The sequence below is a fragment of the Microbacterium sp. YJN-G genome (assembly GCF_015040615.1).
Lineage (GTDB): Bacteria > Actinomycetota > Actinomycetes > Actinomycetales > Microbacteriaceae > Microbacterium.
On sequence record NZ_CP060402.1, the window covers coordinates 1,092,094 to 1,149,764 of the forward strand.

Consider the following 57,671-nt stretch of genomic DNA (forward strand, 5'->3'; position numbering starts at 1 on the left):
TCGGATGCCACGGTGGCCGAGAAGCTGAACGTGCTGACGATCGGTAAGTCCGAGGTCAAGTACGGCAACCTGCTGACACTGCCCGTCGGCGGCGGTCTGCTGTACGTGCAGCCGGTGTTCGTGCAGTCGTCCGAGGGCACCAAGCTCCCGAACCTGAGGAAGGTCCTCGTCGCCTTCGGTGATCGGGTCGCATTCGAGGACACCCTCACCCAGGCACTGGACGCCCTGTTCGGCGGTGACGCCGGTGCGGCCGGCGGTGACGAGGACGTGGAGCCGACCGAACCCGATCCGGGTACCGGTGAGGGCGAGGGCGAGACCCCGCCGGACGAGGGCGGAACGCCCGCACCGGGAACGGATGCCCAGGCGCAGGCGCTCGAAGACGCCCGCGAGGCGCTCGCGGCTCGTGAGGCCGCGCTGAAGGCCGGCGACCTCGAGGAGTTCGCCGTGCAGGACAAGAAGCTGACGGCAGCGATCGAGAAGCTTCTCGAACTGGAGTCACAGACCGCAGAATGATGCGATCGGCTTGAGGGCGTCCCTTCGGGGGCGCCCTCAGTCGTTCACCCCTGGCGCAGTCGGGCCCGCTCGCGCACAATGAAGTCATCGACTCCGTCTGAGGAGGTGAACGGCCATGCAGATCGAGGCCGGTTCCCGGATCGTGATCCACGGGACGCGTGCAGGCAGCACAGAGCGTCACGGCGAGGTGCTCGAGGTGCGTGGGGAGGGTGGCGGACCGCCGTATCTCGTGCGCTTCGACGACGGGCACGAGACGCTGATCTTCCCCGGCACCGACTGCGAGATCGAGCACGGGGCGGGGTAGCAGGGCGTCGTTCCGCCGTCGAGGCGTCCAGCTCTCGTTCATCCGCGCGACACGCCCGCCGGTCGCGAGGTCGTCCCCTCGATTCGCCCTTGCCGCGAGGCCGTGTTAGGCTTTAAGACGTGCCGCGGGGTGGAGCAGTTCGGTAGCTCGCCGGGCTCATAACCCGGAGGTCGTAGGTTCAAATCCTGCCCCCGCAACCAAGAGAAGAGGGCCCGGTCCGCAAGGACCGGGCCCTCTTCGCGTATCCAGGATGCTGTCGCGGCGACGCGCTCAGTGCGCGTGACCGTGCACGGCATCCAGCGCGTTCAGCGCCAGCACCGAATGCGCATACGCGCCACCCGCGCGCATCTCGGCCGCGACCCAGATCGCCTCCATGACCTCCTCGTCGGACGCACCCTTGCGGGAGGCGAGCTTGGTGTGTCCGTCGATGCAGTACGGGCACTGCGTGACGTGTGCGACGGCGACGGCGATCAGCTGCTTCGTCTTCTCATCGAGCGCGCCTTCGGCGAAGACCTGCTTGCTGAACGCCTCGAACGCGGCAGCCGTGTCGGGCGAGAGCTCGCGGCGACGGCGCAGCATTTCTGGGGTGCGGGGCGGGTACATCGAGTCGGTCATGGCCTTCCTTTCGTCGGTCACCACCAGGCTATGCCCGCACCGCCCAGCGCGGCCCGTGCCAGGATGGGCACATGTCCGCAGCCGCCCCGATCGTCGCCGTCTGCCAGTTCGCCCCGACAGCATCCCGCGAATCGAATCGCGAACGCGTGGCCGAACTCGTCAGCGACGCGGCGGCCAGGGGAGCGCGCGTGATCGTGCTGCCCGAGTACGCCAGCTACTTCACCGACCCCATGGACGAGTCACTCGCGGTGAACGCCGAGACGCTCGACGGCGCCTTCGTCGGCGCGCTGTGCGCGCTGGCGCAGGAGCACGGTGCCGTGATCGTCGCCGGCCTCGTCGAGCAGGCCGACGCCGGCCGGGTGCACAACACGGTCGTCGCGGTCACGGATGCCGGTGTGCAGGCCGTGTATCGCAAGCAGCACCTCTATGATGCGTTCCGACAGACCGAATCGGACTGGATCGCCCCGGGAGCGGTCGGCGGGGCCGCGGTGTTCGACGCCGACGGCATCCGATTCGGCCTGATGACGTGCTACGACCTGCGCTTCCCCGAGGTGGCCCGCACGCTCGTCGACGCCGGGGCGGATGCTCTCATCGTCCCCGCCGAATGGGTGCGCGGCCCGCTCAAGGAGCACCACTGGAGCACCCTTCTCACAGCCCGCGCGATCGAGAGCACCGCCTATGTGATCGCCGCCGATCATCCGGCGCCGATCGGCGTCGGACTGTCCCAGGTGATCGACCCGCAGGGCCTCACGGTCGCGGGAGTGAGCGCGGGGGAGGGGATCGCGACCGCCGTGGTGGATCACCGGCTGATCGCCCGCACCCGCGAGAGCAACCCCGTGCTGCGGCTGCGCCGCTACGGCGTCGTCCCGCTCCCATCCTGACAGCCTGCGCTCAGCTCAGCTCAGCTCAGCTCAGCTCAGCCCAGCCCAGCCCAGCCCAGCCCAGCCCAGCTCAGCTCAGCGCCGCCAGACGCTGCGCCGCCTCTTCGAGCACCTCGACGCGCTTGCAGGCGGCGAAGCGCACGAGGCCCGAGAAGTCGTCCTGATGCTCGGGTGCCACGAACGCGCTGATCGGGATGGCCACGACTCCGGCACGCTCCGGCAGTGCGCGGCAGAACGCCGCGGCATCCGCACCGCCGAGTCCGGTGGCATCGGCGACCGTGAAGTAGCCGCCCTGCGGCTCATGCACCTCGAACCCTGCTGCGCGCAGCGCCTCGCCGAGCAGCGCGTGCTTGCGCTGCAGTCCGGCGGCGGCGCTGTGGAAGTAGTCGTCCGGCAGACGCAGCCCGACCGCGACGGCCGACTGGAACGGCGAGCCGTTGACGTAGGTGAGGAACTGCTTCACGGTCAGCACGGCGGTGATGAGCGGCGCCGGCCCGTGCACCCAGCCGATCTTCCAGCCCGTCACCGAGAACGTCTTGCCGGCCGATGAGATCGTGAGGGTGCGCTCGGCCGCACCGGGGAGGGATGCGATCGGCACGTGAGCGCCGTGGAACGACAGGTGCTCGTACACCTCGTCGGTGACGATGACCGCGTCGTGCCGCTCGGCGAGTCGCACGATCTCGGCCTGCACCTCGGCGGAGAACACCGCACCCGTCGGGTTGTGCGGGTCGTTGACGAGGATGATCCTGGTGCGGTCAGTCACCGCAGCCGCGAGCTCCTCGAGGTCGGGCCGGAACCCGGGACGCCGCAGCGGCACGGTGCGCAGGTGCGCACCGGCCAGGGCGACGACCGCCGCGTACGAGTCGTAGTACGGCTCGAACACGACCACCTCGTCGTCGGGTGAGTCGATCAGCGCCAGCAGCGTCGCCGTCAGGGCCTCGGTCGCCCCGGCGGTGACGATCACCTCGGTCTCGGGGTCGACCGCGAGCCCGTAGAAGCGCCGCTGATGCTCGCTGATCGCGTTGCGCAGATCCGGGATGCCGCGGCCGGGAGGGTACTGATTCGCACCCTGCGCGATCGCCTCGCGCGCGGCCTCCAGCACGACGGCCGGGCCGTCTTCGTCCGGGAATCCCTGGCCCAGGTTGATCGCGCCGAATCGCACCGCTGCGGCCGACATCTCTGCGAAGATGGTGGGCGCGACCTCGCCCTGCGGGGAGAGCAGACCCGCTCCGGCTGCGGTGCGCCGCCAGGCGCCGGAAATGACATCCATGCAGAACAGGCTAAGACCATAGGGGAATTCCATCCTCGCCATACGAAACGCACAGACTCGGTTGTCAGTCTGATTGTGCGCCTGGAAGGAGCAGATCATGAACGACGACAAGACCCCCGGTGAGGCATCGACTCCCGAGACTCCCGGCACGCCCGACACCCCTCGCACGCCGGAGGGGCCGAACCCCTCCGCCGCCGCACCCGGCCCGGATGCTGCGGTCCCCAGCGGGCACAGCATCCCCGCCACCTTCGGCTCGCACTCGCAGACCCCGGCTTGGCAGCCGCCGCACGGCGCGCCCAGCCAGCCCGGGAGCGGCGCGCGGTCCGGACCGCACCAGCCCGGAGTCCACCAGCCCGGTCCTCACCAGACGAGCGCGTACGGCACCGCCCCGCAGGCGCCCGGCGTGCACGCACCGGGAGCATCCTTCGGAAACCAGGGCCGGCCGAATGACCAGACTCTGCCGCTCGACCCGTCGCTGCTCAGCGCACCCGCCGGATCGCAGCCCGAGGCTCCGCGCCGGAACGGCGGAGCGGTGAAGGTCGCCGGTCTCATCCTCGCCGCCGCCCTTGTCGGCGGTGTGGCGGGATTCGGCGGCAGCGCCATCGGCAACGCCGTGTTCGACCGACCGGCCTCGCAGACGGCATCCGGTCCCGGGACGGTCACGGTCAACAACCCCGGTTCGGTGAACGAGACCGCCGCGATCGCCACCGAGGTGCTCCCGTCGGTGGTGACCATCGAGGTCGCCGGCTCGCAGGCCTCGGGCAGCGGCTCGGGCGTCGTGCTGGACGACGAGGGCCACGTGCTCACGAACACCCACGTCGTGACCCTCGGCGGTGCCGCTGCCGACCCCGCGATCCGCGTCACGACCTCCGACGGTCGCATCTTCTCGGCGACCGTCGTCGGCACCGACCCCATCTACGACCTCGCGGTCATCAAGATCGAGGGCGCGAGCGACCTCACCCCGATCGAGTTCGCCGACTCGTCGAAGCTGAACGTGGGAGACACCGCGGTCGCCGTCGGCGCACCGCTCGGCCTTGCCAACTCGGTCACCACCGGCATCGTCAGCGCCCTCAACCGCAGCATCCAGGTGGCCTCGGCCGCCCTGCCCGATGCGCCGAACGGTGACGGCCAGGACGGTGAGGAGGACGGCGAGGGCGGTCCGTTCCAGTTCGACATCCCCGGCATGCGCAGCCAGCAGGCCACGCAGTCGATCTCGATCGCCGTGATCCAGACCGACGCCGCCATCAACCCCGGCAACTCGGGCGGCGCCCTCGTCGACAGCAAGGGCCGCCTGATCGGAATCAACGTGGCCATCGCGACCGCCGGCGGCTCGTCCTCCGAGGAGTCGGGCTCGATCGGACTCGGCTTCGCCATCCCGTCAGGCATCGCCGAGCGCGTCGCCGACGAGATCATCGCCGACGGATCCGCCACCCACGGCCTGCTCGGGGCGACGGTGCGCGACGCGTCATCCGTCGAGGACGCCACGGTCGCCGGTGCCGTCATCGACACCCCGACCGAGGGCGGCGCCGCCGAGGCGGCGGGCCTGCGCCGTGGTGACGTGATCACCCACTTCAACGGCGTGCCGATCACCAGCGCCAGCGACCTCACCGCGCAGGTGAGGGCCGCGGCCGCCGGGTCGGAGGCGGAGATCAGCTACGTCCGCTCCGGCAAGAGCTACACGGTCGAGGCGACGCTGGGCGAGCTCAAGCTCTGACCCCGCGCCGTGCAGATCAGGACGCCACCCCGCGATAGGCTCGCGGGGTGGCGTCCTTCTCATTCGGCACCGGCAACGCGGCGAAGCTGCTCCGTCTGCCGCTGTATGCCGCGGGACGCATAGGAACGATGCTCGTGCCGCGCGGCGAGGTCTGGGTGTTCGGCTGCGGAGCCGGAATCGGCGACGGTGCGCTCGCCCTGCACCGCGAGGCGCGGGCGGCGGGGCACCGCACACTCTGGCTCACCCGCTCCGCGCAGGAGGAGGCACAGGCCAGGGCTCTGGGAATCCGCACGCGGCGCCGCGACGGGCTGCGCGGCTGGTGGGCCACCGCACGCGCGGGTGTGCTCGTGGTCACGCACGGTCTCGGCGACGTCAACCGCTACGGCAGCACCGACGGCTTCGTCGTGCAGCTGTGGCACGGCATTCCGCTCAAGCGCATCGGGCTGGATTCACCGGTGACCGCACAGGTTCCCGCCGGACTCCCGGGCGGTCGCCTGCTGCGCCGCCTGCTCAGCGTCGCGTACCGCGGTGCGGCGCAGCGCATCCGGGTGCTGCCGGCCGCCTCGCATCGCGCACGCGGACGGCTCGAGTCCGCATTCCGACTCGGGCATGATCGCGTGGTGGTCACCGGCGAGCCCCGCGTCGACGTGCTCTCGGCCGGCACGCCGCAGGAGCGGCGCCTATCGGCATCCGCTCTGCTCACCCGCACCGGACCTCTGCTGCAGAACCAGCGCGCGCTGCTGTACGCGCCGACCTGGCGCGACGGCGCCGCCGATCCGGCGGTGCCGGATGCCGCGCAATGGGTGCGGATCGTGCGGATGCTCGAGAAGCACGACGCGATCCTGTTCATCCGCTCCCACCCGCTGGGTGCCGGCTCGTACTCACCGCCGTGGTCCAGCGGACGGGTGAGGATGCTCGGCTCCGAGCTGATCGCCGACGTCACCCCTGCACTGCCTCGCATCGACCTGCTGATCACCGACTACTCATCCATGGCGTACGACGTAGGGCTGCTCGCGACACCGGTCGTGTACCTCGCGCCCGACGTCGCGGAATACGCGCGGGAGCGCGGCTTCTACGGCACCTACGAGGACGTCGCGGGTGACGACTACGCGCGTGACTGGGGCGAGGCGATCGCGCAGATCGACGAGGTGCTCGGTGACGCCGCAGAGCACGCTCGGCGGGCGGAGCGCTCGGCAGAGCTCAGCGCGCACATGCACGCCTTCCGCGACGGCGGCAACGCCCGCCGCGTGTACCAGGCCATCCGCGCACGGGGAATCCCCGGGCCGAAAGGAGCACGATGACGACCGCTCGGATCGATGAGCAGGCGCAGACCCTGATCATCGCGGGGACCGGGCCGCGGCCGGCATCGGCCCAGCTCACGGGACCGCGTGCCTGCGTCGCCGCGAAGCTGACCGGCGGCGGGCGCACGTGGAAGGCCGCCTTCCCGCTGCGCGTGGCGCGGTGGGGCGGCGCCGAGCTGCCGCTTCCTGCGGGGGAATACGAAATCGAGGCCGAGGGTGCGGATCTCACCGCCGTCGAGCTGGCGCCCGTGCTGCTGCCGATCCTGCGCGTGTCTGTCCGCGGTGATCGCGTGCAGATCGGCGCACCGCTGGACGCGGTCTACGAGACCGCGGAGGGGCAGCGCACCCTCGAGCTGCGCTACGTCGCCCAGGCAGGGGGCAGCGAGAACGCAGTCTTCTTCGAAAGCTTCTACGGACAGACCTCCGGCTGCAACCCGCGCGCGATCGATCGCGTGCTCGCCGAGCGCGCACCCTCCGTGCAGCGGTACTGGGCAGTCACCGACCTGTCGGTGGAGGTGCCCGAGGGCGCCGTCGCCGTCGTCGAGGGCAGCCCCGAGTGGTGGCGTGCCCGCGCGGACTCGCGGCTGCTGGTCGTGAACGACTGGCTACGCCGACGGTTCGTGCGCAAGCCGGGCCAGCACGTGCTGCAGACCTGGCACGGCACACCGCTGAAGCGCCTCGCACTGCACCGTCCCGGCTTCGACCCGCGGCGCATGGCCGCCGTCGTCAAGGAATCCCGCCGGTGGGATGCCGTGCTCGCGCAGAACACCTATGCCGCGCGTGTGCTTCGCAAGGCGTATGCCCTGTTCGGCAAGCCCATCTGGGTCGAGGGGTACCCGCGCAACGACGTCTTTGCCAACGGCGACCCGGCTGCTGTGCGGGAGGCGCTCGGCATCGGCGCGGGCGAGCGGGTGCTGCTGTATGCGCCGACGTGGCGGGACGACCGCGCCGAGATGGTCGACTTCCTCGACCCGGAGGAGCTCGCGGCTCGCACCGACTCGGTGGTGCTCGTGCGCGGGCATTCGCGCACGCTCAAGCCCGGCCGCGACCAGTCCGGCGCCCGGGTCATCGACGTCACGGGATACCCGGAGACCGCGCGGCTGCTGCTCATCGCGGATGCTCTCATCACGGACTACTCATCGGTCATGTTCGACTTCAGCGTGACCGGGCGGCCGATGTACTTCCTCGTGCCCGACCTCGAGCACTACCGCGGGCAGCTGCGCGGGTTCTACTTCGACCTCGCCGAACGCGCCCCCGGTCCGCTCGTGCGCACTCAGCAGGAGCTGATCGACGCGCTGCTCGACGACGGTGGAGCGGATGCCTACCGCGACCGCTATGCCGCCTGGACGGCGCAGTTCAACCGACTGGACGACGGCGGCGCCGCCGACCGTGTCGTCTCCCGCATCCTCGACCAGGGCTGGCTCAACCCCTGACCCCTGGGCCCCTGAGATGACTGGGTCCCTGAGGCTCTCGAAGGGTCCAGCCCAACTCTCGTTCCCGTCTGGGTCCCTGAGGCTCTCGAAGGGTCTCAGCAACCCACCTTCCCAGGCGCTCAGGGAAGCGGCGTGTTGCGCTCGCCGAGCCGCGAGGCGTCGACCGTGTCGCCGGCGCCGCGCAGCACACCCGCCAGGAACCCGAGCCCCCAGGCGATGTGCATGGTCGGCAGCACGGCCAGCGTCCACAGCCGCTCACGCAGGCCGCGAGGCCCGCGAGCGATGCCGACACCGCCCAGCCCGACCGCGATCACCAGCAGCGCGTAGACGACGACCGGCACGTACACGAGCGATGCCACCACGGACGCAAGGCCGCGCAGCACCCCGGTCAGCTGCAGCACGCCGACGATCACCGCGAGTGCTGTGATGAGCACCAGCGCGGGCGGCGCGAAGAAGCGCAGACCGTTGCTGCGCCCGTAGCGGCGGACCAGCTCGCCGCGCCACGCACCGGTGGCACGGAACTGCCTGGCCAGCCGCCACCAGTTCTCCCGCGGCCAGTAGGTCACCGACAGAGCCGGATCGAACCAGACCAGGTGCCCGGCCTGCCGGATGCGCAGATTCAGCTCCCAGTCCTCGCCGCGGCGGATCGTCTCGTCGAACAGCCCGACGGCTTCGATGACGTCGCGTCGCATCACCCCGAGGTACGCCGACTCCGCCTCGCCCTCCTGCGCGCCGCCGTGATACGCGCCGCCGCCGAGTCCGACGGGGGAGTTGTACAGGCGCGCGACGGCGCGCTGGAACGGCGTGCGGCCGCCGGCGTGCATGACGCCGCCGACGTTCGCCGCCCCGGTGCGGCTCAGGGTGGCCAGGGCGCGCCGCGCGTATCCGGGCGCGAGCTCGGAGTGCGCGTCGACCCGGATGACGGTGGGATGCCGGCTCGCCCGGATCGCCGCGTTCAACCCGACGGGGATGTGCGCCTGAGGGTTATCGACCAGCCGGATCCGCTCGTCCGCAGCGGCCAGCCGCCGGGCGAGCTCGGTGGTGCCGTCCGTGGAGGGACCGAGTGCGAGCACGAGCTCGGTGGGACCCTCGACGTCCTGCTCCAGCACCGACTGCACCGCGTGCTCGAGATAGTCGATCTCGTTGAGCACGGGCATGACGAACGAGACGCCCTCGGCACCGTTCCCCTGGTTGTCCTGCACCTGTCGATCATGTCACGGGCAGGCGCCGGACCGGCTCGGGCGATTCGGAGGTTGCCCCGCTAGCGTGCGGCGGATGGATGCCATCACCGATGCGAAGAAGGCGTACCGGCTGCTCCGGCGGGCGTTCGCGGCACGGACCGCGCGGCAGCGGGTGCGGGGCATGCTCCTGACGCGGTCACCGCATCCGGCCGGCCGCTTCCGGATCGCCGTGTACTTCGCCGACACCGACGTGAACATGTATCAGATCCGGCAGTGGTACCGCCCTCTGCAGGCGATCGCCGACCGGTTCCCCGTGATCGTGCTCTCGCGCTCGCCGCTGGGTGCCGAGGCGCTGCTGCGCGACGGAGCCCTGCCCGTGGCGTTCGTGCCGCAGATCGACGAGCTCGAACAGGTGCTCGCCGCACAGGACATCCGCATCGTCCTCTACGTGAACCAGAACGCGCGCAACTTCCAGATGTTCCGGTACGCGCAGCGCTGGCACGTGTTCATCAACCATGGTGAGTCCGACAAGATCTACATGGCCAGCAACCAGTACAAGGCCTACGATTACGCGCTGATCGCCGGGCAGATGGCACACGACCGGCTCGCCGAGGCGCTTTGGGACTACGACGTGGATCACCGCACGATCCGCATCGGGCGACCGCAGGCCGACCATTTCGCCGGCGACGTGCCCTACGAGCCCGATGACCGCACGGTCGTGCTCTACGCGCCGACCTGGGAGGGCGACCGCGCCTCGATGAGCTACGGCTCGGTGCTCAGCCACGGCGTCACCCTGGTCGAGCAGCTGCTCGCCTCGGGCCGGCACCGTGTCATCTACCGACCTCATCCGCGCACGGGTGTCATGGACGACGCGTACGGCGCCGCCAGCAGGCGCATCATCGGGATGCTGTCGGCCGCGAACGCCGCCGATCCGGAGGCGCAGCACGTGTATGACGATGGCCCGGAGATCGGCTGGCAGCTGGTCGCCGCCGATGTCGCCATCCTGGACGTGTCGGCGATGATCTACGACCGCCTCGCCACGGGACGGCCGCTGATCGTCACGCGTCCTCGCGATGAGGAGGCCGAGATCGACCGCTCCGGCTACCTCTCCGACTGCGAATGGCTCACGACCGCCGACGCCGCGGACGTGGTCGGCGAGGTGGACCGCGTGCTCCAGGACGACGAGGCCATCGCGCGCCTGGTGCACTGGTCGACGCGTTACTTCGGTGACACCACGCCCGGTGCCGCGACCGCCCGCTTCGCGGACGCGATCCGGGAGCTGTCGGACCGGTGGGAGCGCCACCGCGACCAGGATGCCGGTAGAACCGGGCGTTAAGCTGGAACGATGGGTGTTGTCTCGGACGGGAAGAAGGCGTATCGGCTGCTACGGAAGGCACTCGCCTCACGCACCGCCGTGCAGCGGGTCCGCCGCACCCTCAAAGCCCAGGGCCCGCATCCGCACGGCCATTACAGGGTCGCGGTGTACTTCGCCGACGGCGCCGTGAACATGTATCAGATGCGCCAGTGGTACCGCCCGCTGGCCGAGCTCGCGAAGCACTGGCCGGTCGTGGTGCTCTCCCGCAGCGCCACGGGCGCCGAGAAGCTCATCGAGGAGGACGGCCCGCCGGTGGCGTTCGTGCCCACGGTGCGCAACCTCGAGAAGTTCCTCGCCAAGCAGGACATCCGCGTCGTCCTGTACGTGAACCAGAACACCCGCAACTTCCAGATGTTCCGGTACGGGCGCCGCTGGCATGTGTTCATCAACCACGGCGAGTCCGACAAGATGTACATGACCACCAATCAGTACAAGGCGTATGACTACGCGCTCATCGCCGGGCAGGCCGCCCGCGACCGGCTCAGCCGCACGCTGTGGGATTACGACCTCGACCGTCGCGCGATCGAGATCGGCCGGCCGCAGGCCGACCACTACTCCGGAACCCTGCCGTACACCCCCGATGAGCGCAGGGTCGTGCTGTACGCGCCCACCTGGGAGGGCGACCGTCCTTCGGCCCACTACGGCTCGATCGCCAGCCACGGTGAGCGGCTCATGCGCGCCCTGCTGGCCAGCGACCGACATCGCGTGATCTACCGGCCCCACCCGCGCAGCGGCGTCGTCGATGACGAGTACGGGGCGGCGCACCGCCGCATCCTCGCCGCGATCGAGGCGGCCAACGCCGCCGACCCGGCCGCCCAGCACGTGTACGACGACGGTCCCGATCTCGGCTGGCAGCTCGCGGCGGCCGATGTCGCGATCGTCGACATCTCGGCGATGGTCTACGACCGGCTGGCCTCCGGCAAGCCGCTGCTGATCACCCGGCCCGCCGATGAGCGTGCGTCGATCGACACGTCCGGCTACCTGTCGGCGTGCGAGTGGCTCAGCGTGAGCGGCGCCGACGACATCATCGCCGAAGTGGAGCGCGTGAGCGCCGACCAGGAAGCGGTGTCGCGCCTGCACACCTGGGTGCAGCACTACTTCGGCGACACCACTCCCGGAGCGGCCACGGCCAAGTTCCACGCCGCCATCGAGCAGCTCATGCAGAAGTGGGACGAGTGGCACGCGCGTGACGCCGTCCCGGACGCCGAGCTCGATGACGATGATGACGACGCCTCCGACGACGAGGACTGACATGCACCTGACCCGCACGGCATCCGTGGCCTCCCATCTGCTCGTGCTGCCGGAGTGCGGATCGACCAACGCCGAGCTGCGCCGGCGGGCGGCGGATGCTGCCACGTGGCCGCACCTGTCGGTGCTGATCACCGACACGCAGACCGCGGGCCGGGGCAGGCTCGACCGCACCTGGAGCACGCCGCCCGGGTCGGCGCTCGCCGTGTCGGTGCTGCTGCGGGATCTGCCCGCTGACTTCGAGGTGCGCGGCTGGATCCCGCTCGCGGCCGGCGTCGCGATGACGGATGCCGTGGCAGCCCAGCTGCCCGGCCACGAGGTCGGCTTGAAATGGCCGAACGACATCCTCGTCGGCGGGCGCAAGATCTGCGGCATCCTCGCCGAGGTCACCGGCTCCGCCGTGATCGTCGGCACCGGCATCAACACGGCGATGACGGCCGACCAGCTGCCGGTGCCCACCGCCACCTCGTTCGCCGCGCTCGACGTCGTCGTCGACGCCGACCGTCTCGTCTCCGACTACCTCTCCGGCCTGTCCGCCGCGATCGCCGGACTGGCACGCACCGGGGATGCCGAGTCCGCGGGGGTGCACGCCGCGGCGACGCAGCGCTGCCTCACCCTCGGGCAGGATGTGAACGTCTCGCTGCCCGGCGGCGATGCACTGCACGGCCGGGCCGTGCGCCTGGCCTCGGACGGCCGGCTGGTCGTCGACACCGGCTCGGGGAAGCAGGAGGTCTCGTCGGGCGACGTCGTACACGTCAGGCCCGCCTGACCCGTTCTGTCTGACGAGCACTCCCTGGAGTGGGGCATGGGAACCGAGGGCTGAGCAGGACACACCTGGGCCCCTGAGCCTGCCGAAGGGCCGCGCAGGCACAATGGAGGAGTGACCCAGCCCGTGACGCTCAGCGGACGGCCGATGACGCCGCCGCCCGGTGCGCCCGTCGAGGAACTCCTCGTCGCGCGATTCCGCGGTCATGCCCGCAGGCTGTTCTGGTCGGCGCTGGTGCTCGTCGCCGTGTGCGGAGCCACCGCCTACCTGTACGGGAACCTCCCGGAGGGATTCGAGGACTGGACGCTGCTGGCAGCCGCCGGCGCCGCAGTGCTCGTCCTCGTCGTCGTGCCCTTCCTGGTGTGGCTCTCGCGCTCGTACACGATCACGACCCGCCGGGTCATCGTGCACGACGGGATCGGCGCCCGCCGCCGCCGTGAGCTCGCGCACGCGCGGGGCTACTCGATCGGCGTGCGTCGCGGCCCGCTGCAGCGGGTGTGGGGCGCCGGCACGATCACGCTCAGCAACGGCATCGACGCGCCGCTGCGACTGGTGAACGTGCCCAGCGTGAACCTGGTGAACGAGGTGCTCGCCGATCAGGTCGAGGTGAACCAGATCCTCGCGCACCGCGATGCCCAGGCCACCGGCGCCTGAGATCCCGCTGGGTGCTTCGAGAGCCTCAGCATCCCAGTTGCTCTGGGTCGCACAGCCTGTCAAAGGGCCCGCACCAACCCCGGCACGCACCGAGCCGCACATGCGGAAGAATGGTCACCGACGAAAGGGGCAGGATGACGGTGCGCGTGGGAGTGATCGGCGGAGGACAGCTCGCGAGGATGATGATCGCGCCGGCGGTGGAGCTCGGCATCGATCTGCGCGTGCTCGCCGAGGACGAGGGGATGTCCGCTCAGCTCGCAGCCACCGCGGTCGGCGACTACCGTGACCTCGAGACCGTGCGCGCCTTCGCTCGCGACGTCGACGTCATCACCTTCGACCACGAGCACGTGCCGCAGGACGTGTTGCGCGCGCTCGTCGGCGACGGCGTGCAGGTGCACCCCGGTCCCGACGCCCTGCAGTTCGCCCAGGACAAGCTCGTCATGCGTCGCCGCCTCGCGGAGCTCGGCATCCCGCAGCCGGAATGGGGTGCCGTCCGGGATGCTGACGAACTGCAGGCCTTCATCGACGACCACGGCGGCGGAGCCGTCGTGAAGACCCCGCGCGGCGGCTACGACGGCAAGGGCGTGCGCGTCGTGCGCGCCGGAACCGACGCCGCGGACTGGTTCTCGGATCTCGCCGACGGCGAAGCGCTGCTCGCCGAGGAGCTGGTGTCGTTCACGCGCGAACTCGCCCAGCAGGTCGCCCGCCGTCCCGGCGGCGAGGTCGTCGCCTACCCGGTGGTCGAGACGGTGCAGCGCGACGGCGTGTGCGCCGAGGTCATCGCGCCGGCCCCCGGCGCGAGCATCCGGCTCGCCGAGGTGGCGGAGGGCATCGGACGCGCCATCGCGGAGGGCATCGGCGTGACCGGGATGCTCGCGGTGGAGCTGTTCGAGACCGACGACGAGCGCATCCTCGTCAACGAGCTCGCCATGCGCCCGCACAACAGCGGGCACTGGAGCCAGGACGGCGCCGTGACCGGGCAGTTCGAGCAGCACCTGCGGGCCGTCGCCGATCTGCCGCTCGGACGCACCGAGCCGCGCTCGCCGTGGACCGTCATGGTCAACATCCTCGGCGGCCCCGCCGAGGGCGCCCTGGAGGACCGGTTCGCGGGTGCGATGGCTGAGCATCCGGAGGCCAAGATCCACACCTACGGCAAGGCACCGCGTCCCGGACGCAAGGTCGGGCACGTGAACGTCACCGGCGACGACCTCGACGACGCCGTGTACACGGCTCGTGCCGCCGCCGCACGGTTCCTGTGACCCGCGACGCCGACGGCACGGCCCTGCGCGGGCGTGCCGTTGCGCCGTTCTCCCAGCGGCGCGCCGTAGCCTGTCATGGTGACTGAGCCGCTGCATTCCTCGAGTTCGCCCCTGGTCGGTGTCGTGATGGGTTCCGACTCCGACTGGCGCGTGATGAGCGACGCCTCGCAGGCGCTCACTGACTTCGGCATCCCGCACGAGGTCGAGGTCGTCTCAGCCCACCGCACACCCGACAAGCTGATGAGCTATGCGCGCGAGGCCCGCGGCCGCGGCATCCGCACGATCATCGCCGGCGCCGGCGGAGCCGCGCATCTTCCCGGCATGCTCGCCTCGATGACCGCGCTGCCCGTCATCGGCGTGCCCGTTCCGCTGGCCTACCTCGACGGCATGGACTCGCTGCTGTCGATCGTGCAGATGCCTGCAGGCATCCCTGTGGCCACCGTCTCCATCGGCGGTGCCCGCAACGCCGGCATCCTCGCGGCGCGCATCCTCGGTGCCTCCGACGCCGAACTCGCCGACCGCATCGAGGCGTACGCGCGCGAGCTCGAGGGCCAGGTGGAGCAGAAGAATCAGCGGCTGAAGGACTCGCTGTGACCCTGGCGGCTCCGCGTGCCCCGCATACGGGTGCGCGACCGCTGATCGAGACACGGCCGCTGCGGCATCCTGACAGCCGTGATCCCGCGCTGATGGGACGGCGCGGCTGGTGGCTGCTCGTCATGAACGTGCTGGTGCCTGGTTCGGCGCAGGTGCTCGCAGGCAGCCGGCGGCTGGGTCGCTTCGGGCTCGGGGCCACGCTGCTGGGCTGGCTGCTCGTCATCGTCGCGGCAGGCCTGGCGATCGTGGCGCAGCCCGCCCTGATCTGGCTCACCACGGGGCCCCTGTCGTGGCTCGTGCTCACTGTCGTGCAGGTGCTGCTGATCGGCTACGTGCTGCTGTGGATCGTGCTGACCATCGACGCGCTGCGGCTGGTGCGGCTGGTGAAGGTGCCGACGATCACACGGTGGGCGGCACCCGTTGCGGCGATGGTCGTACTCGCACTTGTCAGCTCCGGCGCGGTGTACGCGTCGACCGTCGCCGCATCCAGCCGGGGCGCGATCGATGCCATCTTCGGCAGCAGCGGACCCAGCCTTCCGCCCAGCGACGGCTACTACAACATCCTGCTGCTCGGTGCCGACAGCGGCGACGGGCGCGACTCGCTGCGCTTCGACAGCATCTCGGTCGCGTCGATCAACGCCGAGACCGGGGCGACGACCATCACCGGCATCCCGCGTGAGCTGCCCAATCCGCCGTTCAGCGAGGGCAGCCCCATGCTCTCCGAGTATCCGGACGGCTTCCGCGGGCACCGCGACAGCACCTGCGGCTGGAGCGGCTGGATGAACCAGATCCGCAACGCCGCCGAGGTGTGCCGCGAGGATCAGGGCACCGGCCTGTACCCGGATGCCGCAGCCCAGGGCTCGGCTCCCGGAATCGAGGCGACCAAGGACGCGGCCGAGGGCGTGCTGGGCATCGAGATTCCGTACTACGTCTTCCTCGACATGAACGGGTTCGCGGCGCTCATCGACGCCCTCGGCGGGGTCGAGATCGAGGTCACCCAGCGGCTGCCGAAGGGTGGCGGCCCCGGGGACACGAACCAGTCCGTCGACGAGTGGGCGATCGGATGGATCGAGCCGGGTCTGCAGCGCATGGACGGTGACACCGCGCAGTGGTACGCGCGCTCCCGGTACACCACGAACGACTGGGACCGGATGAAGCGCCAGCGGCAGCTGCAGGAGGCGATCCTCGCGCAGTTCACGCCCGAGAACGTGCTGTCGAGGTTCAGTGCCATCGCCGACGCGAGCGCAGTACTGGCCGACACCGACCTGCCCAAGGACAAGCTGCCGGAGTTCTTCGACCTGATGCTCAAGGCCAAGAAGCAGCCGGTCACCCGTATCGAACTGACACCGGAGAACGGCGTCGATGAGCACGAGCCCGACTACGACCAGATCCACGAGATGGTCCGGACCGCGCTGCACCCGCCGAAGCCCGAGACCGAGGCACCGTCCGAGTAGGCGGGGCCGGCGCCCACGGCTGGTCCGGATCGGCCGCGGCTCGGGGTGCTTCGGCCGCGCCTCGGGGAAAGCGCGGCGGGCTCGCTTAGGCTGACCACATGAGTGTGCAGTTGCGCGTCGTGCTCGATCAGGCGGCGCAGATCGTCGACGCCGATCAGGCGCGCGCGGCCCTGGCGCTCACCGCCGGGCTGGTCGCGACGGCACCGCGCGGATGCGCGGTCTCTGCGCTGGTTCCGGCCGGCGGCGAGGCGGCGGTGCCCGGTCTTCAGGATGTGCGCACGCTCACGCTCGGCCGGCGCGAGCTGGCCATGGCATGGCGCAGCGGCATCCCCGTGGGCGGTGCGGGCGGACTCATCCACGCGCCGAGTCTGATGGCGCCGCTGGTGCGGCACGATCGCACGCATGACAACGACCAGGTCACCGTGACGCTGTGGGATCTGTGCGCCTGGGAGGCCCCCGAGACCATGCCGAAGGCGCTGGTGGCCTGGCAGCGCGCGATGCTCAAGCGCGCGGTGAAACACGCGGATGCCGTCGTCGTCCCGTCTCACGCGATGGCCGAGCGCCTGGCCGACATCGTGGCGCTGGGCGACCGCGTGCGGGTCATCGCCGGAGCGGCGCCCGAGGGCTTCCACGTGCCGGATGACGCCGAACGACGCCGCCAGGACCTGCAGATCCCCGAGCGGTACGTCGTACTGAACGGTGACGGCGATGATCTCACCGCCGGGTTCCGGGCGGCTGCCGGAGCGGGGGAGCACGTGGTGGTGCTGGATGCCGCCGACGGCACCGAACCGGCCCTCTCGGAGGCGGCCTCGGCGGCCGGGCTTCCCGAGCGGCGCGCCCACATCCGCGGTGCGCTCGGGGATGCCGACCGTGCTGCCGTGCTCGGCGGAGCGGCGGCGTTCGTGGCGACATCCGGCAGGTCGGCGTGGCCGTGGCGGGCCGTCGAGGCGATGACGCTCTCGGTGCCTGTCGTGGCACTCGATTCGGGTGTGCACCTCGATGTCATCGCCGACGGCGGCGCGGTGGTCGCCGCGAACGACCTCGGCGGGGCCCTGGAGGATGCGCTGGCGGCGGGGGAGCGGCGGCTGCGGGTGATCGCTGCCGACCGCGCACGCGCGTTCTCCTGGGGGAGCTCGGCGGAGCGGGTCTGGGCGCTGCACGCCGAACTCTGAAAGATACCTGCGAACGAGGGCGACACGCCGATGGAACGACACCGATATACCGGCTGGCTGGCATCATCCGGCAACATCAGTCACACTATTCACATGCATCCACGCGACACCCGCCGACCGCACGTGTCCCGAACGGCCCGATGGGCGACGACTGTCATCGCCATCATCGCGCTCGTCTTCGGCACTGCAGCGCCGTCGCTGGCAGCAGCTGTGCCGGTCGTTCCCTCGGCTGCGACCGCTGCGACTGGTGTCGCGGGTGGACCGGTGAAGACATCGCTCGCTGGGTTCGCACCCGGCAACATCATCAGTGATGCGGTGTTCACCAACAACACGACGATGACCGAGGCGCAGATCCAGGCGTTCTTCGACTCCAAGGTGAAGACCTGTCGAGGCGGCATCGATGAAGACGGCAAACCGATCATCTGCCTGAAGGACTACCGCACCGACTCGGTCGACAGGCCTGCAGACAGCTACTGCAAGGGATACACCGGCGCCAAGGGCGAGTCGGCCGCGCGAATCATCCACCGCGTGGCGCAGTCCTGCAACATCAATCCGCAGGTGCTCATCGTGATGCTCCAGAAGGAGCAGAGCCTCGTGACTCACACATGGCCCAGCGCCTGGCGCTATGAGAAGGCCCTCGGCCAGGGGTGCCCGGATGACGCACCGTGCGACCCGAAGTATGTCGGCTTCTTCTACCAGATCTACGGCGCAGCTCGTCAGATGCAGCTCTACATGGAGGGGCGTTACTTCACGTGGTATGCACCCGGGAACACCTGGAACGTGCTCTACCACCCGAACCGCGGGTGCGGCACCGCGCCCGTGTACATGGCCAACAAGGCGACCTCGGCCCTGTACTACTACACGCCGTACCAGCCCAACGCGGCGGCCCTGCGCGCCGGTTACGGCACGGGTGACTCATGCTCGAGCTACGGCAACCGCAACTTCTACAACTACTTCACCGACTGGTTCGGCTCGACGCAGTATCCCGACGGGCCCATCGTCAACGCTGGCCGGGACATCTACCTCATCACCAACGGAACGGCTCACCACATCACCGCCGACGTCTGGGCGCAGTACCGCGCAGCCTTCGGCGATCCTGTGCCCACAAGCAGCGCTCATATCGCCTCGCTGGCCCAGGGGGCCAAGGCGACCCTGTTCCTCCACGATCAGGGTGCGGGCACCGTCGCCTATCTCGATGGCGGGAAGACGCACCGTTTCCCCACGTGTGATCTTGTAGTGGCCTGGGGTGGAGACTGTCAGGCGGCTCTCACTCGCCTCGATTCAGAGGACTTCACCCAGCCGGGCGCGGGTGCGGAGATGACCGCGCGCGCGAGCGTGGCTGGGGACGCAAGGCTCTTCCTGCTTGAGGGCCGTGAACTTGTGCCGTACGAGTCGGCCGCCGCGCTCCAGGCATGGGGGCACGAGACAACGGGGTTCTACGTGGCTACCATGCCTGCTGCCACTGCCGCCAGGTATCGGGCACTCCCCACGCGGTTCGTCCCAGGCCAGTTCGTCGTTGCCACTGGTGCGACTCGGGTCTATCTGCCTACAGCTGACGGAGAACTCCACTACCTCCCGTCGTTCGATACCGCGAGAAGCCTGGGACTGCCAACATCCGTGAAGCGGGTCAGTGCCGAAGCGGTGAAGTCGAATAGGGTCACGACGACCCTCGGCCCGTTTGTACTGTGCGATGCCAAGACTTATTTCGGCGCCGGAGGAGCGCTCCATCGTGTGGATGGAAACTACGGTTTCACGCCAGTCGCCCTCGACGCCACGACATGTGGCAGGTTGCGGATCGCTGACGACACGGAGAAGGTTCTGTTCGTCAAGGCCTCTGCCGATCCGGCGGTCTATACTCCGATCCAGGGACGATTCAGCCACGTCGCCAACCCCGCGACGCTCAGCATCCTGAATGGTGCGGGTAGCATTCGTATCGTCTCGGTCACCAGCGGTGAGCTGAGCAGGCTCCCGAAGGGCGAGCAGATCCGCACGGACATCGGATTCGTCACAACACCTTCTGATGGGCGCGTGTACCTGTCTGACGCTGGTCGCCTAGTCTATCTGACGAGTTGGACGATCGCTGACGCACTCGGCATGCCGCGGATTGTCGTACCGATCTCCGACAAAGCGGCCGCGGCCATGTCGAAGGAGGGCAACGTCACGACTCTGGTCGAATGCTACGGACGTCTGTACCGGGGCGACGGAGGCGTCCTGAGGCGCGTCTCGGACGCGGGCGGCGAGATGGTGACGATCCTGTCGTCCGCCAACTGCGCCACTCTGCGGTTTGGCTGACGCTACCACCTTTCGCGAGTGCTCTACCTGAAGCTTCGGCCTGAACGCAGCGTCCAGGGCAACGGATTAGAATCAGGTGGAGCGCGGCCCGACAGCGGTTCGCTGCAAGGAGGAGTTGGGTGATCGAGCCGTTGGACGTTGTCGACGCGCGCTTGTATCAAGCGCCCGGCCGGGGTCGCGGGGTGCTGGATGTGTTCCGGAGGCGGTATCTGCTGCGACTTCTGGTGCGCAAGGCCACAGCCACGCGATACCGCAATTCCCTGCTGGGGTGGACCTGGTCCTATGTGAAACCGTTCTCGCAGTTCGCGGTCTACTTCTTCGTGATGGGGATCATCCTCAACATCCACAGAGAAGTCGACAACTTCGCGATATACCTTTTCTCCGGCATCGTGATCGTGAACCTCTTCAACGAGGGGTTCAGCAACGCAACGAACTCGATCATCGACAACGGCGCGCTCGTGCGCAAGATCTACCTGCCGAGGGAGCTCTTCCCTGTTGCCGCGATCATCGTCGCCTTCGTGCATTTCCTGCCGCAGGTGGCCGTGCTGCTCGTCATCTGCTTGTTGCTGGGATGGACACCGTCGCTCGTCGGCTTGGCTGCGATCCTTGGCGGGGTGCTGCTGGTGCTTGTGTTCGCGATCGGATTGGGCTTGTTCTTCGGCGGTATCAACGTGCGATTCCGCGACGCACAGAACCTCGTTGAGATCATCCGGATGTTCTCCACATGGACGTCTCCGGTGCTGTACATGTGGACGCTCGTCGTAGACAAGATGCCAGCCTGGCTCTTCCATATCTACATGTCGAATCCGCTGACGGTGGCGGTCGAACTCTTCCATGTAGGATTCTGGGAGCCAACCGCATCAGCCACGCCCGGCCTCCCTCCAGCCTTCGGTCTCTACTCCCTTGCCGCCATCGCGATCACTCTCGTGGTGCTGATCATCGGTCAGACCGTGTTCCGGCGCTTCGAGCGCACTTTCGCCCAGGACCTGTGAACGCATGCAAGACATGATCGCGGTTCAGACCGCAACACCTCCTACGATCATCGTTGAGAACGTCTCAAAATACTTCCTCAGACGCAACTCGCACTCTTTCAAAGAGGCGGCGATCGGCTGGCTTCAGCGCAAGAAGGTGGGCACCGACCAGTTCCTGGCGCTGGACGACATCAGCTTCCAGGTCGGGGAGGGCGAGTCTGTCGCAATCCTCGGGATGAACGGTTCGGGGAAGTCCACGACGCTCAAGCTGGTTTCGGGCGTGCTCGAGCCGGACTCCGGCCGAGTTCTCACCCGCGGCCGCGTCGCCGGCCTGATCGAGGTGGGTGCGGGATTCCATCCCGACCTCTCAGGTCGCGAGAACGTCTTCCTGAATGCCGCGATTCTCGGCATGTCGCGTAAGGAGACTGAGGAGAAGTTCGATGACATCGTAGAGTTCTCCGAGATCGGCGACTTCATCGATCAGGAAGTCAAGCACTACTCCTCGGGAATGTTCATGCGTCTGGCATTCTCCGTGGCGATCCACGTCAAGCTCGATACGCTTCTCGTCGACGAAGTTCTCAGCGTCGGAGATGCCCCATTCCGGGCGAAGTGCGCAGTCAAGATCAAAGAGCTGACAGCTCGGGGCGTGACGATGCTCGTTGTGAGTCACGACATCGGAATGGTGAAGGAGCTCTGCACGCGAGGAATCGTGATCTCCAAGGGAAAGAAGATCTTCGACGGGACCATCGAGGATGCCGTCGAGCGACTCAAAGCTTGAGGGTCCGGCGCAGACGACGTGCGAGGCGTCGCCAGAGCGATGAGGCGGCGATCTCGGCTCGGAGGCCGTCCTCGACATCGACGAAGCGTTGATCGATGAACTTCGTCAGATAGAGGACGAGTCCAGTGCCGTTGTCACCCACCCAACGGCGCAGAGCTTCGTCGCGGATGCTCGCATCATAGCGAGCATGGTCGCTGCGGGCACCAGACACGCTGTTCGCCGAGGTGCCGGTCGCAAGGCGACGCTGATGCCAATATGCGAGGGGTTCGTCTCCGAGGTACTCCAGCCCGCCGCGCGAGAGCACCTTCAGGTTGAAGTCCCAATCGCCCACGACGGGGAGTCTCTCATCGTAAAGCCCGAGTTCGGCATGCAGATCGCGTCGGTACAGGAACCCGATCGGCACGAAGCGGTTGAAGAGCAGAGCGTCTCCGAGCAGCGGTGCCGTCAGCTGCGCTTGGAACTCCTCCCGTCCGTCCTCGATGAAGCGGCCGTCCTTCTCCTGTTCCCAGATGATCTCGATACGTGACACGACACCCTGTCGCTCAGGGTTGCGGTCGAGGTACTCCACCGCGCGGGACAGAAAGCTGGGGTGCCACGAGTCATCGTCATCGTGGAGCACGAGGTAGTCGCCTGAAGCCGCAAGCACCCCCGCGTTCGCCGCGACCCAGCGACCTCGCGACTCTGCATGATCGATCACCCGGATGCGTGCACGGTCCGTCGAATCGCGCAGCGCGCTCACGACCGCGGCGACTCTGATCGGGTCACCGCCGTCGTTTATGATGATCGCCTCCCAGTTGTCGAGCGTCTGCGCGGTGATGCTCGCGAGTGCACGTGTCAGGAAGTCCGCACGATCCTTGGTCCGGACGATGACGCTGACGCGGGGGCTGGTCACGGACGCCCCATCCCGTGGTACGTCCAACCGGCAGCCCGCCAGGTAGCGGGGTCGAGGCAGTTGCGCGCATCGACGATCGTACGAGCCGGCGTCTGCGTGGCCAGCTCGCTGGGCGAGAGGTCACGGAATTGCTTCCACTCAGTCGCGATCACGATGAGCTCGGCCCGCTGGACCGCTTCGTCGACGGAATTGGCGAAGCGGAGATCCGGGGCCACCCGGCGTGCAGTCTCGTTGGCTGCAGGATCAAATGCATGCACAGTGGCGCCGGCTTCGTGGAGTCGGCGTGCAACGTCGAGCGCGGGGGAGTCCCGGGTGTCATCGGAATCAGGCTTGAATGCCAGTCCGAGCAGCGCCACGTGATGTCCGCGGGCGTCGCCGTCGAACGCGTCGATGACCAGGCCGGCGACGCGGTGACGACGACGCAGGTTGATCGCATCAACCTCGTGGAGGAACTGCACAGCCTGGCCGACGCCGAGCTCCTCAGCACGCGCGGAGAAGGCACGGATATCCTTCGGCAGACAGCCACCGCCGAAGCCGATCCCCGCGTTCAGGAAGCGTCGACCGATGCGAGCATCGAAACCGATCGCATCCGCCAGCTGCGTGACGTCCGCGCCGGTGACTTCCGCGATCTCGGCCATCGCATTGATGAACGAGATCTTGGTCGCCAGGAACGCGTTCGCCGAGACCTTCACCAGTTCGGCCGTTGCATAGTCGGTCACGATGCGGGGAGTGCCCTTGGCGAGCACGGAGCGGTAGATCTGGTCCAGGAGCGCGACATCGTCCGCAGCTGATCCGACGTTCGCGACCCCGTACACCAGGCGGTCAGGTTCGAGCGTGTCCTTGATCGCGAACCCCTCACGGAGGAACTCGGGGTTCCAGAGGAGGTGCGCTCCCGTGGGTCGGATGCTCTCCGCAAGCCGGTTGGCTGTTCCGACGGGAACGGTCGACTTGCCGATCACCAGATCGCCCGGACGCAGTATGGGTATCAACGATTCGATCGCGCCGTCGACGTAGCTGAGGTCTGCACCATCGCCCTCGGCACGCTGTGGTGTTCCGACGGCGATGAAATGCGCAGCAGCACCCGCAGCTTCAGAGATCTCAGACGAGAACGTCAGCGCACCGCCTTGCACGGTCTCGCTGAGGAGTTGATCCAGACCAGGCTCGAAAAACGGTGCCCGTCCCGCTCGCAGCATCTCGATGCGCGCGGCATCGACGTCGACACCGACGACTTCATGCCCCAAAGAGGCCATCGCAGTCGCGTGTACGGCACCGAGATAGCCGCATCCGATGACACTCAGCTTCATCCGATCAGTCCTTCAACTCGTTGACGTAGGCGCGTAGTGACTCGTCGACCGCGGTGGGAGAGAAACCCGTGGCCATCACCTTCGTCAGATCCAATACGCTGTTGCGTGGTCTGGGAGCGATCGGACCGGTCGCCGACGCGAAATAATCATCAGTCGACACGCCGGTGACCCGCTTCGGGTCGTGGCCGGCGAGGCGGAACACCTCCTCGGCGATCGTGGCCCAGGACTTGGGCTCACCCGCTCCGGTGACGTTGTAGACACCATATGGTGCATGCGTCTCGTACAGGTGCACGATGGCATCAGCGATATCCGCGGTGAACGTGAGGCGCCCGATCTGATCGTCGACGACGCGGGGATCGATTCCACGCTCGGCGAGTGAATGCATCGTTCGTACGAAGTTCGCCCCGTCTCCGATCACCCAGGACGTGCGTACGATGTAGTGACGCGCCGCTGTCGAGACGGCGAGGTCGCCGGCTGCCTTGGTCTGTCCATAGACGCCAAGGGGCCGGACGGGAGCGTTCTCCGCATACGCGCCCGCCGCCGCACCATCGAAGACGTAGTCGCTCGAGACATGCACCAGCGTGATGCCATGAGAGTCGGCCACCCGTGCCAACGAAGCAACGGCTGCGGCGTTGGTGGCCCAAGCCTGTTCGCGGCCTTCGGGAGTTTCCGCTGTGTCCACCGCGGTGTAAGCGGCGGCATTGATGATCAGGCCGTAGTCGCGCCACCGACGCGCGTCATCGAGGCTCCCGGAACCGAGGTCGAGCTCGGCTCTCGACGCGTATTCGATATGCGGGGCGTCGCCCAGTCGTTCGCGTAGAGCATGGCCCAGCTGTCCTGACGCACCCAACACGAGAATTCGTCGCGGAGGCACCGGCGTCGCGTCCTCAAGTCGAGGATGCGCCTTGTCCTTGTCGGAGACCTCGACCTGATCGAGTGGGATCGGCCAGGCGATTGCCGCCGTCTCGTCCGCGAGATTGAGGAACGAATACGACGCGTCCGGCGACCAGTGATCGTTCACCAGGTAGGTGTAAGCAGTATCGGCTTCCAGAGTCTGGTAGGAGTTCCCAACTCCGCGAGGCACGAAGATCGCTCGCGACGGGTCGAGTTCAGTGGTGAAGACAGCACCGAACGTCGGCCCCTCGCGGAGGTCCACCCAGGCACCGAAGATCCGGCCTGTCGCCACCGATACCCACTTGTCCCAGGGTTCCGCGTGGATGCCGCGAGTGGTACCTACAGCATCGTTGAAGGAAATGTTGTTCTGCACAGGCCCGAAGTCCTCGAGGCCGTGGGCGAGCATCTTCTCCCGTTGCCAGTTCTCTTTGAACCAGCCCCGTGAATCGCCGTGCACCGGAAGTTCGAAGACGACGAGTCCGGGAATCGGGGTCTCGATCCGCTCGAGCTTCTTGCCGAATCGCGTGCTCACTGGCCCTTGCCCGCGTAGAACGCCTCGACGGCATCCTTGGACGGCGCCCACCAGTCTTCGTTGTCGCGATACCACTGGATGGTCGCTGCGAGGCCCGCTTCGAAATCGGAGAACTGCGGTGACCAGCCGAGTTCATCACGCAACCGCGTCGAGTCAATCGCATACCGCAGGTCGTGGCCGGCGCGGTCGGTGACGTGGTCATAGGCGTCAGCCGGCTGACCCATCTCGGTGAGAATAAGCTCGACAACGGACTTGTTGTCCTTCTCGCCATCAGCGCCGATCAGGTATGTCTCACCAATGTTGCCATGCTCCAGGATCGTCAGGACTGCGGATGAGTGATCGTCGGCGTGGATCCAGTCACGAACGTTCTGGCCCGCGCCGTAAAGCTTTGGGCGGATGCCGCGGATCACGTTGGTGATCTGCCGAGGAATGAACTTCTCGACGTGCTGGTAGGGGCCGTAATTGTTAGAGCAGTTCGAGATCGTCGCACGGACCCCGAAAGAGCGGACCCACGCACGTACGAGCAGGTCGCTGCCGGCTTTGGTCGAGGAGTACGGTGACGATGGGTTGTACGGTGTCGACTCGGTGAATCGTTCGGGATCGTCGAGCTCCAGGTCGCCGTATACCTCGTCGGTCGAGATGTGGTGCAATCGGACGTCGTGACGTCGGGCTGCTTCGAGCAGCGTGTACGTGCCGACGATGTTCGTTTCGAGGAACGGGCGCGGGTCGTTCAGCGAATTGTCGTTGTGCGACTCCGCGGCGTAGTGCACGACGGCATCCGTGTCCTCGAACAGTGCGTCGACCAGGCCGGTATCCGTGATGCTGCCGTGGACGAACGTCATCCGATTCTCGGGGATGCCCTCCAGGGAGCGACGGTTACCGGCATATGTGAGAGCATCGAGCACAGTGACGTGGTGGTCCGTGTTTGCGACGACGTGATGGACGAAGTTGGAGCCGATGAAGCCAGCCCCTCCGGTGACGAGCAGACGGCTCATGCGCGACCTCTCTTGAGAATGTCCATGAGATACGCACCGTACCCCGACTTGACCAGTGCCTCGGCTCGATCGCTCAGCTGGTCGTCACTGAGGAAGCCCTGACGCCAGGCAACCTCCTCGGGGACACCGATCTTCATCCCGGTACGGCGTTCCATGGTTCGGACGTACTCGGCAGCATCGGTCATCTGATCGAACGTACCTGTGTCCAGCCACGCCGTGCCCCGCGGAAGCACCTCGACCTGCAGCTTGCCGCGACTCAGATACTCACGGTTGATATCGGTGATCTCGTATTCGCCGCGCGCACTGGGCGCGAGATTGCGAGCGATCTCGATCACATCGTTGTCGTAGAAGTAGAGCCCGGGAACCGCGTAATTGCTCCGCGGAGACACAGGCTTCTCCTCGAGCGAGATCGCTCGCCCGTCTGCGTCGAACTCCACCACACCGTACGCCTGAGGTTCTGCGACCCAGTAGGCGAAGACGGCGCCGCCGTCGACGTTTTCGAAACGCTGCAGACGACTTCCCAGCCCGGGGCCGTACAGCAGATTGTCGCCAAGGACAAGTGCGACCGAATCGTCACCGATGAAATCGGCACCGATGGTGAACGCCTGCGCCAGACCGTCCGGCGACGGCTGCTGGGCGAAGGTCAGGCTGACCCCGTACTGAGACCCGTCGCCGAGCAGACGTTCGAAATGCGCGGCGTCATGTGGGGTGGTGATCACGAGAATCTCGCGGATGCCTGCGAGCATCAGCGTCGAGAGCGGATAGTAGACCATCGGCTTGTCATAGACCGGGATCAACTGCTTGGAGACGCCCAGCGTGATCGGGTGCAGACGCGTGCCGGACCCGCCGGCGAGAATAATGCCCTTCACAGCATCTATCTTGACATACCCCTCCTGGGCTCCATGAGGGGCCGCCTTGAGTGACGGCGGCTATCCTGTGGAGGCTCCCTTCCCGCTCCGACAGACAGGCCCCGTGTCGATGTTCGCCGTCGCCCTTTCCGCGCTACTCCTGGTGGCTGTTCTCGCCCTCGTCGGCGGCGCCCTCGCATGGTCAGTGGGACTGCGGGGGTACTGGCTGATCGGCGCAACAGCGCCGTTCGGACTCAGCTCGATCGCGATCTCGAGCACCCTGGCCCCCGTCGTCGGTCTTGACTGGTCGATTCTGCCCCTCGTCGTCATGACTGCCGTGTTGGTGGCCGGTATCTCCGCGATCAGGCTGAAGGTGCTGCGCAGTGCGGGCGCCGTGACCTCGGATGATCCTCCCCGGCTCGGCTGGATCCTTGTGGCGATCACCGGTGCGGCAGCTCTTCTCGCTTGGCGGGTCGTGGCCGTGTTCGGTGGGTCCGAAGCGATCTCGCAGACCTTCGACAACGTCTTCCATCTGAATGCGGTGCGGTACATACTCGACGCGGGCTCGGCATCGTCATTGGACGTCGGCGGTCTCACCGGCGCGATGGGGTTCTACCCTGCGGTCTGGCACGCGACCGCGGCGTTGGCGGTCCAGCTCGCCGGAGTCTCCGTTCCTGCCGCCGTCCAAGCAGTGACGCTGGTCGTCTGTGCGGCGGTGTGGCCGCTCAGTGCCATGCTCCTGACCAGCGCGCTGTTCGGTTCCTCACGCGCGGTGCTGCTCTCGACAGCCGTGGTGGTCACCGCGATCCCCGCGTTTCCTCTGCTGATGATGGACTACGGCGTGCTCTACCCGTTCCAGCTCTCGCTCGCGCTGCTGCCTGCGGCGCTGGCGTTCACCGTGCGAATGCTGGCGCAACGGAAACCGGGGGACGGCGCATCCGGTTGGTGGGTCTTCTCACTGCTCGGCACGTTGCCCGGGCTGATGCTCAGCCACCCCGGAGGTTTCGTGGCGTGGCTCGCGCTGTCCGTCCCATTGTTCTTCCTGTTCTTCCTGCGGCAAGGGCGGGCGGCCGTCACCGTGCGCAGCAGGCTGGCGGTCGCAGCATGCGCCGCCGCCTATCTCGGCGCGGGTTACCTGCTCATCAAGGTGCTCCGCCCTGCATTGGAAGCACGGCTCTGGCCGCCCGTGATGTCCACCTCGGCTGCGCTGTGGCAGGTGGCATCGGTGAGTGCATTCACGGGAGTCAGCGCGGTCCTCATCGCAGTCGCCGTCATCGCCGGCGGCATCCTCGTAGTGCTCAAGCGTTCGCCCGCGTTGTGGGCGTCGTTCGGCATCTGGGCAGTCGGCGGACTTCTGTTCGTCGTGGCAGCCAGTATCGACCACTGGCTGGTGCGCGACACCCTGACCGGAAGCTGGTATAACAACTGGCCTCGGCTCGCGGCGGTATTCGCTGTCGCGGTAGTGCCCCTGGCAGTGGCCGGCCTCGTCGGCGCCGTCAGGGTGGTTGCCCGTGCGTACCCGCGCGTGGCCGTGGCGCGCGCGGGTAGCGCGGCGACGATCGTGGGGTTCGTCATCTGCGCAGCTGCGGCCCAGATCCCCGCGATGCCCGCCGCGCAAGAGGCAGCCCACCGCAATTACGTCATGAGCGTCGACGCCAAACTGCTGTCGCCTGACGAACTCGCGTTGCTGCAACGGCTGACGCGCCATGTCCCGGAGGACGCCGTGATAGCGGGCAACCCGTATACCGGGACTGCGCTGGCGTACGCCTACGCGGATAGACAGGTGCTCATGCCGCACATGCTGATGTACCTGACTGCCGATGGCCATGCTGTGAATGACGGTTTGGATGACGCAGCCGATGACCCCCGGGTGTGTCAGGCCGTGCTCGATCTCGGCGTCACCCATGTGCTCGACTTCGGTGACCGTGAAGTGCACGGCGGACACCATGATTACCCGGGACTCGATGATCTCGCGGCGTCAGCCGCAGTCGCCTTGGTCGATGAGCAGGGTGATGCTCGACTGTATCGGGTGAGGGCTTGCGGTCTCGGATAGACCGTCCCCATTAGGATCGAAGACGATGATTCCCGTTTCAGAGCGCGTCCTTGTACTCGTCCCCGCGTGGAACGAGAGCCGCAATGTCGGCGCGACGGTTCGGGAAATTCGAACGGCATCCTCCGAATACGACGTCGTCGTGATCGACGACGGCTCGACCGATGACACCGCAGAGGTGGCCAGGCAAGCCGGCGCGACCGTGCTCTCGCTGCCGTTCAACCTGGGGGTCGGCGGTGCTATGCGGACCGGGTTCACGTACGCACAGCGCCGCGGCTATCGGCGAGCCATTCAAGTGGATGCGGATGGGCAGCACAACCCAGCCGATATCGCCGATGTGCTCGCGGGACTTGAGCACGCAGACGTCTCGATCGGCGCACGTTTCGCGGAGATCGGAGACTACGAGGTGCGTGGTCCGCGTCGGTGGGCGATGGTCGTGCTGGCCCGCTTCGTGTCCAAGGTCGCGCATACACAACTCACTGACGTCACTAGCGGATTCCGTGCAGCGAACGAACGCGCGATCAAGCAATACGTTCGCTACTACCCGGCCGAGTACCTCGGTGACACTCTCGATTCGCTCGTGGCTGCCGTCCATGCAGGGCTGAAGGTCACACAGGTTCCCGTGGCCATGCGACCCCGGCAGCATGGTGTGCCGAGCCAAGGGACGTGGGCGTCCACCGTGTATCTGCTGCGCAGCGCGTTCGCTCTGGCGCTCGCGCTCGTTCGTCAGACCAGAAGGGAGCCGGCACCGTGATGGTCGCCATCGTCGGCATCGGCATCGCTCTGCTGATCATCACAGGGGTTCTCTGGATGCTGCTGACCCGGCAGATTCGCGAGAAGTACGCTGTGCTCTGGCTGGTCCTGGGCGTGGTGCTCCTCGTGCTCGGGCTGTTCCCCGGCCTGCTCACGGCCGCGACCGCTGCACTCGGCGTGGAGCTGCCGGTCAATCTGCTGTTCGCGGCGGCCATAACTGTGCTTCTCGGCGTCACTCTGCACCTTTCGTGGGAACTGTCGCAAAGCGAGGCGGAGGTTCGCAGGCTGGCGGAAGAGGTCGCGATTCTCGGTGCGCGTGTCGATGCGCTCGATGGCGCGCCGACGCAGCGGCACCAGGATTCAGGGTCGGAAGACGTGGACGAGTAGCCGGCTGACCGCCGTCAGGTCGCCCGACAACACTGCTCCCGGGATCTCGGTCAGAGCGTTGAGGCGTGAGACGAGGTGCCAGCGCGCGATTCGGGCAGCACGCATCCACCCGATGGCGCTGAAGCGTTCCGCGTAGTCGAGGAAGAAGCGGCGTTCCTGCGCGAATCGCAGCCCGCTGCGCGCGGATGACATCGACGCTGATGCTCGATGCCGTCGGTACTCGAACGTGGTCGCATCATGAAGGAGCATCACCCCTCCGTCGATCGCGACATCCAGTAGTAACCCGAGGTCCAATGCGATCTCATACTCCTCGCGGAATCCGAGTCGCTGAACTCGCGCTGTACGCCAGATCAGTGAGGGAAAATACGCCCAGTCCGCACGGGTGAGACTGGTTGCGAGCTCACGGGAGCTGAGCAGTCTTCCCGACGCATGTGCGCGGGGCCGCAGGATCGATTTGACGCGGTCGGCGAGCGGGTAGGAGCGGCGACCGTCGTCGCTGATGACCACAACGCCACCCTGGACGATGTCGACACCATCGCTCGCCTCGATTGCCTTCCGAAACTCGGTGAGGTGGGAGGGGCGCATGCGGTCGTCGCTGCCCATGATCGTGACCCATGGGGCGGTCGCCAGCTCGAGGCAGCGCGCGAAGTTGCCCGCGACTCCCAGATTCGTCTCGTTGCGCACGTGCTGGATCCTGGGGTCAGCGAGGGAGGCGATCCACGCGCTGGCGTCGGAGTCCGGATGTGCGTCGTCCACGCAGATGAGCCGCCAATCCGTGTCCGTCTGTGCGATCACGCTTCGTACGGCATCACGTAACTGTGGGTGATCCCCGTAATACGGCAGGATCACGTCGATGGAGGCCGGAGCGCTCATGTCGTCGGCTTTCCGCTGCGTCCGCGTCGGCCGTCACGCCAGCCACGTAGCGCCGCGCGCAGTTCTGGCGATCGTCCGCGCCGCATTCTGACGATGGACTCTTCCACGATCCGGCGACTCACCGCACCGACGTGCGCCAGAGTCGGGATGCCGGCCCTTCGAGCGAACATTGTCATGTTCCGGATACCGAGATAGACCGGATGCGCTCCGGGCTGTTGGAAGGCCACTGCGTCCGGCACGATGACGGTCGAGAACCCGGCGCGACGCATGCGCCAGGCGGTGTCCACGTCCTCGAAGTACAGGAAGTAATCCTCCGCCAGCCATCCGATGGCGTCCAAGGCCGATCGCCGGTACATCACGATGGCTCCGTCGACCCAGTCGACCTCCCGGCTCACCTTGTGAGCGAGATCGGTGCGGTGCCACGCTCGCCCGCCCCTAGTGAGAGCGCCGCCCGCGGAGAAGACACGGTCTGGCTGGTCTGCGAAGTGGAGGACAGGCGCCGCCGCACCGCGGTTCGATGCGGCCGCCAGCGACTCCAGCAGATGCTCCGCCAGACGCGGATCGAACATCGCGTCATGGGTGAGGACGAGCACCGCATCGTGCGTACCATTCATGGCCTCATTCACGGCCGCGCCGTAACCGGGGTTGTCAGGCCGAGAGATCAGACGCGTCCTCTCCCGCAGTGGCCAAGCAGCCAATGCCTGATCGGTCAGTGTGCCGCCGTTGTCGACGACGAGCACCTCGGCAGGCGGAAGAGTCTGCAAAGAAAGCCGTTCGAGAACCCCCGCGATCAGATCATGGTTCCGATAGGCGATGACGAGCGCGGTGTAGTCGTTGATGGCGGGATCCTGTCGGCGAGTCCGGGGTGGCCTAGGCTGAAGTGATGACCGCCGAGCACCTCCGAAGCGCTGCGGAGAACTCCGCTCCTTCTCGGCGGATCGTGAGCGTCTCGAAGTATATCCCGTACCCGTCCATCACCCACGCGGGGGGTCAGTACGTCGGCCAGCATGTCAGTGCACTCGCTCGCCTCGCGGACGTCGAGCTCCTCGCGCCCGAGACACCGCTCAACCGCCACGCATTGACGCAATTTCGCGGGGAAGCATCGGTGCGTCTGCTGCGGGGCGTGGGCCCGGGCGGGGATGGACGATTCAAGACTGTCTTCGACGTCGAGTCCGCTTGGCGGGGAAGCGCTGTGGCGTGGCCATATCGTCGCCTGTTTCAGACGTCGCGCGGGCCGTGGCCGCAGCTTGCCACTGCTGATCTCATCGAGTTCCACTGGTCTGAGATGATCGCGGTCGCCCCGAGTGTGCGGAATCGTCTACCTGGTACTCCTCTCGTCGGTGTGGCGCACGACGTGATCACCCAGCGCTGGGAGCGAGCCTCCGCGGCTGCGGGGAACAAGTTAGCCGGCTTGGCGTACGCCGCTGCCGCCCGGCGAAGTCGATCGCAGGAGCAGTCATCGTTCCAGGCTCTCGACGCAGTGTTGGTTTTCAGTGACAAGGATGCCGCGCTCGCACGCGAGTTCGCGCCGAAGACCCGGATAGAGGTCGTGCACCCGGGGCTGGGACCCGCTGAGGTACTCGACCGTGCCGTCGACATCGACGAGCCAGTGGTGCTGTTCACCGGTGCACTCAATCGTCCGGACAACGAATCCGGGATGCTGTGGTTCCTCCAGCGGGTGTGGCCTGACGTGATCGGGGCAGTGCCCAGTGCGCGGCTTGTGATCGCAGGCGCAAATCCCCGGCCCGCACTCGCCCGCGCGGTCGAGCGCGCTCCGCGGGCTGTGCTCACGGGATTCGTCGACTCTCTCGAACCGTGGTACGCGCGAGCGGCCGTCTTCGTCGCACCGCTGCGCACAGGAGCCGGCGTGAAGTTCAAGACGATCGATGCGATGCTGCGTGGAGCACCCGTCGTGGCGACGAAGGTCGGGGCCGAGGGCATCGATGCGTCATCATTGTTCGCCGGGATCACGGATGAGCCGGGCGAGTTCGCGCGGGCGGTGATCGCGGAACTGCGCCACCCAGATGCCAGACGCACAGCGGAAGCTCAGCGATGGGCCGAAGGAGTGTACGGAGCCACCGCGTTCGAGAAGAGGCTGCACACCCTGTACGCAGGGCTGCTTCCAGGTAGATGATCTACGCTGTTCCCGCCCGTCGCGCCCTTCAGGAGACCATCCACCGATGACCACCAAGATCGTCGCCGTCGTTCCGGTGTTCGGGGCACCCGACACACTCCCGCAGACCATCGCACGCTTGGCCACGCAGGTTGACGCGGTCGTACTCGTGGACGACGGTTCGCACACCGTCGAGAGCATGAGATTCGGAGACAGCGTTTTCGTCATCTCTCTACCGGTGAATGCAGGCATCGCGACAGCTCTCAACGTGGCGATCGACCGCGCACGTGAACTCGGTGCGACACACGTGATCACCCTCGACCAGGACTCTGAGCTCGGTGGCGACCACGTCGCGCGCCTGTTGGAGCTGCTCGAACGAGGCGCGTCGGATGGGGCGCGCGTCGCGGGTGCCGTGCCCGGAGTCGTCGGCGGTGCCCCGGTGCTGCTGGGTACGGATGGCGAGCCCTTCGACCCGATTCAATCCGGCCAGCTCCTGCCGATCACGCTGTTCGATGAGATCGGCGGCTTCAACACCGAGCTGTTCATCGACGCGGTGGACTCGGAGTTCACGATCCGTGCCCGTCAAGCTGGCTACCGCTTCCTCGTAGATCCCGAGCTGGAGATGGCTCACGCTCTCGGCGAAGCAGTGCCGTTGCATGTCATGGGGCGCCCCCTGATCCTGCTGGGTAAGCCGCGGCATGTTCTATACCACTCGCCGTGGCGCACGTACTACATGGTCCGCAACAGCGTCTGGCTTGCGCGCCGTTACGGGCACGGAGATCCGGAATGGATGCGGAGGAGGAACCGCAAGATGACCGAGATGCTGGTCGGAGGTATTCTGCTCGCTCCCGACCGGATGACGCAGCTGCGTGCGGCGCGTGCCGGATGGAAGGATGGCACCAAGGGCACGCTCGGCCGGATCCCCGAGCAGTTGCGACTGCAGTTCAGGCGACGGGTGTGAGGCGATTCTCCGCGCTTCTCCGACACGATCTTCTCCGTCGCAGCGCATACTTCTCGGTCTCCGTGATAGCGGCGACTCTCGTAGGAATCGTGTCGATTCCCCTGCTGATCGACTCGATCGGAGCGACCGAGTGGGCACGCTTGTTCGTACTCCAGATGATCGGGCAGTTTGCGTCGATCATCGTCGGCTTCGGGTGGGGAGCTACGGGCCCGAGCCTCGTCGCATCTCTACCGGAGCAGAAGCGACGACAGTTCCTGCTGGACTCAGTCGTCGCGCGCGTGCCTCTGCTCATCGGGGTGGTTCCCGTGGCGGCCGGGATCGGTGTCGTGCTCGGAGCGGACCCGTTGGCGGCACTGACTGCGGCATTCGCGTACGCAGTCCCGGGCATCGGGGCGGCGTGGTTCTTCATCGGAACCAACCGACCCCTCGCGCTGCTGGCCTTCGATGCGCTGCCCGCCGTGCTCGGCCAGGTCGTCGCGCTCATCGCCGTCGTGTTCGCGCCCACGCTTCAGTCCTATCTATGGGCAATTGTGATAGCAACCTCGGTGGGAGTGTGCGGTGGATTGGCGTTCGCGCTCAGCCGCGCTGACGGGGCGCGACTTCGGCGCACGCGCCGCGCAGAGCTGTCAGCGACGATGCGAACACAGTTCGCGGGACTGGCCACGGTGCTGTTCGGCAACCTATCGACGATGGGTCCCGTGATCATCGTCGATATCGTCATGAAGCCGGTGCTTCCGGTGTTCGCGGCCGTGGACAAGCTGTACCGCTACGGCATCCTCGTCCTTGCGCCGATTCTCCAGGCTGTGCAGGGCTGGGTGCCCGAGGCGGGTCGGTCGCAGGTCAGGGCCCGCGCCCGAATCACACTGCTCGTCGGCCTGGGTATCGGAGTCATCGGCGGCGGGTTATTCGCCGTTCTGGCCACTCCCGTCTCGATCCCGCTCACCGTGGGCAAGGCGGTGATTCCGTGGGAGATCGGTGTGATCGCGGGAGTCGGATTCGGCGCCGAGTGCGTCGGGCAGATCGTCGGACTCGCCGGTCTTGTCGCCCTGCGGAAGGAGAGGGAACTGGCACGATCGTCGGTGGCAGCGGCGGTCATCGGCTTGCTCGTGATGATTCCGGCGGCGCTGATCGTCGGACTGACCGGCGTAATCGCCGTGATCGCCCTCTCTGCCATCGCGGTGGCGGTCTACCGCTCGGTTGTCCTCGTCCGTGCGGCGCAGGTGTGGGATGGCGTCGGAGACACCGCCCGGGTGGAGTCGGACGTCTCGGGGGACGGCGGCGAAGCGGTTTCGGATCGGGGGAGACCGGCGCGCGACGCGGATGAGCCGCCGGTAGCATAGGGGAGCAACAACGCTCACCCGCAAGGTGATTCGCAAGGGACCGCCGGCGCGGTCCAGGAAGAAAGACTGCATGGATCTTCTCGTCGTCGGGTCGGGCTTCTTCGGCCTCACCATCGCCGAGCGTGCCGCATCCGCGGGCCGCAAGGTGACCGTCATCGACCGTCGCTCGCACATCGGAGGCAATGCCTACAGCGAAGCGGAGCCCGAGACGGGGATCGAGGTGCACCGTTACGGCGCGCATCTGTTCCACACGTCGAACCCGACCGTGTGGGAGTACGTCAACCGCTTCACGACGTTCACCGACTACGTCCACCGCGTGTACACCACCCACCAGGGCGTCGTGTATCCGATGCCGGTGAACCTCGGCACGATCAACCAGTTCTTCCAGGCGGCGTACACGCCCGACCAGGCTCGAGCGCTGGTCAAGGAGCAGGCCGGGGAGTTCGACGCCAAGACGGCCCAGAACTTCGAGGAGAAGGGCATCGCCCTCGTGGGACGCCCACTGTTCGAGGCGTTCTTCCGCGACTACACCGCGAAGCAGTGGCAGACCGACCCGCAGAAGCTCTCCGGCGACATCGTCAGTCGCCTGCCGGTGCGCTACACCTACGACAACCGCTACTTCAGCGACACGTGGGAGGGCCTGCCCACCGACGGTTACACGGCGTGGCTCGAGCGGATGGCCGATCACCCCAACATCGAGGTCAGGCTCGACGTCGACTACTTCGACGAGGCGCAGCCCCTGAACAAGGCGGCGACGGTCGGTCAGGTGCCCGTGGTCTACACCGGTCCGGTCGACCGCTACTTCGACTACGCCGAGGGCGCGCTCAGCTGGCGGACGCTCGACTTCGAGCAGGAGGTGCTCGACACCTCCGACTTCCAGGGCACCAGCGTGATGAACTACCCCGACCTCGACGTGCCTTACACGCGTATCCACGAGTTCAAGCACTTCCACCCTGAGCGCAAGGAGATCTTCGACTCCGACCGCACCGTGATCATGCGTGAGTTCTCGCGCTTCGCCGAGCGTGCCGACGAGCCGTACTACCCGGTGAACACCCCTGCCGACCGCGAGGGGCTGCTGGCGTACCGCGAGCTCGCGAAGGGCGAGCGCGACGTGCACTTCGGCGGACGCCTCGGCACCTACCAGTACCTCGACATGCACATGGCCATCGGGTCCGCTCTGTCGATGTGGCGCAACGACCTCGCGGGTGAGAGCGACTGACCTTCCGATGAGCACGACCACGGTGGGGGCGCCGGGCACCCCGCAGCGCTACATGCACTCGCTGTGGCTGCTCTCGGCGCGCGATCTGAAGGTGCGCTACGCCACCAGCTTCCTGGGATACGTCTGGTCCATCCTCGATCCGCTGGTGATGAGCCTGATCTACCTGCTCGTGTTCACCTTCTTCTTCAAGAAGGATGTCGGCGCCGAGCCCTACATCGTCTTCCTCATCGCCGGGCTGCTGCCGTGGGTGTGGTTCAACACCGCCACCTCCGACTTCACCAGGGCGTTCCGCCGGGACGCCAAGCTGGTGCGCTCCACAGCCATCCCCCGGTCGATCTGGATCAACCGGATCGTGCTCAGCAAGGGCATCGAGTTCCTCTTCTCGCTGCCGGTGCTCGCGCTCTTCGTGATCATCAACATGCTCGTCGAGACCGATCCGGCCAGGGTTGCGCACATCGGCTGGGGTGCACTCTGGCTGCCGGTCGCGATCATCCTGCAGATGACGCTGCTGGTGGGACTCGGGATGCTGATCGCACCGCTCTGCGTGCTCTTCACCGACCTCGAACGCACCACCGCGCTGATCCTGCGGGCGTTGTTCTACGCCACGCCCGTCATCTACTCGGTGCAGAACCTTCCCGAGCCGTTCCACGCGATCGTGTCGTTCAACCCGCTCACCGGCATCTTCATGCTGTACCGCGCCGCGTTCTTCCCGGAACTTCTCGAGATGCTGCCCGTCGTGATCAGCGCCGTGATGAGCCTTGGAATCCTCGCGCTCGGTCTGTGGGTCTTCAGCGTTCTCGAGCGTCCCGTGCTGAAGGAGCTGTGATGGCGGCGGCGATCGAAGTCCGGGGCCTCGGTGTGCACTTCCGGAGGAACCGCCGCGGGCGGCGCAGTTTCAAGGACATGTTCGCCGGGGCCCGGCGCCGTTCCCGGCCGGGCGAGTTCTGGGCCCTGCGCGATGTGACGTTCACTGTGCAGGCGGGAGAGTCGATCGGCGTCGTCGGCCGGAACGGGCAGGGCAAATCCACGCTTCTGCGGCTGGTCGCGGGTGTACTGCTGCCCGATGAGGGCGGCGTCGAGGTCCGAGGCGGAGTGGCCCCGCTCATCGAACTGACCGGTGGTTTCGTCGGAGACCTGACGGTGCGCGAGAACGTGCGGCTCACCGCGGGACTGCACGGCATGTCGCGTGCCGAGGTGTCGCGTCGCTACGACGACATCATCGCGTTCGCCGAACTCGCCGGCTTCGAGGACACCCCGTACAAGCACCTCTCGAACGGCATGAAGGTGCGGCTGGCGTTCTCCGTCGTATCCCAGCTCGACGAGCCGATCCTGCTCGTCGACGAAGTGCTGGCGGTTGGTGACAAAGCGTTCCGGGACAAGTGCTATCGCCGTATCGACGAGTTGCTCGCCGAGGGGCGGACGCTGTTCTTCGTCAGCCACAATGAGCGCGATCTACGCCGATTCTGCAAGCGCGGACTGTACCTCGACAAGGGCGGCCTCGTGCTGGATGCACCGATCGGCGAGGTCCTCGACCGCTACAACGCCGACTACGCGCCCCGTTGAGTATGGCGACGGCACGGTGACCCCGTGCGGGTGCTCGTCAGCTGGTGGTGAGTGTCTGCAGGCGCGCACGCAGTACCCGGCCCAACCCCTCGGGTAGCGTCGTGCCCGCCAGAGCGTCGAGATCCGTCCACACCTGCGAAGCCACGCGCAGATCGAGGGCCTGGCCTGCAGATGGGCCTTGGCCCAGTAGCGAGAACCCTCGCCGGCGGTGCAATCGGGTCATCTCAGCGACGACAGCACCCACCGACACGGCGCGACCCGAGCCGACGATCTTTACGACGGTTGCACCGGCGGCGCGCTCATGCATTCGAGCCACGCAGGCGGAGATGATCGAGGCCGCGTCATCCTCGAAGATGTAGTCGCGCAGCGTGTCAAGAGAAACGTAAATCGTCGCAGGCTGCTGCGTGATCGCGCTGTTGGCCAAAGTTGAGATCAGGCCCTGGCCCTTCGTGAGGTCCTGCCCCGGGCCGTAGAGATTGGTCAGCCGCCCGATGACCGTACGCCACCCACCCTGCTTGCCGCGTTCGGAAGCAACCCGTTCGATGGCGAGTTTTGCATGTCCGTACGGTGATGCGGGAACGGGATGGGTTGTCTCATCGAATGGCGCATCGGTACAGCCGGCATATACCCCGCCGACCGATGAAGCGACGAAAAGGACGAGCCGCGAACGGACTTCGGGGGAGCACATCGCGAGTTGCTCAAGGAACTGTTCGAAGACAGAGACTTCCTCCTTCAGCGCCTGTTCGGTCGTCGACGTGACGCCTTTCCCCGCGCACCAGTAAATCTCAAGAGGACCAGCGCGGCGGGTGAACTCGGTAGTGGCGGCGCTGAGATCCGCTAGGGAGCGCAGCGCCTCCGACCAGTCGATCCGACGGTGAAACGGTACGTCAGAGCGAGCCCGGGCCACCGCTTCGCCCAGCAGTCCGCGTCCTATGACCCACCTATGCGATAGCGTCGTCATCCCGAGCCTTGACCGTGCTGACGGCATGCCCGAGCGGGCCGGAATGTGGATCGCGGACGATCAGGTATGTCGGGCGGCCGAGTGCCGAGCTCACGGCAACACCGAGGTACTCGGCGATGATGCCCAGTGCCATCAGTATCGCACCGAGGCCGACAGCAGTGACGACCATCTGCGACGTCCATCCCGCGGGCACGCTCACGCTGAAGAAGCGCACGATGATCAGGTAGAGGGCGAAGATCAGGCCACCGGCGAAGAAGAGAGCTCCGACACCGGTGACGAAGCGGAGACCCCGGGTTCCGGACGTGAGCACCATCTTCCAGAAATGTGCGAACAGCCGCCGGTATGAATACCCGGAGGTACGGTCACCTTCGTCACGCAACAGCACTGGCGACGTCACAGTGCGTGAGGCGACCCAGCTCAACGCGACGTCCAGATAGACGCCGGTGCCGGCGTATGCCGCGACGCTCCGGGCGATCTCGCCAAGGATCAGCCGGTAGCTGTTGAATTGAGTGGCCTTCCCCCCACCGAGAAACGATTCCAGCAGCTTCTTCGACGTCTTAGACGCGGTGTTGCGTACGAGTCCGTGGGGAGGGCGGTTGATGGGTTCGGCATAGACGAGGTCCGCCTGCGCTTGCAACGCCGTGTCGAGCATGCTTCCGATGAAGGAGGGGTCATGCTGTCCGTCTTCGTCCAGAGTCACGACCCAGTCGCCACCCGAACTCGCGATGCCGGCCAGCGTCGCAGCATGCTGCCCGAAGTTGCGGCTGAGCCAGACAGCCCTCACCCACGAATGCGTTGCAGATAGCCGTCGGATGACCTCTGCTGAGCCATCGGGACCACGATCGTGGCTGAGCACGACCTCAGTGACGACAGCATGGTGACCGTTCGGCGTGGTGAAAACCTCGGTCAGGGGTTGGATCTCGGCGATCAGCGCACCGAGTGTCTTCTCGCCCTGGTACACGGGGGTCACGATGCTCACGCGATGCGTGTACTGGTTGGTCATCTGCTCCTCCATCCGAGCACGACATACGAAAGCCGACGCAGGTACGCCATGACGGTCGCGCGTACATCGCCGATGGCGACGTCCAGTGTCGATATCACATCCGGCCGTGTGGCGCGCGCCCACGCGTGAAAGCGCCTGGCCTGCTTGGCTTGCGATCCGATCAGCACGGCACTCCACTGCGAATCGGACATCCGAAAGGTGGCACCGGTGCTGTCGTCGGCGACGAATGTGCCGGTCAGAAGGACTCGCGTGTATGTTGCCTGGTCGATGAGATACGGGAACTCCGCATACCAGCCGCCGGTCTCCTCGAGCGCGGTACGACGCATGAGCACTGATGCAGGCTCGCCGAACAGGTTCGATCCGGCGCGCACGGCCTTCGCTGCCGCCCGGGCGCCGGGCATGACGCCTCGCAGCCCACGCAATCCCCAACCCGGAATGAGAATCTTGCCGTTGGCATCGGTGACGTCGCGGCGGCACGCGGTCAGGACGGCGTCGGCTGAGCGCAGCAGGCGCACCTGTCGGCTGAGTATGTCAGGACGCAGGACGTCGTCACCGCATACCAGCTTGATGTATTCTCCGCGTGCCGCGGACGTGACGCGATTCCAATTGCGTTCGGCGCCTCCGCCTGCGGCCGTATCGAGCAGCGTCACACGATGATCGTCGCGGTAACGGTCCATGACGATGCGGGTGGTGTCCGTCGAACTGTGGTCGGCGATGATCAACTCGAACTCGACATCTCGCTGGGCGAGAATGGAGTCGATGGTCTCCCCGATTGTCGCGGCATTGTTGTATGCCGGGATGACGACGCTGACGGTGGGATGGATCACGGTGTGTCCTGCTTACGCCGGAATGAGAACCGGCTGTGGCCGAAATAACTGATCAATGTCGTGATGAACACGATCAGTGCTTGGGCGATTATCGGCTCCAGCCCGGCGAATTCTACGAGAAGTGGCAGTAGGACGGCATTCACGCCCAACGCCGTGAGGTACACCATCTCGAAGCGAAGCAGGTCCCTCCATACGTGACCACGCACCCGGAACACCGCCCGTCGGTAGAGCACGAACGCACAGAGAACACTCGCAACGTGCGCGAACATCAACGTCACCATGTAGCCCCATAGTCGACCCACGGTGAGATCGAACAGGGCGAACCAAGCGAAGCCCACGACGGTGTTGATTACACCGACGCAGAGGAATGCCACTCGGCGATCGCGGATGAGCCTGAGCAATGGACCATCTGGCCCCCTCATGCCGGCGACGGACTCGCGCTTCGCAGCGGATTCGTCTTCGGACGAGGACGGCGCATCATAGGGATCGCCGATCGGCTCGTCCATTCGCACTTCTTCTCGCATCTCCCGACCCCGACGGTACTCACCGAGCTTATCCCAATGCGACCCTGCGATGGCTGGGCGCAGCGTCATCAGGGGACGCTGGGTTCAGCTGACTCTCGGCATCTGGTAGAGGATCAGCTGTGGTCCGGAGTGTCCACCAGCCACAACATCGCGGATGTAGGTAACCGTCTGCCAGATCCGCCAGGGCTCCCATGGAGATGCTGGCGGAATGCCGACAGTTCGCCAGACCGTCTCCGGCCGAAGCTTTTGAATCGTACTGTACAACAGCCGCTCCTCAGGCATCGTGGTCGCGGCGAGGTACCTACCGACCATCCGGGACGACGTGAGGATGTAGGGCAATTCTTCCACGCCCTCGCGTGGTTGGATCGCGCCGTCGTCCGCGACTGTGAGTTCTGACGCGAGGTTGCGGGGGCCGTCGGTGAGGAACGGCGTATAGCCATCGAAGTATGTCTCGTCTGGGTCGATACCTCGATCTGCCAGTTCCACTGCCGCGATGAGCCGGGTGTCGGGCGCCAGCGCGGACGCCAACTGTGCCGAAGATCCGAGCAGCAATGAGAGGAAGGAGAGTCCGGTGACAGTTCTGACCACCACCTTCGCAGGCAGTCGACGCGCAGCGGCCCAGCGCAGCACGACGTCGGCACCGACACCTGCGAGGAGGAGAGGAGTGAGGTACATGGGCAGGCCCCAGCGGTCCCAGTGCAGTGTCAGCGCTGAGAGCGCTACCCAGAACACGAGTCCGGTCAGGAGAGGGACCATGTCCCAGCGGCGGTTGCGGATCGCTTGTACGAGACCGATCAGCGCGATGGCAACGAGGATGACTCCCGTGCTGTTTACGAGATCATTCGCGTAGAAAGCGGCGTTCCCCGACCAGTCCAGCCCATCCGCGCCGAGATGCCCGGTGGAGTTCTGCTGGAACAGCTGCTTTCGCACCGCCGAGAAGTTCGTGAACAATGACGGAGAGATCGCGAAGGTGAATCCCGCGACCATGCCGATGGACGCGGCGCCGCGTGTCAGGATCCGCCACGGGTGCCCGGAACGCAGCGATGCGATGATGATGGCAGCGGCTATCGCAGCTGTACCGACGACGGCCGGATACTTCGCTGTGATGCCGAGAGCGATACCTGCGCTTGCCAGCGCAAGCCAACCCCATCGTTCCTGCTGAACGTATCGCACGCACCCGAGAATGACGAGCAGCATCGTGAATACGAGCGGCATGTCGGGTGTCGCATAGCGCGAGTGCTCTACGAAAGGCGGGAAGAACGCGATCATGACTGCAGACCACAGACCGATGCTCGCGCGGTATGACGCGCCGATGAAGAATGCAACCGCAATCGCCGCCGTTCCGAAGAGAGCGGAGATGGTTCGCGCGAGCGCATAGAACGGTGCATGGTTTGTTTGAAACAGGACTTCCGGTGACCCTCCGCCGAAGAGATGAGACCACGCTTGGAACGCGAGGTAACTCAGCTGCGTCTCGAGGTGATCAGGCCGGAAATAGTACGGAGGTGAGAAGGAGTTCCGCTGGGCCATGTCGATCGCACCTTCGACGACGACCCATTCGTCAGCGTGCAGCTCCAGCGGGAGTCCCCACCCGATTCCCGCGAAACGCAGGGCACCGCCCCCGGTGACCACAGCGAGTGCGGCGAGAACGACCCAATTCGGGTTGCGACGCCTCGGGTGACTCGACTTCGATGACTGGAGCGTCATCGCAGACCGAGCCGCTCGACATCGGCGATCGCACGGTCGAGCAACACCCGGGCTCGTGCCGCGAACGAATGTTCGGCGCGAATTCTGGTACCGATCGCGCCCAACGCCTCCTCGTCCGGGAATCGCGCATCGAGATCTCCCGACAGGAAAGGGACGATCTCCGATACCGAGTTGTACGTCTGAACCGCTCCACCGAAGACCTCGGGTATGCCTGCTACAGCGTCACTGAACGCTCTTCCGCCGGCGGCAACGACATCGAAAAGGCGATTTGAGATGAATCCCTCTCGTTGCATGTCGGACCAGTGATCATTGAGGACGACGGCGGCCCGTCCATACACGCGGCCGAGCTTGTGATTGGCGATTCCCGTCCCGGTGATCGCGTCGGCCGGGACGAAACGATCCCAGTCAGGCCCGTACAACTCGAACGGGATGCCGGATCGCACGGACTCCATGACTGTCGGGCGGGGCACCCCACGACTCTTGCCGACGAAGAGCGCCGAGCCGTCTCTTGCTTCTCCTTCGACGGGGAAGAAAAGACTCGGATCAGTGCACTGGAGCAGCGGCTCCACCGGGATCGCCCAGCGCTCGGACGCTTGTGTCGCCCAACTCAGCGAGGCGGCGAACACGCGGTCGAACCGCGCGCACTCAGCGCGCGACACGAGGTCTGGGTGGCTGATGATCCACAGGTACGAGAGGGAGCCCCGAGATGGGACGAAGTCTTTCAACCCGCGAAGTTGGATCACAACGTCATCGAGGTACTCGGTACGACGATGATGCGCCTCGAACGCATCAACCACGGCCTCCTGGCCGAGCGCGGTCAGCGCAGCAGCCAAAGAACGCCCGAAGTGGGTATCGCCCCATGCCTCACCGGTGGGCCCCGCCGGTGACGCCGTTTTGATCGCCCAACGCAGACGCGGTACTGAGCGCCCGTCGACGGTGACTGTGCGCCGATCGCGGACCACGACCGGTACGAGACGTTCTCGAGGCGTGATCATCGGGGTCTCGACATCGATGCCCAGCGGAGTATGGCGTCGCCAATGCGGTACATGCATGTCCAACTTCGCGTAAACGGCATCCGGTGCCGCCGCCTTCGCCTCGGCCAAGCGGAGCCTGAGCGCCGAGCTCGTGCCGACTGTATCCACACTGTCGAACTCGAGCGCACTGGCCACCTGCATGAGTACGACGTCGGTTCGTGCCACCAGCCGTTGCCCACTCAGCACATCGGCCAGTCCGGAGAGTTCGTACTCATTGTGCAGCAGAGGGTCGAGACCACCTACCCGCGCGAAGAGCTCCCGCGACACAGCTACCGTACGGCCCGACAGGCCCGTCAGTTCGATTCGCTCGCCCAGTCGACGGGCATCCTCCGCCGGATGGCCGCCGAGGATTGCGATCGGAGTGTGCTGCGGTCCAGCGAGCATGGATCCCACTGAATCGATGGTGCCGTCGAGCCCCAGCGTCATTGGGATCGCCGCGGATGCCTTGCCAGACGCAACCTCATCAAGAAGGGTGCTTACGTCGCGTTCCGTGAACAGTGAACGTGGGTCGAGTACACAGAAGACGTCGCTCTGACTCCGGCGCAGCTCCAGATTCACGACGTAGGCGAATGCCTCCCCAGCCTGATAGAGCCGCGATTGCATGCGCGGGCGGGCATAGGAGCAGACGCGGATCTGGCGCCATTCATCGGGTTTGACGCCCACGGCCGAGATGGCGATGTCATTCTCGTCACTCAAGGCCCTGAGAGTGTTCAGTTTCGATGACAGCTCCGGATCGTGCCGCTGGATGACACCCACGACGGTCGCTGGTGCATGAGCGGACGGATCCACAATGCTGTGCCGAAGGCGCACTGACGTGTTCCAACCGTATGCCTCACTCGTCGAGATCCGATCCGACGTGTCGAGAGCATTGTCATACCGTGCCCCGAGCGTCGGGACGTGCTCGATTGGCTGTTGTTCTGAGAGTTTCAAGATCAGGTCGTAATCGACTGCCCGACGGAGTGACACGTCGAAGCCTTCGACTTCGCGTATCGCATCTGCATGTGCGACCAGCGTGTTCAGGTCGATTGAGTTGCCGAGCAGCAGACTTTCGCGCGTCTGGCGACCATAGCGGTATCGGACTCGTTCGCCGTCATCGATCGCAACGGTGGCGTACGCCACCGACAGCTGTCTGCGTCTCATCGTGACGACCATGTCGTGCAGGAAGCTGGGGAGCCAGGTGTTGTCGCTGTCCAGGAAGGCGATGAAGTTACCGCTGGCTTCAGCGATTCCGGCGTTGCGCGCGGCGCAGACGCCGGAATGTGATCGGCGGATCAGCTTGATCCGGCTGTCGCGACTTGCGAGAAGTTCCGCCACTGCGAGGGTGTCGTCCCAGGACCCATCGTCGATTATGAGCAACTCCCAGTGCCGCCATGTCTGCGCGAGGATCGAATCCACAGCAGTTCGCATGGATCCGCCGCGGTTCCATACCGGCATGATGATGCTGACGAGGTCATCCTGGTCGATGACACTCTCAGAGAGCGAAGGAGCGTGATTCAGGTCCGAGTGCGGGATGCGTGCTTCTTTGGATCGCTGCATCGTGGCCCACTCCGCCGTCGCCTCTGCGAGCACGGGATAGATCTCGGACCACGCGAACTCCCTGGTTCCACCGGCTGTGACACGAACAGTCGTCGAGGGGTCGGCCGTGACACGTTCCCACAGGTGGCCTACCGGGCCCATAGCGTGGGAAAGCGCTGCCGGGAACTGCACCGCGTAGTCCACCGCATCCCATGTACCTGTCGTCGGTAGATGCCAAGCTGCGGAATTGAAGTAGTCGTACAGTGCGGGCCGTCCAGTGCGCAACATGCCCCGCTTGAGCACGAACGGATCGACAAGGACGTTCAGGGTGTACCCCATCAGGTAGCCTTCGGCGGCGTAGTGATGCGCTGCCTCCTGGACGGTGATCGATTCGAGGCCGAGCTGGGCGGCATACAGGGACGTATCGATGATCCCTGTACGCACCAGCATCTCCGCGCGTCGGCGAGGATCCGTCGCCTCCACGGCCGCGCGGATGACAGGAACGCGGCGAGCGAGCCGGGAGACGTCACGAATCAATGCCATTGCGGGCGCGTCCTTTCGAGCTGAGAGTGTGGGCGCGGTACCCGAACAGGGCCTTCTCCACCACGTTCAACCGCGTTGATCCGTGGTTCTCGAACTGGCGTTTCGCGTAAAGCGGGGTTGTCTCCTCGAGGTAATCACGCACACCCTGCATCTGCAGGGGATATCGCGCCTCGAGAGATTGGAGCAGCGCCGCCGCACCCAACCAATAGGGGTCGTGTCTGAGCACGTCGAGTTTGATCACCGGTAGACGTCCTCGATCCAGCGTTGAGTCTGCGAAGACGCTGGACCAGTTCAGCCGGTCAGCCTCGTTCGGATCGCGGAGCTTGCGGGCACTGAAGTACTCGTCATGCGGGCCACCAAATCGAGTGTGGTATTGCTGCTGGCGCTTGTGAAGCCAGTGAGCGCCTCGTCGACCGGCTCGCAACCGCTCCGAGCGCGTGGGTTCGAAATATGACCCGATTCGGTATCCCGCGGAGAGTATGGCCCTGCTGATGCCCACCTCCTGCCCGAGGATCGCGCCCATGCGATCAGAAGCAGGCGAGATATCCATCCAGAAGCGACGGAACGCCTGAGAGTGCAGGGCTGGTGCCGTGAAGTGCATGAAGTAGCTCTGCACATGTGGGGACACTCGCGCGGTACGGGTCATGCCCCACATCTCCACAGGCCTCTTGCTCATACTGTCGATCACCTCGTCCAGCGGGCGGAAGAACCCGACATACGAATCGTTCGTGAGCAGCAGTTGGTCATAATCCTGAGCCCAGTCGAAGCGCTCGAGTACGTCGCGCCACGAGCCGAAATCGTGGCCGTAATTGGGGCGACGGACGAGCGTTGCGCGTTCTGATATCGCTGTGGCAGCTTCATCGTCGAGAACCACAGGCGAAGCGAGCACGACGTCGTCATAGTGGTCGCCGATCTGCTCAAGCTGGCGCAGCAGGTGAGGGGCGGCACCGCCTCGAGGATCGTAGTGTGCGACGATAGCCAAGCTTCGCGTCATTCGGCGCCCATCCTCGAAGGCGCTGATGCGCCTGATTCCACCTGCATGTCTTGAATACTCCTGGTCTTGCGGAATCGATGCGTCGACACCGACGGAGCCTACCGCGGGCTCCGGAACGTAATCTGAATATGGTCAGGGACCGACGATCGAACCCAGAAGCTCGAGAGCTCTGGTTGCCGACTGCTCTGCGTCCCGTACGTCCTGCCCACGCTCGTAAGCCGAACGCAGCGTTTCAAGGGCTTGAGCGTAATCGTGCACCGCTGATGACCATCTTGACTCGATGGAGGATGGTGCAACGGTGTCACTGAGTCGTTCTGCATCCTGCTGCAGCAGCATGATGTCCTGCATGGCAGCCATTCCGCCTTCGTCTCGGGCATAACCCAGACCCGTCGCGGCGGTCTCGAGCACGGGCGTCACCTTGTCGCGGAACGTGGCCAGGTCAGGATCCGCCGGCGGAGGAGGCGCGGTCACCGGCGTGGGGCTCGCGGTCGGAGTCGGAGTCGGTGTCGGCGTGGCCGATGGGGAGGACGTCGGAGCGGGGGATGCCGTCGCCGACGGACTCGGTGTGGCGCTGGGCTCAGCACCGGGCGTGCCAGGCCGGAAGAACAGCCCGAACACAACGGCCGCGATGGCGATGGCGGCGACAGACAGCCCGATGATCAGCCACACGCGTCCACGCCGGGGTTTCTCGTCGGAATAGGCCCAGACGTACTCGGGCTGTGGCTCGGTCATCGTCAGTTCTCCAGTGAGGGCATCGGCTGCCACGTGCGGTCGCGTCCGATCCTGCCGCCGTCGCGGAGGCCTCGGAACAGGTTGCTGGTGCCGCGCACGGTGCGCTCGACGAAGAACAGGCGGATCAGTTCCTTGAAGAACGTCGCCGTCGTGCCCAGGCCGAACAGCACCGGGTTGTACACTCCCTTGTCGCGATAGTAGTGCTTGATGAACGCGCGGTTGCGCATGATGTAGTACCGGTACGCGTTGCTCGAGGCGTTCATGTGCCGGATGCCCATGTCCCACTGCCTGATCTCGCGCGTGCGGCGAAGCACGAACTCATCCACGATCACGGCGGTGGTCAGGCGCGACGCGAGCCAGCCGTACATCTGGTCGTCCCAGTAGATGAAGAAGCGCGGGTCGGGCAGGCCGATTCGCTGCACGATCGAGCGATGGATGAACATGCCCTCGAAGCATCCGCTGTTCATCTCCTTGAAGCCCGACTCGTCGAACTTCGATGGGGCGAACGGAATCGGGATGCCCATCCGCTCGGCGATCCGGTACTGCCAGTAGAACTCGCTGCCGTCGTAGTCGTAGCGGCGACCCTGGATGCTCTTGAACCGCCGCGACCAGCGGCCCATCTTCGCCAGCCCGTCGGGGAGCACCTCGACGTCGTCGTCCATGAGCCAGATCCACTCGGAACCGAGCTCATAGGCGGTGCGCATGCCCTCGCTGAAACCGCCCGAGCCGCCGGTGTTCGAATCTAGGCGCCGGTACACGATTTCCGTGCCGAACCCTTCGCGGAACGAATCCACGACCGCGGTCGTGTCATCCGACGACGCGTTGTCGATGATGACCACGCGGCCAGGCTTCGGATCCATAGAACGGATGCTGGTCAGCAGGCCGCTGAGCAGATGCGACCGGTTGAAGGTGACGATGACGATCGCGGCGGATGCCGGGTCGAACGCGGCGGTGCTCATGCCTGCTCCTCGAAGATGCGCTGCCAGGAGGCGTCGGAGACGAGCTCCGGCAGAGCGTCGCGGTACTCCCGCTGCAGTTTCGGCCAGCTGCGGCGCAGCCGGCGGTGCAGCAGGAAGGAGTCGCGAAGCATCCTCCGGTACTGACCGCGATCGCGGGTGTAGATGTTCTTGCCCGATCCGTCCGCGGAGCTGACAAGGGCGCTCTCGAATCCCGGCACGCGCCACCACAGGGCATCCGATTTGCCGAACTCGACCTCGGGCTGCGCCACGTTTGCGGGATCCGGCGAACGCAGCCAGTGGGCGACCAGCGTGCGCAGCGTGAACCAGCGCAGACGCATGCCCGTCGGGCTGTCGAACTCGTGCTGCTTGGTCTGCTTGTACACCTGCCGGCCGCGCCGCGAATGAAGCACGCGCGAGGGGTCGCGGTGCACGACAGTCTCAGGGAAGTCGGCGGCCATCGCCCGCGCCGCGGGCATCGCCGTTGCGAGGTTCCGCCTCATGTGCTCTGGGCCCGACAGCACGTCGCGCAGCGCCTGGATGCGCAGGGCGACGGGGTAGTACTGCATCATCATCAGGTGCTTGAGATCCACGCGCAGGCTGTGCTTGAGCAGCCGCCCACCCTGGGGCGCGTTCGAGTGCAGCAGGCCGGCGACGATCCGGTTGCGCGCGTGGAAGTACGCCTGCCAGTCGATCGTGTCGTCCTTGTTGACCCACGACACGTGCCACAGTGCGACGCCTGGGAGCGACACTGTCGAGTATCCGGCTTCGCCGGCACGCAGGCAGAACTCAGCGTCATCCCATTTGATGAACGCGGGCAGCGCGAGCCCGACCTTCCTGATTGCCTCCAGCGGGATCAGGCACATCCACCAGCCGTTGTAGTCGGCGTCCATGCGCATGTGCAGCAGCGGTGACTGCCGCAGGTTGGATGCGCCGAAGTCGTGCGGCATCCTCTCCTGGTACAGATTGCGCCACATGAACGGATGCTCGTCGACGACCTCCGCCCAGCCGTGCAGCTTCGGTCGGTCCAGCAGGTCGAACATGTGGCCGCCCACCAGCACGGGTGAGGTTGCGTACCGTGCGAAGACGATCGAGCGACGCAGCGACTCGGGCTCGAGGCGCACATCATCGTCGAGTAGCTGCACGAAGTCGCTCTCCGGGCGGTTGAGGGTCTCGTGCATCGAACGAGCGAACCCGCCGGAACCACCGAGATTCGGCTGGCGGATGACCTGCAGGGTGTCGCCGAGCTGTGCCGAGACCTCGTCGTAGCCCTCCTGATCGGCCACGAGCTGCGTGCCCTGATCGACCAGGAAGATCCGGTCGACGAACTCGAGCGCATCGGGAGACGCGGCGAGGGCACGCAGCGTGTCGACGCAGTAGTCGGGCTTGTTGTAGGTGGTGATGCCAAGCGAGGCCTTGCCCTCGCGCACGGGGGACTGCTCGGTGGTCCACTGGGCACCCTCGAGCACAGCGTGCTTCTCGTCGGCGACGACGTCGAACCAGATCCAGCCGCCATCGCTGTACTCGGTCAGGGAGAGGTCGAACGACGTGGTGGCGTCACCGCTCACCTCGCGCGTGTCGATGCGCTGGCGCACCCCGCTGCCGTTCGAGCGGTACACGAGGATCGTGGCCGGCCCGCTGGTGCGGACGGTGAGCCTGATCTCCCGCACGCTCGTCCAGTGCTGCCAGTACGAGGCCGGGAAGGCATTGAAGTACGTGCCCAGCGAGACCCTGCGGCCCGAGACGATGCGGGCGCGATGGCGACCGAGGATGTTGCCGAGATGCGCACGGTTCGAGACCCGCACGGGCTCCTCGTCGATGACCGACCACGTCTCGGGGTCGGCGTACAGCGGGAGCAGATCGGGGTCTCGGTCGAGCGGGAAGACGACGGTCTGCAGCACGTGGGTCACGAGGGGAAAGCCTACCTTCACCACCTTGGGAACGCCGGAACGCCGGAACGCGGGAACGCGGGAACGCCGGAGCCTCAACCCGACAGGCTCACCCCCGCGGCCCGAGCGTCGGCACGGTCCCCGTGTGCGCGTCGTCGATGTTCTGCCGCCACGAGCGGGTCTGGCCGGCGCGCAGCGCGCAGAGCACCAGCAGCAGCCAGCCGATGCCGGTGAGCGTGAAGCTCTCGAACATCGACTCCACGGCCAGTGTCACCAGCAGCAGGGGCGTCCACGCATAGACGACCGAGCGGCGCACGCTGGCGACCAGCCATGAGCGCACGGTCGCGACCCCGCCGAGGATGAGGAACAGCGCCAGGCCCGGCCAGCCGAGCTGCAGCAGCAGGTCGAAGTACGAGTTCAGTGCTGAGCGGTGCTGGTCGGAGAGCTGGAGGTTGATGAACCAGAACGGGTACTCGGCGCGTGGCCACGGCCCGAACCACCCGTAGCCGGTCATCGGCTGCTGCGCGACGACATCGAGGATCGCGTTCCACAGGTCGGCCCGGGTCGAGAAGTCCGACCCTGCATCGAGCAGGCGGATGATCACGTGACGCAGGGCGAAAGCCAGTGCCAGCGCGACCGCGACCAGCGCCCCCAGGATCCACTGCACGGTCACCCTGCGGTGCGGCCTCGTGTGTCGGACGATGGTGAGCGCGGTCGTCGCGACTCCGACGCCGGCGGCGAGCACGACGACGGTGGGGGATGCCGACAGCAGCGCGAGGAACCCGCCGAGGGCCACCGACAGCATCCCGACCACGCGGTCGATCGACTGCGTGCGCCACTCGATCACGAACGTGATCAGTCCGACGACGGCGACGAAGCCGAGCATGTTGCGCGTGCCGAAGATGCCCTGGATCGGTCCGCCCAGGGCGAGATTGCCGTCGATCCCGAACGCCGTGAACGGCAGATCGAGCAGGATGCCGGAGAGGATCTCGAGCCCGAGCGAAAGGGCGAGCAGCCAGCGCAGCGTGTCGCCGATGGCGCGGACGGTCTGCAGCGTGTCGCGGATGTGCCCGATCGTGATCGCGATGATCGCGTAGCCGGCCAGAGTCGCCCATCCGCTCAGCGTGCCGGGCCGGTCCGTGGTCCACACCAGGCTGACCAGGGCCAGCACCAGGAAACCCAGGAGCGACGTCGGCGCGAAGCGCAGCGGCGTGAGCTCCTCGCGTCGGACGATGAGCGTGGCGACGCCGACCAGGGCGAGCACGGTGATGATGGTCGCCAGGGTCGCCGGGGAGGTGAGCCGCTCGATCAGGAACGAGCCGAACGCCGCTGTGAGACCGGCCAGGGTGTACGCCCGCGCGAACTCCGCCGACGCCAGCAGCGAGACGATCTGCCGCTGCGGCGTCATGGCACCTGCCGCGCCCGCGGGCCGTGCGAGATCACCGGGGTGCGCTCACCGACCCCGATGCCGATCAGCGGCACGGACTTCATCTTGAACGAGAGCAGGATCAGCAGCAGCCAACCCCACAGCACGATCGGGGCCGACTCGGCCAGGCCCTCCACGAGCAGGGCGGCGGTCAGCAGCAGCGGCAGCAGGGACAGCGGCGAATACGGACGGTTCGCATCGAGATCCCAGCGGGGCCGGTCGACGGCGAAGAACCATGCGCGCCAGGTGAGCGCGGCCCAGGTGACGGCCATGAGCACGACGCCGACGATCCCCAGCTGCAGGAAGACGTCCAGCCACATGTCGTGCGCGTGGAACACGGTCAGGCCGTGGTCGACGATCCAGCCGTCGAATGCTGGATCCCAGGGCACCCACGGCGAGGAGAAGCCGTTCCCGAACACCGGGCGGGTGACCGCACGCTCCCACACGGTCTGCCAGATCTCCAGCCGCCCGGTCAGGTCGGATCCCTTGCCGAGCAGATCGAGCAGCCTCTCACGCAGCAGCAGCGCCGTCGCGATCCCGGCCAGGGCGACGACCGTGAAGGTCGCGTAGACGGCTCGTCGCGCTCGCGGCGTCCGGGCGGCACGGGCGATGAGGGCCGCGGCCAGGACCGCCAGCAGGATCACGATGCTCAGGTACACGGTCGCCGAATCCGCCTTCACGAGCAGGACGACCGCGATCACCGCCCAGACCACCAGCGCGCCGCGCCTGCGCACGCGCGCCGCGAACAGCACGCCGAACACGATCAGCGCGAACAGGCACATCATGGCCAGCGTGTGCGCGTTGCCTACGATCCCCTGGATGCGTCCGCCGTCGAAGAGGTTGCCCCGCACCCAGTAGAGGTGCGGATCGATCCCGTCCTCGGGGATGTCGGTGAAGTTGGGCAGGAGGGGGCGTCTGAGCACCAGCACGACCCACAGCTCGATGGCCAGTGACAGTCCGAGGATCACCTTGAAGGTCGTCGACAGCGCGCGGGCGATCTCCTGCCAGGTGAGCAAGGTCGCGATCATCAGCGCGCTGACGGTGACGGCGGCGAGCAGCGTCCAGGTCAGCAGCGTCGCGCCCGGCCAGCGCGACCACAGCACCGAGATCAGCGCCAGTGCGCCGTAGCCGAGTGCCGTCCACGGCATCCGGCGCCAGGGGAACCGGGTCGGGCGCTGGTTCGCGACCGCCGGAACCCAGATCGCCAGCGCCCCGAGGGTGAGGACGGCGAGCAGGATGCCGGCACCGAGGGTGCCGAGAAGGTTGTACACGGCGGTGTGGGCGAACACCGCGGTCAGGCTCAGCACGCTGTAGGCGCGCACCAGCAGGTGCCCCGTCGTCTCGCGGGCGGGTGCGGCGGGTGGCGCAGCCACGGGGTGCTTGGTGTACACGGCCATCGGATTCAGGCTACCGCGACGGGCCGTCATCGCCGCGGACGGATCTGCGACGCACGACCTACGCTGAGAGCATGCTGTTCACGATCACCAACGAGCCGCGCGATTACGCCTGGGGCTCGACGTCGCTGCTGGCCGATCTCGAAGGACGCGAGCCCACCGGCGCGCCCGAGGCGGAGGTGTGGTTCGGCGACCACCCGGGCGACCCCGCCGATCTCACCGACGGCACGACCCTGGATGCGGTGACCGGCGGCTCGCTGCCGTACCTGCTCAAGCTGCTCGCGGCCGGTGCGCCCCTGTCGATCCAGGTCCACCCGACCCGCGAGCAGGCGCGCGAGGGCTTCGCCCGCGAGGCGGGGCTGGATGCCGATGACCCGGCTCGTAACTACCGCGACGCGAACCACAAGCCCGAGCTGATCGTCGCCCTCAGCGAGCGCTTCGAGGCGCTCGGCGGGCTGCGTCCCGTCTCGGACACTCTGCGGATGCTCGGCGCGTTCGCGGATCTGCCGGGTGTGGTCGAGCTTCGCGCGCGCCTCGGCGCGGGCGAGGCGGCGGATGCGCTCCGTGACACGCTCGGGTGGCTGCTATCGGGCGACGCGAAGGCCGCGGTGGCCGACATCGTCGCTGCGCTGCAGGATGCCGATGCCGAGGAGTTCGCGGATGCGCTCGCCGCGGTTCGCTCGATCGCCGCCCGCAACCCCGGCGACCCGGGCGTCGTGGTCGCCCTGCTGATGAACTTCGTCGTGCTCAGCCCAGGAGAGGCGATCTTCCTGCGTGCCGGACTGCTGCACGCCTACGTCTCCGGGCTCGGCGTGGAGATCATGGCCGCGAGCGACAATGTGCTGCGCGGCGGTCTCACGCCGAAGCACATCGACGTGCCCGAGCTGCTCGCCATCGTCGACACCACCCCGTCCGAGGTGCCCGTCCAGCGCCCTGGCGGCGCCGACACGACGTACGAGATCCCGGTGCCCGACTTCGCGCTGCGCCGCATCCTCGTCGACGGCGAGACGGTCGTGCCCGTCACCGGACCGACGATGGTCCTGGCGACCACCGACGGCGTCACCGCGGCGACGCAGGCCGGCGGCGCATTGCCCGTTCCCGTCGGCACCGCCGTGTTCGCCACGGCCGATGAGGAGCGGGTGACGCTGTCGGGCCGGGGCGAGGCCTTCGTCGCCGAGCCGGGTCGCGACTAAGCGCTTGCAGCCCTGCGAAGCATCCTTCACACCATCCGAACCCGCGCGACACGCCGACGGACAGCGGGTGAACCTTAAACGCGCTGTTGAGGGTTTACCATCCGCGACTTGACCGGAGCGAATCACACGGGTGTAATTAGTCATGCAAGCCCGAGGGGGGCACAAGCAGGGTAGGGAGATCGAGATGACGGGTTACCGCTCAGACGTTCCCGATAATTGGTTCGTCGATCCGGTGAATCTCGGCGTCCCCGGCGTTCGCCGGCCGGATGCCGAGGATGACGGCGCCCTCGCATGGCAGGTCGACGCGCTCTGCGCGCAGACCGACCCTGAGGCGTTCTTTCCGGAGAAGGGCGGCTCGACACGCGACGCGAAACGCATCTGCACCTCGTGTGATGTGCGCGGCGAGTGCCTCGAGTACGCGCTGAACAACGACGAGCGCTTCGGCATCTGGGGTGGCCTCAGCGAACGCGAGCGCCGCAAGCTCAAGCGCCGCGCGAGCTGAACCGCACACCGCAGCCGAGAATCGGGCCGGCGGGCACGCATCCGCCGGATGCCGTGCCCGCCGGTTTCTTCATGGGCGCGCCGGGGCGCTGACCGGGGTGGCGCCCGCCCCTGCTTAGGCTGGCAGGTGCCATGCCAGCACGTGTTCACGCCATCCTCGTCGCCCGCTCCGGAAGACCCGCGAGCGTCCAGCTCGACCGAACCCTCGACGCCCTGCGCGCGCAGACCGTTCAGCCGGCTGCGGTCACCGTCGTGGTGCTGGGCGACGCCTCGCACGTGCGCGGCACAGCGGGCATCGGGCGCACCGTCGAGGGCATCATCGAGGCGCGCCCCAGCACGGGCTTCGCCGAGGCGGTCTCGCTCGCACAGCCCCGGGTCGCCGAGAACACCTCGGTGTGGCTGCTCGCCGAGGACACCGTGCCCGAGCCGTCGGCGCTGCAGCTTCTGGCCGGAGCGCTCGAACGCGCCCCGTCGGCGGCCATCGCCGCTCCCAAGCTCGTGCGCCACGACGACGATCGCGAGATCGTCTCGCTCGGCGTGAGCATGACCCGCTGGGGGCGGGCGATCGAGCTCGCGACCGACGAACTCGACCAGGGCCAGCACGACGACGCCGAGGACGCGCTCGGCGCGGACGTGCGCGGCATGCTGATCCGCGGTGAGGCCCCGAAGGTGCTGCGCCCCGACCCCGCGCTCGCCGGCGCCGACGAGGGCCTCGACCTGGGCGTGCGCACGCGACTCGGCGGTGCTCGCTTGGTGCTCGTGCCCAAGGCGCGCGTCGCCGTTCGCCCCGACGGTCCCGCGGCCCTGCCGCGACGTCCCATGGCCCGCGCCTGGGTGACCCGCCGCGCACAGCTGCACCGCAGGCTCTCCTACGCGCCCGCCGTCGCCGTGCCGCTGCACTGGCTGAGCCTGCTGCCGCTCGCACTGTGGCGCTCGGTCACGCACCTCATCGCCAAACGGCCCGGCGACGTCGCCCCCGAATGGGGGGCCGCGCTCGTGAGCATGCTGAGCCTGCGGTCGCTCGCACGCTCCCGCCGCGGCATCCGCTCTTTCCGGCGGGCGTCCTGGTCGGACATCGCGCCGTTGCGGGTCTCACGCGAGCAGCTGAAGCAGCGCCTGGACGACGGGCACGGCACCGAGCGGGGCGCGGTCAGCGAACTGAACTTCTTCAGCGGCGGCGGCGCCTGGACGGTGCTCGGTGCACTCGTGGTGAGCATCGCCTGCTTCGCGTCGATGCTCGCCTGGCCCGCGATCGGCGGGGGAGCGCTGCTGCCCCTGCGCCAGACGGTCGCAGGGCTCTGGTCGGATGCCGCGTGGGGGCTGCGTGATGTCGGCCTGGGCGTGGTCGGTCCCGCCGACCCGTTCGCCGGAGTGCTCGCGGTGCTCGGCTCGCTGTGGCCCGCGGCGCCGTCTTTCGTCATGGTGCTGCTGTGGCTGGGTGCGCTGCCGCTCGCCGTGCTGGGCGGCTGGTTCGCCGCCACCCGGGTCACCGACCGCGCAGGCCTGCGCATCCTCGGGGGAGTGCTGTGGGCTCTCGCCCCGACGTTCCTCAGCGCGCTCGTGCAGGGCCGTCCTGCCGCAGTGCTGCTGCACCTGCTGCTGCCGTGGGTACTGCACGCGGCCGTCGTCGCCCATCGCTCCTGGGGTGCCGCCGGAGCCGCCTCGCTGCTCACCGCGGCTGCTCTGGCGTGTGCACCGTCGCTCGCGCCCGCGTTCGTCCTGCTGTGGGCGGTCGCCCTCGTGCTCATGCTCGTCAGCGGCAGGCTGCGCGGCGCCGCCCGTCTGCTCTGGCTCCTCATCCCCGCTGCCGCGCTGTTCGCGCCGTTGGTGGTCTGGCAGGTGAGACGCGGCGACCCGTGGGCGCTGCTCGCCGACCCCGGTGCCGTCGTCCCGCTCGCCCAGGCGGGCGCGGATGCCGCCGGCCGGGCCGGCATCGCCGCGGGCTTCCCCACGCCGGGCCGCGCCGGCTGGGACTG

At 66.9% G+C, this 57,671-nt stretch carries 51 protein-coding genes and 1 tRNA gene (2 of these 52 only partly in view); 30 read left to right on the plus strand and 22 right to left on the minus strand.

Annotation, left to right across the window (positions count from 1 at the left end; translation table 11 throughout):
* The 3 genes from H7694_RS05075 to H7694_RS05085 all read left to right on the plus strand — a co-directional run.
* On the plus strand, positions 1-513 hold the 3' portion of the coding sequence (locus H7694_RS05075) for a UPF0182 family protein (protein ID WP_193598455.1). The gene continues 2,409 nt to the left of window position 1, outside the view; 513 of the gene's 2,922 nt are visible here — the last part of the coding sequence; the start codon falls outside the window, past its left edge; the stop codon is at positions 511-513.
* A 115-nt stretch (positions 514-628) separates the two neighbouring features.
* Complete coding sequence (locus tag H7694_RS05080) at positions 629-817, plus strand: DUF1918 domain-containing protein (protein ID WP_193598456.1); 189 nt, start codon at positions 629-631, stop codon at positions 815-817.
* A 123-nt stretch (positions 818-940) separates the two neighbouring features.
* Positions 941-1,017, plus strand: a tRNA-Met gene (locus H7694_RS05085).
* 70 nt (positions 1,018-1,087) lie between these two features.
* Here H7694_RS05085 and H7694_RS05090 read toward each other — a convergent pair.
* Positions 1,088-1,432 (minus strand): carboxymuconolactone decarboxylase family protein, encoded by a 345-nt coding sequence (locus H7694_RS05090; protein WP_193598457.1) that lies wholly within the window; start codon positions 1,430-1,432, stop codon positions 1,088-1,090.
* Between the two features lie 71 nt (positions 1,433-1,503).
* On the opposite strand from H7694_RS05090, the gene H7694_RS05095 reads away from it, so the two are divergent.
* The gene (locus H7694_RS05095; RefSeq protein WP_193598458.1) at positions 1,504-2,313 is read left to right on the plus strand and encodes a carbon-nitrogen hydrolase family protein; all 810 of its coding nucleotides are present in this window, start codon (positions 1,504-1,506) and stop codon (positions 2,311-2,313) included.
* 70 nt (positions 2,314-2,383) lie between these two features.
* On the opposite strand, the gene H7694_RS05100 is transcribed toward H7694_RS05095, so the two are convergent.
* Positions 2,384-3,583, minus strand: coding sequence for an aminotransferase class I/II-fold pyridoxal phosphate-dependent enzyme (locus tag H7694_RS05100; protein ID WP_193598459.1), 1,200 nt, complete (start codon positions 3,581-3,583; stop codon positions 2,384-2,386).
* Positions 3,584-3,680: 97 nt separating this feature from the next.
* On the opposite strand from H7694_RS05100, the gene H7694_RS05105 reads away from it, so the two are divergent.
* The 3 genes from H7694_RS05105 to H7694_RS05115 are packed head-to-tail and all read left to right on the plus strand — an operon-like array spanning position 3,681 to position 8,031.
* The gene (locus tag H7694_RS05105; RefSeq protein WP_193598460.1) at positions 3,681-5,297 is read left to right on the plus strand and encodes a S1C family serine protease; all 1,617 of its coding nucleotides are present in this window, start codon (positions 3,681-3,683) and stop codon (positions 5,295-5,297) included.
* A gap of 47 nt (positions 5,298-5,344) precedes the next feature.
* Positions 5,345-6,598, plus strand: a complete 1,254-nt coding sequence (locus tag H7694_RS05110) for a CDP-glycerol glycerophosphotransferase family protein (RefSeq protein WP_193598461.1) — start codon at positions 5,345-5,347, stop codon at positions 6,596-6,598.
* On the plus strand, positions 6,595-8,031 hold the full coding sequence (locus tag H7694_RS05115) for a CDP-glycerol glycerophosphotransferase family protein (protein WP_193598462.1): 1,437 nt from the start codon (positions 6,595-6,597) through the stop codon (positions 8,029-8,031). The genes H7694_RS05110 and H7694_RS05115 overlap by 4 nt, the downstream gene beginning before the upstream one ends.
* A 119-nt stretch (positions 8,032-8,150) precedes the next feature.
* On the opposite strand, the gene H7694_RS05120 is transcribed toward H7694_RS05115, so the two are convergent.
* Positions 8,151-9,188, minus strand: coding sequence for a glycosyltransferase (locus tag H7694_RS05120; protein WP_193599082.1), 1,038 nt, complete (start codon positions 9,186-9,188; stop codon positions 8,151-8,153).
* Positions 9,189-9,306: 118 nt separating this feature from the next.
* Here H7694_RS05120 and H7694_RS05125 point away from each other — a divergent pair, with 118 nt between their 5' ends.
* The 11 genes from H7694_RS05125 (at position 9,307) to H7694_RS05175 (ending at position 21,775) form a co-directional block, all read left to right on the plus strand.
* The gene (locus H7694_RS05125) at positions 9,307-10,548 is read left to right on the plus strand and encodes a CDP-glycerol glycerophosphotransferase family protein (RefSeq protein WP_193598463.1); all 1,242 of its coding nucleotides are present in this window, start codon (positions 9,307-9,309) and stop codon (positions 10,546-10,548) included.
* Positions 10,549-10,557: 9 nt separating this feature from the next.
* Positions 10,558-11,838, plus strand: a complete 1,281-nt coding sequence (locus tag H7694_RS05130; RefSeq protein WP_193598464.1) for a CDP-glycerol glycerophosphotransferase family protein — start codon at positions 10,558-10,560, stop codon at positions 11,836-11,838.
* A 1-nt stretch (position 11,839) separates the two neighbouring features.
* Positions 11,840-12,604, plus strand: coding sequence for a biotin--[acetyl-CoA-carboxylase] ligase (locus H7694_RS05135; RefSeq protein WP_193598465.1), 765 nt, complete (start codon positions 11,840-11,842; stop codon positions 12,602-12,604).
* Positions 12,605-12,715: 111 nt separating this feature from the next.
* Positions 12,716-13,255, plus strand: coding sequence for a PH domain-containing protein (locus H7694_RS05140; RefSeq protein ID WP_227468300.1), 540 nt, complete (start codon positions 12,716-12,718; stop codon positions 13,253-13,255).
* A 134-nt stretch (positions 13,256-13,389) separates the two neighbouring features.
* The gene (locus H7694_RS05145) at positions 13,390-14,514 is read left to right on the plus strand and encodes a 5-(carboxyamino)imidazole ribonucleotide synthase (RefSeq protein ID WP_193598466.1); all 1,125 of its coding nucleotides are present in this window, start codon (positions 13,390-13,392) and stop codon (positions 14,512-14,514) included.
* A 126-nt stretch (positions 14,515-14,640) separates the two neighbouring features.
* Entirely contained in the window at positions 14,641-15,108 is a 468-nt protein-coding gene (purE, locus tag H7694_RS05150) for a 5-(carboxyamino)imidazole ribonucleotide mutase (RefSeq protein ID WP_193599084.1), read from the plus strand.
* The gene (locus H7694_RS05155) at positions 15,105-16,562 is read left to right on the plus strand and encodes an LCP family protein (protein ID WP_193598467.1); all 1,458 of its coding nucleotides are present in this window, start codon (positions 15,105-15,107) and stop codon (positions 16,560-16,562) included. Before purE ends, H7694_RS05155 begins: the two co-directional genes overlap by 4 nt.
* Positions 16,563-16,660: 98 nt before the next feature.
* Entirely contained in the window at positions 16,661-17,734 is a 1,074-nt protein-coding gene (locus H7694_RS05160) for a glycosyltransferase (RefSeq protein ID WP_193598468.1), read from the plus strand.
* A 264-nt stretch (positions 17,735-17,998) separates the two neighbouring features.
* Positions 17,999-20,026: a hypothetical protein gene (locus H7694_RS05165; protein ID WP_227468301.1), complete on the plus strand. Its 2,028-nt coding sequence runs from the start codon at positions 17,999-18,001 to the stop codon at positions 20,024-20,026.
* 122 nt (positions 20,027-20,148) lie between these two features.
* Positions 20,149-21,018, plus strand: coding sequence for an ABC transporter permease (locus H7694_RS05170; RefSeq protein WP_413782936.1), 870 nt, complete (start codon positions 20,149-20,151; stop codon positions 21,016-21,018).
* A gap of 13 nt (positions 21,019-21,031) precedes the next feature.
* Complete coding sequence (locus H7694_RS05175; protein WP_193598470.1) at positions 21,032-21,775, plus strand: ABC transporter ATP-binding protein; 744 nt, start codon at positions 21,032-21,034, stop codon at positions 21,773-21,775.
* Here H7694_RS05175 and H7694_RS05180 read toward each other — a convergent pair.
* Genes H7694_RS05180 through rfbA form a run of 5 tightly spaced genes read right to left on the minus strand, consistent with a single transcriptional unit; the run spans position 21,765 to position 27,261 of the window.
* Positions 21,765-22,667: a glycosyltransferase family 2 protein gene (locus H7694_RS05180; protein WP_193598471.1), complete on the minus strand. Its 903-nt coding sequence runs from the start codon at positions 22,665-22,667 to the stop codon at positions 21,765-21,767. The genes H7694_RS05175 and H7694_RS05180 overlap by 11 nt on opposite strands.
* Positions 22,664-23,971 (minus strand): UDP-glucose dehydrogenase family protein, encoded by a 1,308-nt coding sequence (locus tag H7694_RS05185; RefSeq protein ID WP_193598472.1) that lies wholly within the window; start codon positions 23,969-23,971, stop codon positions 22,664-22,666. Before H7694_RS05185 ends, H7694_RS05180 begins: the two co-directional genes overlap by 4 nt.
* 4 nt (positions 23,972-23,975) lie before the next feature.
* Positions 23,976-25,397 (minus strand): sugar nucleotide-binding protein, encoded by a 1,422-nt coding sequence (locus H7694_RS05190; protein WP_193598473.1) that lies wholly within the window; start codon positions 25,395-25,397, stop codon positions 23,976-23,978.
* Complete coding sequence (rfbB, locus tag H7694_RS05195; protein ID WP_193598474.1) at positions 25,394-26,392, minus strand: dTDP-glucose 4,6-dehydratase; 999 nt, start codon at positions 26,390-26,392, stop codon at positions 25,394-25,396. Before rfbB ends, H7694_RS05190 begins: the two co-directional genes overlap by 4 nt.
* A complete protein-coding gene (rfbA, locus tag H7694_RS05200) occupies positions 26,389-27,261 on the minus strand; it encodes a glucose-1-phosphate thymidylyltransferase RfbA (RefSeq protein WP_193598475.1) in 873 nt (290 codons plus the stop codon). The genes rfbB and rfbA overlap by 4 nt, the downstream gene beginning before the upstream one ends.
* Positions 27,262-27,370: 109 nt before the next feature.
* Here rfbA and H7694_RS05205 point away from each other — a divergent pair, with 109 nt between their 5' ends.
* The 3 genes from H7694_RS05205 to H7694_RS05215 are packed head-to-tail and all read left to right on the plus strand — an operon-like array spanning position 27,371 to position 30,430.
* Complete coding sequence (locus H7694_RS05205; RefSeq protein ID WP_319805279.1) at positions 27,371-29,293, plus strand: DUF6541 family protein; 1,923 nt, start codon at positions 27,371-27,373, stop codon at positions 29,291-29,293.
* Between the two features lie 25 nt (positions 29,294-29,318).
* A complete protein-coding gene (locus H7694_RS05210; protein ID WP_193598477.1) occupies positions 29,319-30,044 on the plus strand; it encodes a glycosyltransferase family 2 protein in 726 nt (241 codons plus the stop codon).
* Positions 30,044-30,430, plus strand: coding sequence for a DUF2304 domain-containing protein (locus H7694_RS05215; RefSeq protein ID WP_193599086.1), 387 nt, complete (start codon positions 30,044-30,046; stop codon positions 30,428-30,430). Before H7694_RS05210 ends, H7694_RS05215 begins: the two co-directional genes overlap by 1 nt.
* Here the strand turns inward: H7694_RS05215 and H7694_RS05220 are convergent.
* Both H7694_RS05220 and H7694_RS05225 read right to left on the minus strand, forming a co-directional pair.
* Positions 30,404-31,303, minus strand: a complete 900-nt coding sequence (locus tag H7694_RS05220; protein ID WP_193598478.1) for a glycosyltransferase family 2 protein — start codon at positions 31,301-31,303, stop codon at positions 30,404-30,406. The two genes, H7694_RS05215 and H7694_RS05220, sit on opposite strands and share 27 nt — an antisense overlap.
* Positions 31,300-32,142 carry a glycosyltransferase family 2 protein gene (locus tag H7694_RS05225; protein ID WP_193599087.1) on the minus strand — a complete coding sequence of 281 codons (843 nt, stop codon included), beginning with the start codon at positions 32,140-32,142 and terminating at the stop codon, positions 31,300-31,302. The genes H7694_RS05220 and H7694_RS05225 overlap by 4 nt, the downstream gene beginning before the upstream one ends.
* 44 nt (positions 32,143-32,186) lie before the next feature.
* Between H7694_RS05225 and H7694_RS05230 the strand changes: the two genes are divergently transcribed.
* The 6 genes from H7694_RS05230 to H7694_RS05255 all read left to right on the plus strand — a co-directional run bounded on the left by H7694_RS05230 (position 32,187) and on the right by H7694_RS05255 (position 38,499).
* Positions 32,187-33,437, plus strand: coding sequence for a glycosyltransferase (locus H7694_RS05230; RefSeq protein WP_193598479.1), 1,251 nt, complete (start codon positions 32,187-32,189; stop codon positions 33,435-33,437).
* A gap of 46 nt (positions 33,438-33,483) precedes the next feature.
* Entirely contained in the window at positions 33,484-34,377 is an 894-nt protein-coding gene (locus H7694_RS05235) for a glycosyltransferase (protein WP_193598480.1), read from the plus strand.
* An 89-nt stretch (positions 34,378-34,466) separates the two neighbouring features.
* On the plus strand, positions 34,467-35,717 hold the full coding sequence (locus tag H7694_RS05240; protein ID WP_193598481.1) for a hypothetical protein: 1,251 nt from the start codon (positions 34,467-34,469) through the stop codon (positions 35,715-35,717).
* Between the two features lie 70 nt (positions 35,718-35,787).
* The gene (glf, locus tag H7694_RS05245; RefSeq protein ID WP_193598482.1) at positions 35,788-36,936 is read left to right on the plus strand and encodes a UDP-galactopyranose mutase; all 1,149 of its coding nucleotides are present in this window, start codon (positions 35,788-35,790) and stop codon (positions 36,934-36,936) included.
* A gap of 7 nt (positions 36,937-36,943) precedes the next feature.
* Positions 36,944-37,762, plus strand: coding sequence for an ABC transporter permease (locus H7694_RS05250; protein ID WP_193598483.1), 819 nt, complete (start codon positions 36,944-36,946; stop codon positions 37,760-37,762).
* Entirely contained in the window at positions 37,762-38,499 is a 738-nt protein-coding gene (locus H7694_RS05255) for an ABC transporter ATP-binding protein (RefSeq protein WP_193598484.1), read from the plus strand. The genes H7694_RS05250 and H7694_RS05255 overlap by 1 nt, the downstream gene beginning before the upstream one ends.
* 37 nt (positions 38,500-38,536) lie before the next feature.
* Here the strand turns inward: H7694_RS05255 and H7694_RS05260 are convergent, their stop codons facing one another.
* From H7694_RS05260 to H7694_RS05315, 12 genes are all read right to left on the minus strand, one after another.
* Positions 38,537-39,460, minus strand: coding sequence for an SDR family oxidoreductase (locus H7694_RS05260; RefSeq protein WP_193598485.1), 924 nt, complete (start codon positions 39,458-39,460; stop codon positions 38,537-38,539).
* Positions 39,441-40,463 carry a glycosyltransferase gene (locus tag H7694_RS05265; RefSeq protein WP_193598486.1) on the minus strand — a complete coding sequence of 341 codons (1,023 nt, stop codon included), beginning with the start codon at positions 40,461-40,463 and terminating at the stop codon, positions 39,441-39,443. The genes H7694_RS05260 and H7694_RS05265 overlap by 20 nt, the downstream gene beginning before the upstream one ends.
* Complete coding sequence (locus H7694_RS05270; protein ID WP_227468303.1) at positions 40,460-41,290, minus strand: glycosyltransferase family 2 protein; 831 nt, start codon at positions 41,288-41,290, stop codon at positions 40,460-40,462. The genes H7694_RS05265 and H7694_RS05270 overlap by 4 nt, the downstream gene beginning before the upstream one ends.
* A complete protein-coding gene (locus H7694_RS05275) occupies positions 41,287-41,796 on the minus strand; it encodes a GtrA family protein (protein WP_227468304.1) in 510 nt (169 codons plus the stop codon). Before H7694_RS05275 ends, H7694_RS05270 begins: the two co-directional genes overlap by 4 nt.
* Positions 41,797-41,898: 102 nt before the next feature.
* On the minus strand, positions 41,899-43,341 hold the full coding sequence (locus tag H7694_RS05280) for an ArnT family glycosyltransferase (protein WP_227468305.1): 1,443 nt from the start codon (positions 43,339-43,341) through the stop codon (positions 41,899-41,901).
* A gap of 173 nt (positions 43,342-43,514) precedes the next feature.
* Positions 43,515-46,610 carry a glycosyltransferase gene (locus tag H7694_RS05285; RefSeq protein ID WP_193598488.1) on the minus strand — a complete coding sequence of 1,032 codons (3,096 nt, stop codon included), beginning with the start codon at positions 46,608-46,610 and terminating at the stop codon, positions 43,515-43,517.
* On the minus strand, positions 46,594-47,592 hold the full coding sequence (locus H7694_RS05290; RefSeq protein ID WP_193598489.1) for a rhamnan synthesis F family protein: 999 nt from the start codon (positions 47,590-47,592) through the stop codon (positions 46,594-46,596). Before H7694_RS05290 ends, H7694_RS05285 begins: the two co-directional genes overlap by 17 nt.
* A 144-nt stretch (positions 47,593-47,736) precedes the next feature.
* Positions 47,737-48,336 carry a hypothetical protein gene (locus H7694_RS05295; RefSeq protein ID WP_193598490.1) on the minus strand — a complete coding sequence of 200 codons (600 nt, stop codon included), beginning with the start codon at positions 48,334-48,336 and terminating at the stop codon, positions 47,737-47,739.
* Between the two features lie 2 nt (positions 48,337-48,338).
* Positions 48,339-49,295: a glycosyltransferase gene (locus H7694_RS05300; protein WP_193598491.1), complete on the minus strand. Its 957-nt coding sequence runs from the start codon at positions 49,293-49,295 to the stop codon at positions 48,339-48,341.
* A complete protein-coding gene (locus H7694_RS05305) occupies positions 49,292-51,202 on the minus strand; it encodes a glycosyltransferase (RefSeq protein ID WP_193598492.1) in 1,911 nt (636 codons plus the stop codon). The genes H7694_RS05300 and H7694_RS05305 overlap by 4 nt, the downstream gene beginning before the upstream one ends.
* Positions 51,203-51,290: 88 nt before the next feature.
* Positions 51,291-52,589 (minus strand): O-antigen ligase family protein, encoded by a 1,299-nt coding sequence (locus tag H7694_RS05310; protein ID WP_193598493.1) that lies wholly within the window; start codon positions 52,587-52,589, stop codon positions 51,291-51,293.
* Positions 52,586-54,004 carry an O-antigen ligase family protein gene (locus H7694_RS05315; RefSeq protein ID WP_193598494.1) on the minus strand — a complete coding sequence of 473 codons (1,419 nt, stop codon included), beginning with the start codon at positions 54,002-54,004 and terminating at the stop codon, positions 52,586-52,588. Before H7694_RS05315 ends, H7694_RS05310 begins: the two co-directional genes overlap by 4 nt.
* Before the next feature lie 71 nt (positions 54,005-54,075).
* Here H7694_RS05315 and manA point away from each other — a divergent pair, with 71 nt between their 5' ends.
* From manA to H7694_RS05330, 3 genes are all read left to right on the plus strand, one after another.
* Positions 54,076-55,194: a mannose-6-phosphate isomerase, class I gene (gene manA / locus H7694_RS05320; protein WP_193598495.1), complete on the plus strand. Its 1,119-nt coding sequence runs from the start codon at positions 54,076-54,078 to the stop codon at positions 55,192-55,194.
* Between the two features lie 184 nt (positions 55,195-55,378).
* Positions 55,379-55,696 (plus strand): WhiB family transcriptional regulator, encoded by a 318-nt coding sequence (locus H7694_RS05325; RefSeq protein ID WP_193598496.1) that lies wholly within the window; start codon positions 55,379-55,381, stop codon positions 55,694-55,696.
* A gap of 131 nt (positions 55,697-55,827) precedes the next feature.
* A protein-coding gene (locus H7694_RS05330; protein ID WP_193598497.1) for a glycosyltransferase crosses the window boundary here: on the plus strand, positions 55,828-57,671 show its 5' portion. 1,270 nt of this gene lie beyond the right edge of the window; only the first 1,844 of its 3,114 coding nucleotides appear in the window; its start codon is at positions 55,828-55,830; the stop codon falls past the right edge of the window.

Bases quoted from the DNA above. Each gene is read 5' to 3' on its own strand.
- H7694_RS05120 (WP_193599082.1), bottom strand. From the start codon at position 9,188: ATGCCCGTGCTCAACGAGATCGACTATCTCGAGCACGCGGTGCAGTCG.
- H7694_RS05115 (WP_193598462.1), top strand. From the start codon at position 6,595: ATGACGACCGCTCGGATCGATGAGCAGGCGCAGACCCTGATCATCGCG.
- H7694_RS05280 (WP_227468305.1), bottom strand. From the start codon at position 43,341: ATGGCCCAGCGGAACTCCTTCTCACCTCCGTACTATTTCCGGCCTGAT.
- H7694_RS05295 (WP_193598490.1), bottom strand. From the start codon at position 48,336: ATGACCGAGCCACAGCCCGAGTACGTCTGGGCCTATTCCGACGAGAAA.
- H7694_RS05210 (WP_193598477.1), top strand. From the start codon at position 29,319: ATGATTCCCGTTTCAGAGCGCGTCCTTGTACTCGTCCCCGCGTGGAAC.
- H7694_RS05315 (WP_193598494.1), bottom strand. From the start codon at position 54,004: ATGGCCGTGTACACCAAGCACCCCGTGGCTGCGCCACCCGCCGCACCC.
- H7694_RS05125 (WP_193598463.1), top strand. From the start codon at position 9,307: ATGGATGCCATCACCGATGCGAAGAAGGCGTACCGGCTGCTCCGGCGG.
- H7694_RS05215 (WP_193599086.1), top strand. From the start codon at position 30,044: ATGGTCGCCATCGTCGGCATCGGCATCGCTCTGCTGATCATCACAGGG.
- H7694_RS05090 (WP_193598457.1), bottom strand. From the start codon at position 1,432: ATGACCGACTCGATGTACCCGCCCCGCACCCCAGAAATGCTGCGCCGT.
- purE (WP_193599084.1), top strand. From the start codon at position 14,641: ATGGGTTCCGACTCCGACTGGCGCGTGATGAGCGACGCCTCGCAGGCG.
- H7694_RS05130 (WP_193598464.1), top strand. From the start codon at position 10,558: ATGGGTGTTGTCTCGGACGGGAAGAAGGCGTATCGGCTGCTACGGAAG.
- rfbB (WP_193598474.1), bottom strand. From the start codon at position 26,392: ATGAGCCGTCTGCTCGTCACCGGAGGGGCTGGCTTCATCGGCTCCAAC.
- H7694_RS05100 (WP_193598459.1), bottom strand. From the start codon at position 3,583: ATGGATGTCATTTCCGGCGCCTGGCGGCGCACCGCAGCCGGAGCGGGT.
- H7694_RS05160 (WP_193598468.1), top strand. From the start codon at position 16,661: ATGAGTGTGCAGTTGCGCGTCGTGCTCGATCAGGCGGCGCAGATCGTC.
- H7694_RS05175 (WP_193598470.1), top strand. From the start codon at position 21,032: ATGATCGCGGTTCAGACCGCAACACCTCCTACGATCATCGTTGAGAAC.
- H7694_RS05205 (WP_319805279.1), top strand. From the start codon at position 27,371: ATGTTCGCCGTCGCCCTTTCCGCGCTACTCCTGGTGGCTGTTCTCGCC.
- H7694_RS05145 (WP_193598466.1), top strand. From the start codon at position 13,390: ATGACGGTGCGCGTGGGAGTGATCGGCGGAGGACAGCTCGCGAGGATG.
- H7694_RS05080 (WP_193598456.1), top strand. From the start codon at position 629: ATGCAGATCGAGGCCGGTTCCCGGATCGTGATCCACGGGACGCGTGCA.
- H7694_RS05285 (WP_193598488.1), bottom strand. From the start codon at position 46,610: ATGGCATTGATTCGTGACGTCTCCCGGCTCGCTCGCCGCGTTCCTGTC.
- H7694_RS05095 (WP_193598458.1), top strand. From the start codon at position 1,504: ATGTCCGCAGCCGCCCCGATCGTCGCCGTCTGCCAGTTCGCCCCGACA.
- H7694_RS05105 (WP_193598460.1), top strand. From the start codon at position 3,681: ATGAACGACGACAAGACCCCCGGTGAGGCATCGACTCCCGAGACTCCC.
- H7694_RS05265 (WP_193598486.1), bottom strand. From the start codon at position 40,463: ATGACCAACCAGTACACGCATCGCGTGAGCATCGTGACCCCCGTGTAC.
- H7694_RS05260 (WP_193598485.1), bottom strand. From the start codon at position 39,460: ATGACGACGCTATCGCATAGGTGGGTCATAGGACGCGGACTGCTGGGC.
- H7694_RS05325 (WP_193598496.1), top strand. From the start codon at position 55,379: ATGACGGGTTACCGCTCAGACGTTCCCGATAATTGGTTCGTCGATCCG.
- H7694_RS05185 (WP_193598472.1), bottom strand. From the start codon at position 23,971: ATGAAGCTGAGTGTCATCGGATGCGGCTATCTCGGTGCCGTACACGCG.
- H7694_RS05135 (WP_193598465.1), top strand. From the start codon at position 11,840: ATGCACCTGACCCGCACGGCATCCGTGGCCTCCCATCTGCTCGTGCTG.
- glf (WP_193598482.1), top strand. From the start codon at position 35,788: ATGGATCTTCTCGTCGTCGGGTCGGGCTTCTTCGGCCTCACCATCGCC.
- H7694_RS05275 (WP_227468304.1), bottom strand. From the start codon at position 41,796: ATGGACGAGCCGATCGGCGATCCCTATGATGCGCCGTCCTCGTCCGAA.
- manA (WP_193598495.1), top strand. From the start codon at position 54,076: ATGCTGTTCACGATCACCAACGAGCCGCGCGATTACGCCTGGGGCTCG.
- H7694_RS05220 (WP_193598478.1), bottom strand. From the start codon at position 31,303: ATGAGCGCTCCGGCCTCCATCGACGTGATCCTGCCGTATTACGGGGAT.
- H7694_RS05300 (WP_193598491.1), bottom strand. From the start codon at position 49,295: ATGAGCACCGCCGCGTTCGACCCGGCATCCGCCGCGATCGTCATCGTC.
- H7694_RS05235 (WP_193598480.1), top strand. From the start codon at position 33,484: ATGACCACCAAGATCGTCGCCGTCGTTCCGGTGTTCGGGGCACCCGAC.
- H7694_RS05250 (WP_193598483.1), top strand. From the start codon at position 36,944: ATGAGCACGACCACGGTGGGGGCGCCGGGCACCCCGCAGCGCTACATG.
- H7694_RS05310 (WP_193598493.1), bottom strand. From the start codon at position 52,589: ATGACGCCGCAGCGGCAGATCGTCTCGCTGCTGGCGTCGGCGGAGTTC.
- H7694_RS05230 (WP_193598479.1), top strand. From the start codon at position 32,187: ATGACCGCCGAGCACCTCCGAAGCGCTGCGGAGAACTCCGCTCCTTCT.
- H7694_RS05255 (WP_193598484.1), top strand. From the start codon at position 37,762: ATGGCGGCGGCGATCGAAGTCCGGGGCCTCGGTGTGCACTTCCGGAGG.